This window comes from Helicobacter rappini, from assembly GCF_900198625.1.
Classification (GTDB): domain Bacteria; phylum Campylobacterota; class Campylobacteria; order Campylobacterales; family Helicobacteraceae; genus Helicobacter_A; species Helicobacter_A rappini.
In genome coordinates, this window is record NZ_FZPK01000010.1 from 1 (window position 1) to 57,671 (window position 57,671).

Sequence of the window (57,671 nt, forward strand, 5' to 3'; positions counted from 1 at the left end):
CACCCGCCCATTTGGATAAAAATCTAGATTCTGTAAATTACGCCCTAAACCCCGTAGCCCACCCAAATTTGGTGGAGAATATAGAATCTAATCATTATGAGCGAAATGCGGAGTTTATCACTCAAAATAGAAAGAATTTAGAATCTAATATTTGTCATGTTGAGCGAAGCGAAACATCTAAAACTTTAGTTGATAAAAATAATAATCCAGCCTTAAACATTCAAAACAAAACGACTAAAGATTCCAGCAATAGCACTCAATTAACGCTCCACACTTACAACGATAGCAAGCAAGATTCTACACCACACCAAAACAAGCACTGCATAGAATCTTTTAATATAGGATTTAATATCTACACTGCCCTTATACTTTTTATATATGGTGCTATCTTATATGGTGGCTCTCTTGGCATGATAGATTTTTACTTGCAAGAATTGGCTATTCAATCATCTCATTTGCAAGACTTTGACACACACGCATTTAATCCACTTAATACAAACATACTCAGCACACAAGCATTTGACATATATCACGCAACACTGCTTAATCAAGCCCTAATTAGCTTTGTGTTGCTTGTGCTACTTTACATAAGCAATAAAGAGATTGGAATCTTAGCCCTTTTTTCATTCATCTTATTTTACATATTTAGCGGCGAAAATACTAGTCTGTTAGAATGCTTCATCTGCCCTTATTTATGGCTATATTCTATTTTTTATATTGTTTATAGAATCTTGCTTAGATTCTATAGGTTTGTATCCTAGAGTCTTATATGAGTTCAAATTAATGCAGATTTTAGCTTTCTATAATTTTGCAAGCCCAGTGTGTAATGGAGGGTGCCAATTAAACTTGAGAAAAATTTTGCAATTCGTATGGGCTTCGGTCGCAAGCTGACATCTAATATTTGCTTGTTCTAGCTTTTATGTAAAATAAAGACAATATTAGAATTCTGTAAGTTTTTAATCAGAAAAATACATATTATGGTGCTACTATAAGCCATGCGAAATACGCAAAATTAGCGATAATTGCCCTGTTCGCTTACAAGAATAATCTTTGTTTGGGTATCACCGAAAGCCTCCACTGCTATGTTATTAACCCAATTTTTGTCGCTCCCGCCTACATTCCAAGTGAGTAGAGGCATATCTACCCCCCCCCCCCGTTAATATCATATTTTAAATTGAGTGATTTTATAAAGTCATAGTATTCATAGGCAAAACTCACCGCATTAATATTGTTTGTTGCAATAATTTCTTTTAATTCATTATGTAGTTTTTCTCTATCTTTCTCTAATTTTTTCATATCATAATATGGAAAATAATAACTTGTGAAAAATCCCTCATCTTTAAAAACCTTCAAGGCTTCATAATTAGGGCTTTCAATCACTAAATTTTCCTTTGGAATCTTATATGTTTCACATAGTCTCTCTAGTTCTCTTAAAGATAATAATTTATTAGAATCATCTAGATTCTTAAAATCAATCCAAAACTTTGTCGTAAAAACTTGGTCGGTATCATTGGGGTTTTTAAGACTATCTATCCATAATGTCTTTGTAGCCGAAAACATCTCTGCTAAATCAAGCCCTATGCTATGTGCTAGTCCATCGTGTCCTACATCAAAATATGGTGTTGGTTTTTTGGGATTGTTTGTTAAAAAATGCACATCGATTTCATAGCCAGCATATTTTCCCCAGAAATCTTTTAGTTTTACTATCTCATCAACTCTATGTAGCCATAGCTTTTCTGGCACCTTAGCACTAAGTTTTTGTGTTTTTAGCTCTCTGTCATAATCTTTGCCAGAAAACATTCTTTGTCTTTTAGCATTATAGTCTTTATGAAAAATGCTTCTTTGTGTTATGCTATCTTTGGTTTCAATATCTAAGAGATCAAGAAAGGCATGGATAAAATCATCAGTCATAAAGGGCAGATTCTGTGCGTTTTGTATCTTTTGTGCTATATCTTTATGCTTTTGTTTAAAAGTATCACTCATATAAATCATAAAAGGGACTTCTATCATAAAACGAGAACCTATGGTCTCTGCATGTCCAGCAAGATCCCTAAAGTCATACATCTCATCACCATGATCGCTTAGATAGATTACAATACAATCTTCATGGCTAAATCTTTGCATAATATTGCTTACCACATAATCGTTGTAATAAATAGCATTAATGTATGCGATCTTTGTATTCATCTGCCCTGAATTTAAAGGTATAGCTGAATCTGCAAATGAAAAAGTATTAAGATTCTTATCAATCAAATCTTTTTCACTAAATTTAGCAAAGTTTTTAGGGAATCTTTGGGCATATCCACCATGTGTCCCCATAAGATGCAAGATATAAAAGCTTTTATCAGCATTATTATACTCACTTAAGGCTTTATCAAGCATAGGTAGCAATACGCTATCATAATCTGCTCCAGAATCAAAGCTTTCTACAATACGCGAGAATCTTGTAATGTCGGCATGTCTAGATATTGCTTCCGGCGCATTGCCCCACACAGAAAATGCCTCTTGATTACTTAGCCAAATGCTTTTATATCCAGCAAATCGCATAATATTGATGAGATTTTGCTGCTTAAACCATGGGGTTTGCCCATTTTCATAATTACTGAAAGTGAGAACTTTTTGTAAAGATTCATTTGTGTGTGCGTGTGGGGCTATCACATCGCTAAATACCACGAGATTTCCGCTTTTTTGTAACTCTTGTAAAAGCGGTGTAGTTTGCAGGGGATAACCATAGATTCCCATATAGTTTCTCTGTGTAGATTCACCAATAATTAAAACCACTTTTGGCACACTGCTTTCATTTCTTATCATATAGCCCGGCTTTTCTGTTTTAAACTCATTTAACTCATGACTTAACTCTTTATATTGTTTTAAAAATGCATTTTGCTCTTTTATGCCATAGTAGAACACTTGCTCGAATCTAAAAAGTGAATTCCTATCAGTAAAAAACTGCTTTTGTGGATATTTCTCACCATACCAATATCTACCATACAAAAATGCAAATAGAGTGAGAGAAATAATAAATAAGTAGCAAGATATTTTTTCTACCCTATCGTCTTTGATAGATTCTGTGTCGTTATGGGATTGTGCGGATTTAAAACCAAGTTTAATGAGAAAACTTTTTGGAATCTTAACTATAAATAGCATACTCCATAGAGTAAAAATCACAAGGGATATAATGATATTTTTACTCAAATATGATTGTAAAAACTCACTTGCTTCATTTGGATTTGTGCTTAAAAATACTTGAAACATAATCTTATTTAGCGGAGTTTGAAAATTCCCTAAAAGAAATACATCAACAATGCCTATAATGAAAGTAAGCACAAAAAAGATTATAGAAATGCCTGCTAGGCATTTCTTATGTATAAGGCTACAAATATAAAAAGGAATGTAGAAAATGCTAAAGTTAATAACAAGACACTGAAGAGTTAGAAGAATGAGTTTTTTAAAATTGGGTTCTATACCCCCCCCCCCCCCATAGTTATAGTGTTGGCTATCATAAATATAGCTGTGTTGGTTAGCACAAGATACAAAAAGATTCTGTTAAAGAATATGCGACTAAGTGATGTCGAATTAAACATAAATAAACTCCAAAGAATAAAATAAGAGTGAGATTATAGCATAAAATATTGACTTCATTTTTTAAGCACTGACAGCTTCTCTCATGGAGTAATCAAGGCTAGGTATCAAGCTGTTTAGCAAACACAATAAATCCTTATCACTCCCACCACATTTGGTTATCATAAGTCGTGCCAATAGGATAGAGTTCCCCTATCTTTGGTGCAACACAAGGGATATTTAGTTTATGTAGATTCTCATAAAGAAATCTTATTACTTCATTCCATTCGTGACTACCAGCGACAAATCTAGCCCAATGTATCGGCAAAACCATGCTTGTTTGCAAGTCCTTTGCCTCTTGCAGAATCTCAAATGGAAAAGAGTGTGAATATCGCCACGCATGATTAAACTGCCCACTCTCCAAACATGCCAAATCAAAGCCTTGAAACATATCTCCAATGCGTTTAAAATGTGTGTAGTAGCCACCATCGCCACTTAAAAACACCTTTTTATACTGCGGCGTGTTTGGTGAAAACTCTAATACAAAACTAGCCCATAAGGTTTTGTTGAAATCACCAAGTCGTGCTGAATTATGCTGTGCGGGTGTGGCAGTGATTTTTAAAATTTCACTCTTTTTCTGTGTAGGGGCATGTTTATTTTTAGAATCCTTGCTGCTAGATTCTGCAGCTATTGTATCATTTTTCACATTTTTAAAATTTTTAGATTCTGAAATCCATAAATTGCACACCCCTACGCCCTGCACCCACCCATTAGGACTAGAATCTAAAACATTCTCAAAACTTACTCCCTGCCACCAATCAAGCTCAATGATTTTACTCCCTTTAATGCCCCATTTACGCAAATATATGCCAACTTCTAGGGGACAAATAAAATACATTGTTTGTGTGTCAAGCGAGAGAATACTTGATTTATCCAAATGATCAAAATGTGAATGCGTGATGATGACAAGCAGTGCATGTGGAAAGTCATCGTTTTTGTAGCATTTAGTCTGTGAAAATGCACGATTGATACATGCAAATGGTGAGGCATACATGCTAAAGAGCGGATCGACTAAAATCGCTATATCATTATGTGTAAAAAATAGAGAAGAGTGTCCAAGCCATGCGATATGTGGCGTGTCTTTTCTTATCTTGAAATTAGAATCTATGAAGGGAATCTTATGCTTTGGTTTTGCATTTTTTGGATAGCGATAATAGTATTTTATAACCTCTTTTAATGGAATCTTTGGTGGGATTTTTGCTTCTTTATTCTCATTGCAAAAGATTGTTTTACCTTTATATTGCATGAGTCCTGCTCCACTATGTTCTTTACTTTGTAGTGAAAAAATGTGAAACTTTAGTGGCATATATCCCCTTATTTTGCATTCAATCTTACAAAGCACACTATATTTGCAAGATTTATAAATTATGATTTGAATTATATATGCAATACTATGAATGGAATGCATTGATTTTGCATTCTTCTCTGGTTTAATATCAAATATTAGCTTGTAAATCTTTTTTAGATTCTATTTTGCTAGGCATGTTTCTAAATCTTATATGTGTAATGGATACTACTTTCTAGCAGCAATTCGAACGAGTGTGAGATAAGCGAAAGGCTAAATACTAAACTCTGCAATATCTAAGAATTTAGAATCTTCTGTATATCTTCTTTTGTGATTTTTTCGTGTTCTATGAGTGTAGTGGCAATGCGTTCGATATAATGTTTATTTGCAATGATAAATTCTTTATGTTCTTGCTTTGTAGATTCTAGAATCTCTAAAATATCTTCATAGTCAGTAAGCAACCTTTCACCCATGCCATAATCTTCACACATTTTTTTTGCAATGAGTTTTGCCCTCTCAATATCATGTTGTGCGATTGTGGCAATGCCTATATTATGGACTTCAAGGGCTAGATTACCACTCAAAGCGATTTTAATTTCTGCGATGAGATTATCCCTTGTACAGTAGTCGTAGTTATTGTTTTGCGGTTGAGATTCTATCGCGGTGTCAATTAGCATGATTTTTTGAAAATCTGGTAAAAGCCAATATTGTGATAAGCCTTTTGCAGCATTATAGATAGCAAGCATTTGCTTTTCTTGTTTGCTTAGGGCATTTTGCCGCCTTTTCCCAAATAGGACTTTATGACTTGTGTCTGTTATGTCTTGCATGGTGATTGCATTGCGATTATGACGCAGGGCATTAATAGCAGCTTCATTTACAAGTGATGCAATATTTGCCCCGCTAAAGCCCACACAAAGTTTTGCTACTTCATGTAAATCAAGCGTATAAGCACGATTGCGTAAATGCACCTTTAGAATCTCTGTGCGTTCATCTAAATCTGGCAAATCAACATAAATGCGTCTATCAAATCGCCCACTACGCAAAAGTGCGTGATCCATAACATCAACTTGATTAGTCGCACCGATGACAATAACGCCGCTTTGATCGCTAAAGCCATCAAGCTCAGTCAATAGCTCATTTAGAGTGCTTTCCCATTCTTGATGATTATCCGCACCCCTTGCTTTACCGATAGCATCTATCTCATCAATAAAAATTATGGCAGGCGCACAAGCCCTAGCCCTAGCAAATAGATCTCTTACTCTCTGTGCGCCAACTCCTACATACACTTGCACAAAAGATGAGCCGCTATGATAGAAAAAAGGCACACCACTCTCCCCTGCAATAGCCTTTGCGATCATAGTTTTACCCACACCGGGCGGTCCTACAAGTAATACCCCTTTTGGCAAATATATCCCTAAATCTTGATATTTTTTTGGATTCTTTAAATAATCAATGATTTCTAATAAATCATCTTTTGCTTCTTTAATCCCGGCGACATCGCGGAATCTTACCGAACTTTTCATGGGCTCTAGTGTTAGCGACATTTCAGTTGTATCATCATCACTATATGAGTTTGTATCTGTATTTGTAGAATCTTTATGCCATATTTTTGGCTCAATCTCTTCATAAAGTATGTAGAGTATAGCCCAGCCTATTAAAAATACAACTATTGCATAACATATCTTCATTATAAGCGAAGTTTTGGGGGCAATCACAGGTAGTCCATTATCGATAAAAGAGAGATAAAGACCGCAAGTTTTTTTAATATTTGTCATCTTGTCTTTATCTGTTTTAGAAACAATTCTTGCATTTAAGCAACCATATAGCTTTGTTGTTAGAATCTTATAAATCTTTTCATCTGCCATATAGAAATATGTGTGTTTATCACTGACTAGTATTTGCTCGACTTCTTCTTGTTGTAATGTCTTAACTAGTGTGTTAAAATCAATTGAAGTTGTATTCTCTTTTATAAGAATATAGCTAGTGATACTAACGCATAACGCCCAGATACACAAAATAATTGTAAAAAGCCATTCTTTTAACCACGCCATTTTATCCCCATGATATAGTGTGTCGTATAAATTGTATTTTTCCTTACGAATCTAGATTCTTGTCATATTTGCAAGTGTAGGCAAGAGTTTCGCTCGTGCGAACATTACGAAAAAGGCGAAATATCTTTGCTTGAATCTTCTTTACATTTTCCATACTAGATGTTTCGCTCCGCACAACATGACAATATAAGAATCTAAAAAGAATCTAGCCTTCATTCACCTACACCCTAAACCCTGCACCACCTATAAAAGTATAGATTCTAAAATTGCACCTTAAAAAACCAAGTAGCTAAATCTAAAGCATTAAAGATTCTAAATTATAGAATCTAGCTACTCTTTAGCTTCAGAATCTATACTTTGTTCTATTTGCTGTGGTTCTGGCACAGGTTCGGCTGATTTTGGATTCAGTAAATGATAAATATTATAAATAAAAATAGCACTTACCATGAGTGGGGCTAAGATTCTAATCGCAAAAAGCCAAAAGTAAAACATAGAAGGTGTAAAGTAATGGCTAGTCCATTCTCTTAAATGCTCTGTTTTAATCGCATAGCCCACAAAGATTGTTGCCAAAAGTCCGCCAAGCGTCATGATAATATTAGCACTAAGCCAATCCATCCAGTCAAATAAGCTTTTTCCAGCAATAGTCAATTCCTTATGCCCTTCATTAAGCGAGAGAATAAGCACAGAGCCGATTAAAAACACTACAAGGCTAACAACCCACGATAGCATAACTCTATTTTTCCCCGTTTTATCTTCTAGCCATTTTACTGCTGGTTCAAGCAATGAAATCGTGCTTGAAAGCCCTGCAAAGCCTAATCCAATCATAAATAACACACAAATCACGCTACCTACTGATCCCATCTTTCCAAATAAAACAGGCAGTGTGATAAACACGAGTCCAGCCCCCGCACCAACATCATCTTTGGTCCCATACTCAAACACAAAAGTAAATATCATAAGCCCTGCAACAATAGAGATAATAATCCCGGGGATAAGCACCCACATAGCCGCACTGAAAAGATTCTGCTTTTTCTCTGTGAAAGCCGCGTAAGTAACGATGATACCAATACCTAGAGAGAGTGAGAAAAAGACTTGCCCCATAGCTTCTATTAATACTTTTGGTGTGATTTTGCTAAAATCTGGGGCAAACATAAAAGCTACACTCTTACCAAATGAATCTAGTGTCATAGCATAGATAAGCAATCCAAAGAAAATCACAAATAATAAAGGCATAAGCGTGAAATTCAGCTTTTCAATCCCGCTTTTTACACCCTTTGCGACAAAATATGCGGTAAGAATCATAACGTTTGCAAAACTCATAATTTGTGCTTCAAAGTTTTGAGTGAGATCCCCAAATAATGTTTTAGAATCATCTATATTTGTAGGCAAATGAAAGCTTACCACACCAAAATAATACACCACCCAGCCAAGCACAATACAATAAAAGGTAAGAATAACAGGACCGCCAATAATAGTAAATCCAACCCAATGCCACTTTTTATGATCGCTTTCATCAAGTTCATAAAAGGCATCTTGTGCGTTTTTCTGCGTGCGATTCCCAACAAGCATTTCAGCAATCAGCATAGACACACCAACCGCCACAGAAATAATGAGAAATAAGAGGATAAAAGCAGCACCGCCATTTTGCCCAGCCATAGTAGGAAAACGCCAAATATGCCCCAAGCCTATGGAGCTTCCAAGTGTTGCCATGATAAAGCCAATTTTAGAAAAGTTTGTCATCTTGAACCTTTATAGAATCTTACAAGTCTAGTGTCTTTGTGTTTTTAACAAATCATAGATTATAGCAAAGTTATGGCAATATGCGATAATGCGATGCAAAAATAATGTTTTTGTGAGAATAATGTTATAAAATCAGTAGAAAATCTTTAGAATCTTTGTTTAGAAAATGTTGTAGTTTGTCGATAGTTTGCTATAATTACCGCTATTTTCTATAGAAATAGAGGTAAGTATTTTGTTTCAAGGAGGCTATGATGGAGACACAAGGAAGTTCATTATCATCATTGCAACACCAAATTATGGCTTTTATAAGCAGTGGAGGATTTGAGCAAGGAAGATCAAATACCCCAGCAAAAGCGTATGAAGAAAAGCAGGCGGCTAACACTTATGATGATTCCCAATTGCGAGAGCAAATGACGGAGTTATCGCGTAAATTGCAAGAAGAAATGCGTAAAGCAAATACAAATATTGACTTTTCTTACAACGATGAGATTAAAGCACTTGTAGTAACCGTGCGTGAAGCGACAGGACGGAGAGTTATACGAGAGATTCCATCGCCAGAAGCTATTGAGCTTATGATGAAAATGCGTGATATGGTCGGCAATATCTTTGATGAAAGGGTTTAGATTCTTTAACAAAAAGGCGATATCATGCAGGATTCACTCCATACATTTATGGAAAGCGATGCCTATATGCAGGGGATATTCTTACACGAGATTTTTGCGTGTTTGTTTTTTATCCCTTATTTGTGGTATCTCTTCATTTTATATCGAGCAAAGACATTTTTAGAGATGAATAGAAAGATTTATTTTGTCATGCCTATTACGATTTTTCTGCTTGGCGTAGGCATTATCACAGGCGGCTTTCTACTTGCTATGCGGGGCTTTATCCTTGATATACGCATTATCGTAATGATTTTTGCCCTACTTCTTTTTCTCATCGGTGAAATCTATCGTATGAAAACCTTGAAAAAAGCAAGGACAAGCAAAGAAGGTATGCAAAGATACAGGCAAACATGTAAGATAATGTATCTTATCTTTGTTGTTGTTTTTGTGTGTGTTGTAGGTTTTATTAAAGCATATAAGGGGTAGTATGCAATTTTTTTATCATAAAGATTCTGGATTGGAATCTATTACTCTAGATTCTAAAGACGCACATTATCTATTTCATGTCCGCCGCTTTAAGCAAGGCGAGACCCTACTTACCACAAATCTTAATGATATGCAGCTTTATAGCTATCAGCATGAAAAGAAAAATACATTTAAACTCATAGGTTTGCACACTCAGGTAACTCAACCAAAAGCCTACGCACATATCATACTTGCAATGATTGACTTAAAGGATATTTATGATATATTACCTATTTTAAATGCGTTAAATGTCGCTTCTCTTCAACTTTTTTACGCAGACTTTTCACAGAAAAATCGCAAGATTGATATGCAAAAGGCACAAAGGATGCTGCAATACTCATGTATGCAATGCGGACGCATGAAACCACTAGAGGTTGCCATACATAAGGACTTAGAATCTGTTTGCAAAGCTTTTCCAAATGCTATTGCGATTGACTTTTTAGAATCTGTAGAAACTTTTGAGAATCTCACGCAACAAGAGCGACAAAATATCGCTAAAAATGGCGTTATTATCGGTTGTGAAGGCGGCTTTAGTCATAATGAACGCAACTTCTTACATACAACACAAAGAGTATATGCTCTGCAAACCCCATTCATTCTTACCGCCCATCTAGTCAGCACTTATATTGCAAGTCTTTGTGTGTGATTAAGTTTTTTATATTTTATAAAAAATGCTTGTTTATATGAATTAAATTTATCTTTCATTACATTATCTATAAACGCAACAAAGATTTGCTAAAATTTCGTTTTTTAATACCTAAAGGAAATAAAATGAGTTATAAAAATCGTATAGAATCTATTGTAAAAGAGTTAAATCAAGGTGTGTATGAAAAAGACCAAGCCATAAAGCTTGTATTGCTTTCATTTTTGAGTGGTAAATCAGCCTTTTTATACGGACCTCCGGGCACTGCAAAAGCCTTATTGCAAGGCGAGTAGCATTAGCCTTTAACATAAAAGGTTCTAACACTTTCTTTGCTTGCCTAATGAATCGCTTCAGCACCCCAGAAGAAATCTTTGGTCCAATAGACATAGCAGAGTTAAAGAAAAATCGCCTTACACGAAGCACACAAGGCTATCTACCCACAGCACATTTTGCGTTTTTAGATGAGATATGGAAAAGCTCTCCAGCAATACTAAACACGCTTTTAACCATTATCAATGAAAAGATTTATCGCGATGGAAATATGGATATAAAAGTCCCATTAAAAGGGCTAGTATGTGCGAGTAATGAATTCCCCACGCCAAATCAAGGGCTAGAAGCCTTATATGATAGGCTTGTTATCCGCTTGAGTGTGCTGCCCGTGGAGCAAAGAAGCAGCTTTGAAGCCTTGCTAGATGAAGACATTGTAGAAATAGAAGTTACAAACCCTATCACACTAGATGAGCTGCAAGACATCACGCAAAAAGCAAAAAAGATAAAATTCTCACAAGAAGCAAAAGAAGCCATGCACTTCCTTAAAGCAAGTATAGAATCTTATAATAAATCATTGCAGTTAAGAAATCTAGCACAAGACAATACAGAATCTAGCCAAACAGAATCTCGACAGGATACTAAAAACCAAAGTATAGAATCCACGCAAGAGCCAATCTCACATAATGGCATTTATGTATCCGATAGGCGGTGGAGAGCTATGGCAGAGTTACTAAAGACAGCAGTGGTTTTAAGCGATAGAGATGAGGTTCAGCCTATTGATATTATGCTTTTAGCGCATTGCTTATGGAGTGATGAAGCACAAAAAGAAGTGGTGAATAAGATTATTGCTAAAGCATTGCAAAGCAGTATGCAAAATGCTAAATTTGATATATCAAGCTTAAAAGAAGAGTATAGGAAGCATTATGATGCAACGATTGCGGAATGCTATGAGAAAAGAAAACCAAAACATGTCAACCAAACAACAAAAAATTTATATATGCAAGCATGTGATGGCATTATAAAAAATATCAATGATTATCAAACTAAACTACAAGAAATTTTTCTATCTGCACAAAATAAAATGGCAAATCCATTTTTAAGCACTAGTGATTATCGCAATGCCTTGCGAGGTATTACGCAAACACAAACAGAGTTAAAACAGCTAAGTCTAGCAGTAGATCAATTAAGATATATTATACAAAATCAGCCCACGCCTATACCGCTAAAGTATGACGAGACAAAGAAAAAGCGATCTTACAAATATGAACCACAAACAAAAGAAGAATTGGAAGAACTTGTGAAAGATGAAAGTATCTATTTAGGCGATATTGATACAAGTGAGATTACAGATATGAGCAAGTTATTTCAAGACTCAAGTCGCACAGACTTTAGCGGTATAGAATCTTGGGATGTAAGCAATGTGGAAAATATGAGCCAAATGTTTTACAATGCAAAATCCTTTAATCAACCATTAAATAGTTGGGATGTCGGCAATGTAGTTAATATGGAAAATATGTTTAGCAATGCAACTTCTTTCAATCAGCCGCTCAATTCTTGGAATGTGGGTAAGGTAGCCAATATGAAACGCATGTTTTATAACGCAAGAAAGTTTAATCAAAGTTTAAATTCATGGAATCTTGTAACAAATAGCAACCATCCTTTTAATGCTCACTATTCCAATAGCATGTTTTATCAAATGTTTGACAATACTTCTATGAGATCATACCCGCAATGGTATAGATAATTATTATATTCTTAAGGTGAAATAAAAGGCACACTATGCAGCACATACCACAAGATATACAGAATAATTTACGCTATGAAGAGTTATTGCAAGATAAAGAAGTGCAAGAACATTTAGCAAAAGCCCATGAAGAGTATCAAGCCCAACAAGATTCCCTGCAAGATTCCCATCCTTTTAAAAAAGAAGAGGTAGCACACCATAGGCGAAAGCTCACACCCACGCAAGATATTAAAACACTAAAAGATGATATAAAAGAGTTTGACACTTACAATAAAAAGCATAAAGGCACACTAGATTCACTACTCAATAAACAAGAACAAAATGATATAACCCTTACTGATAAAAGACAATACACCCTTAATGCTTGGGAGCAAATGCTAAAATCTAAGAAAAACGAGTATATAGAGCAAGAGAAGCTAAAACAAACGAGAGACTATAAACAAAGGCTAACAGACTATTTAGAATCTTTACTTGAAACAAAAGAGTTTTTAAGCAATTTGGGTGGTGCTGGAGAGCTATTTAGTGGAGTATTAGATGAGATGAAGCAAGGCTTAGATGTAAGTAATCTAGGCGATGAAGCTTATCAAAATAAGCTAAAAGGACAAAGGATAGAAATGCCCGGAGGCAAAGGCACTGACAATGGTGCTGGTATAAGAAATCGCATAGATATAAATACAATCAAGCAATATTTTAACACCATACAAAATAGCAAAGCCTTAAAAGAAATAGCCGAGCTTTTAGGCAGACTAGAAAAAGAAGAGGAAGAAAGTGAGATACAAAAAATAAAAGAGCTAAAAAGCTATTCCTATACGCAAGTAATCCCCACAAAACGATATAAAGAAGAGATATGCGGGGTAACTTTAGGCAGAGATTTAGAAAATCTCTTGCCCCAAGAGTTAGCAATGCTAGAAGATGAAACCCTAGAGTTATTATTTGATTTAAAATACATTCAAAACCGCCTTTTTTGCTTTGAAAAGCAAGGCTATCACTCTATCACACAAGAAGCACAAGAAGAGATAGAAAAAGAAATAGAGACAAAAAAGCAAAAGAAAAGAGAAAAAAATGAAGGTGCAATAATAATCTGTGTAGATACAAGTGGCAGTATGTATGGTAATCCAGAATATATCGCAAAAGCCTTGACACTCTTTCTAGCAACAAAAGCAAATACACAAAAAAGGGCTTGCTATCTTATCAACTTTTCTATAGGTATAGAGACTATGGAGCTAAGTGGCAAGGGTGGCATGGCAAAGCTTATGCAGTTTTTAGAGATGAGTTTTGGTGGTGGCACTGATGTAGCCCCAGCCTTAAAAGCAGGGCTTAAAACAATGCAGCAAGATGACTTTAAAAAATCTGATTTAATCGTTATTTCTGATGGTGGATTTGGATATATCCCAAATGATTTAGAAAAACAAATGCAAAATCAAAGACAAAAAGACAATAAATTCTATTTATTAGATATAAATGGCAATTCAGGTAAAAAAACATTTTTTGATAAACATTGGATATATAACGCACAAACACAAAATATAAATACTTTATATGAAAATCTCGCAACTATGTATAGTTAGTGATAAATTAATAACTCTAGATTCTAAACCTATCATTTTTAGCGTAAGCAAGTCGAATAAAAGCACCATTTATTCTTGCCGCCCATCTTGTTAGCATTTATATTGCAAGTCTTTGTGTATGAAATATAACAAAATGTCAAGTTTTTGTTAAAAATATATTGCATATCTTGCTTTTTTATAGACTTTTATGCTGGAAAACATTATAATACGAATTTATTTTAGCTTGTTGTTGTATTAGATTGTATAGCGTATGGTTTGTATTTGTTACAATGTGGGATAAGCAAAATACACATTTTATCAAGCTATATTCTATAAGGAACAGAAATGCCAAAAGTCCTTATTATAGATAATGATATAGATCTCCAAAAGTCCTTGCATAGCAGTCTCTGCCAAGCTGGTTTTGAGACATTATGCTTGAGTGATGTTTCTATGATTCTAGAAAAAATCGCACAAGATGATATTGATGCGGTGATTTTAGAGCTTTTAGACCACGAGATTGATGGCTTTGAGTTATGCGGAAAGATTAGAAGCCATACGCAAATACCCATTATCATTTCATCAAAACTTACACATATAAGCGATAAAATCCGTGCGTTTGAGCTTGGCATAGATGACTACATGACAAAGCCTTATGAAGCAGTCGAGTTAATCGCAAGGATAAAGGCTTTATTGCGAAGGATTGAGCCACGAAAAAGGGTTTTTGGTGCGTTAAATATTGATGCAAAAAGACGCACAATAAAGCTTTATAATGAAGATATTGAGCTTACAAATACAGAGTTTGATATTTTACTTTTTTTGGTGGATAATCGCTTACAACCTGTAAGCAGAGAGAGAATAGCGCACACTATTAATGCGATCCATGATGACACGGGATTACGCAGCATTGATACGCATATTAGGAACTTACGCAATAAGCTTGGCGATTCTGCTAAAGAGCCAAAATTCATTCAATCCGTATGGGGCATAGGCTATAAATTCTGTCTTTAGATTCTAAAATGTAGTCATTATGGAGCAAGTTATGGCAAAAAATAAAGCAGTATTTTTTGATAGAGATGGTGTGATTAATGTGGATTTATCCTATGTGTATAAAAAGGAAGATTTTAGATTCTATGATGATTTCTTTCCTTGTGTTACACATTTTAAAAAGCAAGGGTATAAGCTCGTTGTGGTTACAAATCAATCAGGGATTGAAAAGGGTTACTACACGATCAAGGACTTTTTATCATTAAGCTCTTATATGCAAGATTACATGCAAGAGCGACTAGGCTTTCGCTTTGATAGAATCTATTTTTGTCCGCTATTACATGATACGATAAGGCGAAAACCAGCAAGTGGCATGATTATACAAGCCATGAATGATTTAGATTTAGACCTTAGTAAATCTTGTCTTGTTGGTGATAGATTAACTGATATTATGGCAGCTAAAAATGCAGGTATAACAAAGCGATATTTGCTATGTAGAGATAAAAAGCATGCAAGATCAATGGAATTAGATGAAAGCGAATATACATTGATACGCACACTAAATGAGTTTCTCCTAGTCAATTAGCATATTTAATTATATATACCCACAAGCTATAAATAAAGTTGTCAAAAGCATGAGTGAAAATCTCGTGTATTTCAGTAAAGAATGCAAGTAGCCAAGCAATAAATACGCAAGGAATCGTGTTATAAAAGCATATTTGATGGGAAAATCCACTAAAAACACCAAAGAGCCAACGCAGAATCTAGAACATAAAATTGTCAAGCGAAGCCTTATTTCGCAATCCAAGTGGGATATTCAGCTTCTTCTCTATATGGCTTAGAATCTCTGCAACCTTAATACAAAAGATACCTTAAAGATTCTAAACTTACTTTACATAAGTTACTTCAATGCCTGTGTGATATAGGCAAGCTCTTGTGCGATATGTGTGAGTTCTGTTTGTTTTGTCTGCATAGCATCTCGCATTTCTTGTGTGTAGTTTTGCTTTCTTTTTTCTAATGTGTCTTGCAATATAGAATCTTTTTCTGTGATTTGTGTTTTTATAATCTCTTCTTGGGCTTGCAGTATCTGTGAAAAATATTCTAAAAATTTTGTTTCTACTTCTTTATTTTTTTCCATAAGGATTTGTGTGAAGTGGCTAAAAGATTCATTAAAGATTTCCTGTAGTTTGATCGAGAGTTCATTCTCCCTTCCCTTACCACAGCTATTAATAGCCTTAGGGATAGAATCTTTTAGCGTTGCAACACTTTTTGCGATTTGCTCCTTTGGTGCGTGAAAGCTAACTTTTGGCTGCTTTATATCGCTATTTTCATCAAGTAATATTTGAGTGATTTTTTTAGCAAGTTTATATTTAAAATCCCTGCTTACATCGCTAAAACAATCGCTAAGTCCAGATTCTAGAATCTCTTCTATCCGTTTAGAATCTATTTGAGTGCCATGAGTGTAGCTATATGTCGCTTCATCAAAGATTCTAGTTTGTAGTCTTTCTTGTTCTCTTTTTAAGCTTTTTTGCATACTATTTTGCAATACGCTTAGAAACTCTTGCATTTCATCTTGTTTTGCATTCAATTCTTGCTTTTTAGAATCTAGCTGTAAAGATAGCTTGTTTTGCTCTTTCTTTAGATTTGCTATCATCTCTTCTAGCTCATTTTCAGAGGCATTTAAAAGGCTAGATTCTATACGCATTTCTTCCCTGCATTGCTCTATTGTCTTTAAAAAGCCACGATAAGCAAGGTATAAAATATCTTTTTGCTTCATACTATTTTCACCAAGTAGCATTTTGTCTAAATACTCTTCAACCGCTAAAATCCCCGTTTTTTCTAGTGAAAAGCCTTGTTTCAAGGCTTCATCTTCTCTATTTGTCTTATGCAAAAGGGCTAAGAAACTTGCAACAGGGATAAAGTCAATTCGCTCAATTATAGAATCTATATCGCCGCTATATTCCGCTTTTTTGAGTTGAGCAGCTAGACTTGTCTTTGTGTATTCAAGCGATTGGGCTAACTCTTTTTCACCGATTAGATCAATCCTTGTTAGCACGATAAGCAGCCTTGAGATATTTTGCCCTAAAAGAGATTCTAAGATGAAATCAATGTCAATTTGAGTTGCTACACAACTTGCATTCATCACATGGATAAGCAAATCACATTGTGTAATATAGTCTTTTGTAATCTCTTCTCGTTTTGTGATGGGGTCATCAAGCCCGGGTGTATCCACGATTTCAACGCCATTTTGCAAGAATTTTAGCGGGGTAAAAAGGGCTACTTCTTTTACAAGATTGCATAGTTTGCTTTCATGATTTGCGGAAGTGTAAGTGCTTAGTTTATCAAGTGTTATGCTTTCACTCTTTGTAGTATCTGCTATGTAGCTTTTCAATCTATCGCCAAAGATTCTCTCACTCTCTACTACAAAGCTTTGCAAACTCTTATCATACTGCCCTGCTTTTTTAAGCTCTTCCCATTCGTTTGTATTCCAGAAAAACACTTCTGCAGATTCTGTATCTCTGTATTTTAGAATCGTTAGATTTGCTGTCTCTGGGATTGTCGAGCTACCTAGTATTTCTTTGCCTAGCAAGGCGTTTAGAAATGTGCTTTTACCAGCACTTAATACGCCTGTGATTCCTATTGAGAATTTATGATTTTGTGCGTTTGTATAGATTGTATTTAGAGTATTGTAGTATTTATCATGGAGTTTTAACTCATGCAGTCGTTTTAGAATCTGTGAAAGTTCAGTAGAGAGTGTTTTGAGGTTTAGAATCTTGTGTTCTTCTTTTACCTGCTGTGCTTGGAATGCACTTTGCGTGCAAAAGTTTGCAAGGCTTCTTGCGTGTTGATTTGTGATTAATTCTGCTGCATTTAGTCGCAGGATATGTGCTTTTAAATGCTTTAACTCCGCTGCATTTACAACGCTTAAAAGTGCGTATTGTAGTAACTTTATAGATTCTATATTGAGTTTATATTGTGGCATACATTGTGTGTAAATGGATCGGAAAGTCTCGCTTTTTTCATAGAGATTGATATTTGTGCTATGTGTTGATAGGATTAGGGCTTGAAGTTTTGGTGGTAGAGAGAGTAGGGTATCTTTTTGTGTATCTATTAGATTTTTTAGTGTATCTGCTAGATTGTTTGGAATCTTTTCTTGATAGATGAGTTGAGAAAAATGCGATACAATCTCCATATTTATCCTTTAATATTCTATGAGTTGCCAATTAGATAGAATCTAAAAGTTAGCATTATATCAAAACTTAATGATTTAACACTAGATTCCATAACTTTATAAAGCATAACGCACGGCTATAAAACAAAATTCACATAATGTATAAAATCGTAACAAAATATCAGCATATTTTTAATTTTTCAATACTATCATTTTATTTTAAGCTACAATATAAGACAAAACTATTCTTCACAATGATATGCGGAGGTTAATGCAATACCTATGAAAAAAAACATTATAGTAAATACGGGATCACAAAAATATCCGGTTACAATAGGCAAAATATCATCATTAAAATTTGAAGATAAAAATATACTTCTTATCACTTCAAAAAATTTAGAGCATCTGTATTTAGAATATGTGTTATCCATCATAAAAGCTAAAAGTGTGAGCGTTTGTATTATTGATGATGGTGAGGCACATAAGAATATGCAAACAATAGATAAGATTCTAGAATCTGCTTTTTCGCATAAACTGCATAGAAATGCTTTAATGATGGCACTTGGTGGCGGTGTGATTACAGATATGGTGGGCTTTGCTAGTGGGATATTTCAAAGAGGGATTGATTTTATTAGCATTCCTACTACTTTGCTTGCTATGGTTGATGCAAGTGTGGGTGGTAAATGTGGGGTAAATAATAAATATGGTAAAAACTTAATCGGCTTATTTCATCAGCCAAAACAAGTATTTGTTGATACTATATTCTTACGCACACTGCCAGAGAGAGAGTTTTTAGCGGGTGTAGCAGAGATTATAAAGATTTTTGCGTGTTTTGAGTATGCTTTATTGCAAGATTTTAATATGCGTGATATTGAGTTTTATATCCAAAGAAGCATAGAGTTAAAAGCGAGTGTTGTAACACAAGATGAAAAAGAGAAGCATGGATTAAGGGCGTTGCTAAATTATGGGCACACTTTTGGTCATGCCATAGAATTAGAGAGTGAATATAGTGAGTTTTTGCATGGCGAGGCAGTTAGCATGGGGATTGTCATGGCAAATAGGCTTTCAGTTAAGCTTGGTATATTATCAAGTGAGATTAGCGATTTTATCCATGATTTACTTAAAAGAGTGGGACTACCCACGCAGTATAAAATAAAAGATATAGATACTTTTTATAATGCGTTTTTCTATGATAAAAAAAGTCTTGATTCTAAACTTCATTTTGTTTTACTTGAATCAAAAGAGATTATCAAAGCAGATATTCATAATGATATAGACAAACAGATTCTCTATGAGGTATTGCATGAGTTTGCATAGCGTAAAGATTGTGTATTTTATATTTTTTATCTTGTGTGGTCTAAACGCTTTTGCGACGCAGGCAGATTCCATACCAACACAAGATTCTATTGAATCTAAAAATTTTGTAGCGACAAAAAATACCACATTGCAATCTTATATAGAGCAGTTAAAACAGCTTGATATGGCATTGCATAAAACAGAGAGTATATGGCTGAAAAGATATGAAAATTTTAAAAGCTATCACGACATTTCAAATGAAATAACAGATCTTGAGAAAGAAGCCCTATTAGCCCCACTTGAAGCACAAAAGACACATAGACTAGTTACACTAAAAAAGCAGCAAAATCTCTTAGAGCAATATCGCACAAAGCCCTTTGGAGAATTGCTTGATAAACCCACGCTTGAAGCCGCACCAACACTTACAAATCCATTTGAAATCTTTAGTGCATTCTCCTACATTAAACACATATCAAGCATAAAGGCAAATATGCAACACAATCAGCAAGATTTAGATAAACTACTCACTATAATAGACAAAAAAAGCACAATCCTAAATGAAATCACACAAAACACAAAAATAAGCAATACAGAAAAAAAGCCCTATAAAGACGCATTAGCAATCACACAAGAGCAGAATCTCGAGTTGCAGAGTGCAAGAAATATCCTTGAAACAACAATAGATGTATTCAACAAAGACGCCGATGAGATCGAAGCAAACCTAGAATATCAAATCAAAAATCAGATTCTAAAACTCATCTACATTGGCATTGGAATCTTACTTAGTATAGTCATCGCTTTTTTTCTAAAACTCATCGCAAAACGCTATATAGAACATCACGAAAGGGCATATACTACAAGCAAGGTTATCAATGTCTTTAACATTACGATTATTTTTCTTATTTTATTATTTGCATATATCGATAATGCGACCTATGCGGTGGCAATGGTAGGTTTTGCTTCTGCTGGTGTGGCTATCGCTATGAAAGACATGTTTATGAGCACACTTGGCTGGCTTGTGATTGTGGTTGGTGGCAGCATACATGTTGGCGATAGAATCAGAGTAAAGAAAGAAAATGAGGTATTCATCGGCGATGTATTGGATATATCCATGCTACGCATTACAATCTATGATGATATTACGCAGACTTCATATAGGGAAAATCATCGTGCAGGACGACTTATCTTTATCCCAAACAACTACATTTTTACAAACCTAATCTCAAATTACACTTATGGGGATTTGAAAAATATATGGGATAGTGTGTCTGTGTGTATCACTTTTGATTCTAATATCACAAAGGCAAAAAAAATAGCCCTTGAAGTCGCAAGCACACATGCAAAGCTTTATACAGAACAAACAAGAAGTCAAATGCAAAGAATGCGAGATAGATTCGCCCTAGCTCACTCTGCCCTAAATGTCGATCCACGCGTATTTAACTTTGTCAAAGAAAATGGCATGGATATTTCTGTATGGTTTCAAAACTATGCTTATGGCACACTGAAACTAAAAAGTGTAATAGCCCAAGAAATAGTAGAAAAATTTTTAAATGAAGATGATATTCATATCGCCTATCCTATTACACGCATTGTGTATGAGAAGGCAAATGGCTTGGGAGAAGCACAGGATACTTTGCCTAGGTTTAACTTGAGCTAAAAAATGTTTTGAGTTGAATTTAGCCTAAAGCAGATTCTAAATAGATTTATAAATATAACCTTGTTTCGCAGATTTCTAACCTACGCAATCGCATTCTTATGTAAGTCTAGTAAAAAGTCAATGTTTAGACTGACATAATATCTTCTGCCTTCTTGAATGACACTATACATGTTAAAAAGTAGGGTAACCCCTTTTTTGTCGAAGCGTTTGGATGAAAATCAGCATGTCTAAAATCTATAAAATTTATATCAAAAAGATTATAGATAGCAAAGCCAACTTTTAGATTCTTATTGAATCTATAAAGTCCTCCCAAGTGCATGAGAAAAAAAGGGTTTATAGTGGTTGCCCAATATGGAATAACGCACAGGGTTTTTGCTAGGATCTAACCCGCGAAATCTCCCTGCTTGTGCCTCTGTTCTCATATATACATGCAGGTTTTTATAATCCCAACTTAGTTTTGAATGAAAAAGATGTGCTAGCATGTTTTCCAAAGGATATCCTTGCATACTACCACTTAATTGATTGCTATGAGTAAAGGTATAGTTCATGTCAAAAGCAATGTTGTAAATAGGCTTCATACTTAAAAATAACTCTAAACCCTGAATACTACTTTTATCAACATTTTCTCGTCTAGCACATGCATTACTATACGCATGAGTGCATATCTGGCTATCTTTTGTATAGCTTACATTTGTAATCTTATCCCAAAAGAATGTGTAAAAATATGTGGCTACCATTTCCACATAATCATTGTCGCTCAATAGAGTTAGCTCTTGACTAAGGCTTGTTTCTGGTTTTAGGTTTGGATTGCCAATTGTTACCCTGCTGCCTTGATTGCCAAGCCTTATTGCTCCATCTACTAGTTCATTAAGATAGGGTGCTTTATAGCCTGATGCTATCCCCCATTTTATCGTAAGCCAATCTTGCAGTGGCTCATATACTATATAGGCTTTTGGCGTAGTATGAAAGGAAAAGCGAGAGTTGTAGTCTTCACGCAAGGCGAAAGTAAGCTTTAGATTATCCCTTGCCTCCCATTCATTTTCGGCAAACAAAGATATGGTATGTTGTGAAAATGTGCTAGGATTGCCGATTAAATCCTGCATATATGCATACCAACACTCAATGTGTTGTTAAATGCTAAATCCATAAATGCCCTAGATTCTAATATCACATCTCTACCCTGAATATCCCTTGATGGTGTTGTGAGTGAATTCAGTTTGCTAAAATTATATATGTTTGCATTGTATGCTTAATTGAGATGTATGGAGTTTTGCATACTCCAATTATGGTATTTTCCCTCATGTGCTAATATTGAATTATTACGCATGATGATATAATTGCTTGCTACACTTGTATGTGGTCCCCACTGCTCTTTGCTGTTATCATATAATTGTTTTGCGAATTGTGTATCAAAGTAAATGTGATTTTGTGAATCTAGATTGCATAAAATCCGTCCACCAATATCAAAGATTAACCCCTCTGTTGTGTTTCCTATCCCGCCATCTGGTGTGCTTGTAACAATTTGTCCTAATGTGTAATTATTAAGATTGTTGCTATTGTCGCCTGTTGTTGTTTGTATTGGACCTGATAACATTATGCTTGATGGACTATGATAATAAAAGCGACTACGCAATTGTATCCCCAATACATCTTTAATAATGGGAATGACACCAAACATATTGGCAACATAATGCCCTCCAAAATACCTATGCTCATTTTGTATTGTCTCAATATTTAAATTCAGTCCATATTTGTTGATATGCCTTTTTGTGATAATATTTATAACTCCACCCATTGCATCACTGCCATACAAGGTGCTTAATGGTCCCCTTATAATCTCGATTCTTTCAATCGCATTTAATGGCGGCAAAAAACCATTATTGAAAGTGTTTATTGCTCCGCTTACATTTTGCCTTTTGCCATCTATAAGCACTAATGTATAATCGCTAGGCATACCTCGCACAGATATTTCTGCATTACCACTTCTACCCATACCCCCTCCAATATCAATACCGGGTATGCCTGATAACACTTCTGCCAAATCTTTGTGCGGTTTAGATTCTATCTCTTCTTGTGTGATTATGGTAATTGAAGCTGGTGCATCTTTTTGTAAATGCTCTTTGCCTGTGGCAGTTGTAACGACAGATTGCAGTGTATGTGTTTTTATATCGCCTTTGATTTCTTCTTTAGTCGTATTGCTATCCATTAATGGATAAGCTAGAGCATAACTCAAATGCAATGCAAGACAAAACTATAACAAATCTTTGCATATAAACAAGCTTGGGACAATGCTTGAAAATTTTAATTATTCTGCAAATCTCGCATTTCCCCCTTGACAGACACCAAGTGTCAGGTTTTATACTTTTGTTTTATAATCTAATATTTGCTTAAAAACTTAGATTCTATCAAATACTCAAAGGAGACAAATATGCAAGTAAATAGGTTTATCTTATCAGGTATATTAGCAAGTATAGTATCAATATGTTTCGCACAAGGAGAAAAATCTATGCAAGAGATTACAAAAGATGCAGCAGAGATGAAAGGAGATTCTAGAATCTTTAGCGGTGAAGTTGGAGTTACAATGCTTTTTGAGAAAAATGCGTGGCGAGATTTTAGCGGTGCAAAGGTGCATTTTAGCCCAAAGGCTAGGAGTGCTTGGCATACTCACCCTGCTGGACAGACACTTATCGTAACGCAAGGTGTGATTTACACAGGCACAAAAGATGGCATTATCCACAAAGCAGAAGTAGGGGAGAGCATTTCTTGTCCGCCAAATGTAGCGCATTGGCACTGAGCTGGGCTAGAATCTAGCGGCACACATATCGCCCTAACGCAATATGATAAGGATTCTAATGTGATATGGGGCGATAAGCTAAGCGATACAGAGTATTTACAAGCGATTAAACAAGCAGAGAAAAGGAAGTGATATGCGGGATAAAAGATAGATTCTAAAGATAGGGAAAAATAAACACGCTTTAGATTCTATATGCAGAATCTAAAAACACTACGCAGGCAATGCTTACGCAAATATTGTATAATTTTGCTTTGATAATCTTTGCTGAGAATCTTTTAAATTGAAAGGCTACAATGTTTTCTCTCTCATCTCGCCGCTATACAGGAGCTAAAACAAAGCTTTTAGATTCTATTGATACAAGCATTTTAAAAAGCTTTGATTATAGAGATAAGAAAAATCTTAGCTTTTTTGATGTGTTTAGTGGCACAGGGGTTGTGAGTGAGTATTTTGCTAAAAAGAAAGAGTTTAATAGTATTATCATCAATGATTTTTTACACTCAAATTTCATCATTTATCAAGGCTTTTTTACACAAGATTTGTTTGATTTAGAAAAGCTAGAATCTTTTAAAAAAGAATTTGCAAAGCTAAAGCCTAAAGATATAAAAGAAAATTATTATTCAAAGCATTTTGGCGATAAGTTTTTCAGTAAAAATGATAGCAAAATAATAGGCTATGTGCGTGATAGGCTAGATTATCTTTTAGACCAAAAAGCTATCAGTAAAAAAGAGTTTTTTATCCTTTTAAGCTCTTTGCTTTATAGTGTGGATAGGGTGGCAAACACGGTGGGGCATTATGATGCTTACCGCAAAAATGTTATCTTACAAGATAGATTTAGTTATGAGCTAATAAGCCCTTTAAAGCTTGAAAAAAGCATTGAGATTTATAAGGAAGATTCTAATGTTTTAGCACAAAATCTAGCAAAGCAGAAAAGGCAAATTGACATAGCCTTTATAGACCCACCTTATAATTCTAGGCAATATAGCAGATTCTATCATTTGCTTGAAAATCTAGCATTAAACAAAAAGCCAGAGTTATATGGCGTAGCCCTAAAACCAAAGCCTACCAATCTAAGCAAATATTGCAAGGTGGAGGCTAGAGAGGCTTTTAAAGACTTGATAGAATCTTTAGCAAAGATATGCAAAGTTTTGGTGGTTACTTATAATAATACTTATGGTGCAAATGCTAGAAGTAACGCAAGGCTAAGTGATAGGGAGATTATGGATATTTTAGAATCTAGAGGCAAAACGCAGATATTTGAATATGACTTTAAGCCTTTCACTAGTGGAAAAGGCAAGTTGTCAAATCACAAAGAGAGAATTTTTATATGTCTTGCGCAAAGCTAAAAGGGCAGTTTATCGCTAGTCCGCTTAACTATGTCGGCGGTAAATATAGGCTTTTGACACAACTATTCCCGCTTTTTCCTAAAGATATAAACATTGCTTTAGATTTATTTTGCGGTGGGGCAAATGTGGGCATAAATATGAGTGCTAGAGAAATTATCCTTAATGATTCTTTGAGTGAATTAACAAAACTTTATCAAAATTTACAGCAAAAAAATCCGCAAATAATTTTTAATACAATTTACAATATTATTGATGAATTTAAACTCTCAAATACTGCAAAATATGGCTATGGATTCTATCAATGCAATAGTGCTAAAGGTTTATCAAGCTATAATAAAGAGCATTTTTTAGCCCTAAGAAACCGCTATAACAAAACAAAAAATCCTTTTTATTTATTTGTCTTAATCATTTTTGCCTTTAATAATCAAATTAGATTTAATGCTAAGAGAGAATTTAATCTACCTTGTGGAAAAAGGGATTTTAATCAAAATATGCAAGAAAAGCTAAGGCGTTTTATCGCTAAGTTACAAGATGAAAATATTAAAATTTTTAATAAAGATTTGTAAGTCTGGCAATGAAATTTTAAGCTATTCTTAAGTTTTCAATAAAGCTTTATTTAAGCTAGATTTTAAAGACTGCTGATACACTATAATCATAAGCAACACAACACACAAGTGGAATTTTTGCCCTTATAAAAACTCATGCTTACCCACTTATGCTAACTCATCATTATATAAGCTACAATATTGCACACAAGCATATAATTTTTAAAAATTTTTTCTAGCTAACTCTTATAAATTTACGAAACTAGAGAAAATATCGGTTTTTTGAGAATTTGGAGGCAAATAAATTACAATTAAAATGAGCGGACATTTTGCCAAGCCCACCTTTTTTATTTCAACTTAGAGTAAATAAAGTGACTTGACAATGAAAAAATGTCGGTTAGAATTTTGGGGTGGGATTTAGAAACTAAAACGACTTGACAACAACAAGATATACAATAATCACCATAAACAAAGTTGGAATCTCATTAAAAATACGGAAAAATCTACCGCTTTTACAACAAGAAACTAAAAGCTTCTTACGATAGAATCCACATAGAAAATGATATACTAAAAGCAATAAAACAAGTGTGAACTTCGCATGTATCCAGCCACCACTCTGCATAATGCCGGGCAGGGCTAGTGTAATCAAAGAGCCACTCACTAAAACAGCGATCATAGCTGGATAACCGATAGCATAATACAGCCTTTTCTCTTGCAGCTCGACTACACTTCTAAACCCAGCATTCTCATACTGCTCCGCATGATACACAAACAAACGCGGCAGATAAAACAGCATAGCCATCCATGTAATAATAGAAACTATGTGAAACACTTTAATATATAAATAATACTCAGCCAGCGTGTATCTAAAAGATTCTAGTAGCATAACATTCCTTTATAAAACTTAGATTGCAAGATAAATATGTAAAATCTATGTGTGTTAAAATCTTTCTCTAAGTTTCTAAACTTAGATTCTAGTGATTTAAAAATCTAGTTATCCCAAGATTCTGTATTATTTAAAATTCCATTCCACATAACCATAGATTTTTACATGTTATTACAAAGCAAAGTGAAGCTTTTATCGTATAAAGGCAAATATATAATAAATTACACAGCCAAACACTTAGAATCTTTAATGGCATATAAACAAGATTTTATGCAACTTAGGGCATACTACAAAGCTAATCAAGCATGATGATTTCTATCTTATTATTCATTGTATTCAAAGATTCTTTAATCTCATTATTATACGCACCAGCATTTAAGATTACAAGAGCATTGTCTGTATTTGCTAGAATCTGCGGGGAATATACACGAAGTTTTGTGCCATAGAGTCGTTTGTTTTGCTTGTTTGGATTATTATCTAAAATTGCTTCTATTTTAAGTGAATGTAATCCATGATAAAGAAGATATTGCGAGAAAAGATGTGCCCCAAAGAGATACACTTTCTTATTGGTTGATTCTAATCTTGCATTAAGCTTTGCAATCTGTGCGTGATAAAAATCATACATATTTAGAAATAGAGATTTGTTTTGCTGATACTCATTTGGCAATATGGGTTTATCTGTCAGTGTTTTGTCATATTGTGTCCAGTAAAAAATGCTATGGTCGCCAAAATAATGTTTTTTGTGAATCTTAAATTTATGTGTTGTAAGTAGAAAGTCAATCACTGCTTCAGTGAGTAAAATCGTATGTTCAAAGTTTAGGGTATTTGTCCATTTATTTTCTAGCCATTTTTGCATGTTTGGGACAGAGAAGAGCATCTTGCCCCCCCCCCCCCCATAGTAGTGTCAATGCAAGTGGCATCAATGCTAGTAGCAGCAATGTCTGCTAGAAAACTATGTGGGTCATACATATGCTCAAAAGTGTGTGAATGAATGATTGTATCATAATCGCCTTGTTCTAGAATCTCTTTTGTGAAAAAAGATTCTATATACACAATGCGATTATCTTTGGTTGTCGGGTTTGGCTCTATGATACTCCATTCTAGCTTTTCTTCATATTGCAAACAATGCAGGGCTAGTTTAGAATGCCCACCGCCTATTTCTAAGACTTTTTTGGGTTGTGCCTGCATGATGAATTCGGCGAATTCTTTATGATGAGAATCCCAAAGACCCCCAACAGACCCAGCGTCATGTCCGTATTGATAGAGCATATCAAGCGGGATTAACCTTTTTAGCTGAATGACACCAGATTTTGATATTGCAAAAGTTTGTGTAGCAATAATATCAGATTCCAAATCATCATGCGGTAAGCAACCACAAAATATAGGATAAGATTCACTATTTAGAATCTCCAAATCACAATCTTTTGTTATCACGCATTCTTCTCTGTCTATGTAAGGTATTGTATCCATAATATCTCCTATGATAAAATTAAAATGTGTTATTATATCAAAATACAACAAGTAGATTCTTTAGCATTAGAAAACACGCTCAAAGCTTACAAAAACTAAAAACTTTTGATAAAATTGCATTGAACTTTAGCACAGACACAAGGCATGGTTATGAATGAAGCACAACAAAATCAAAACAATATAACCCTTAATGATTCCTTATTTGAGACTTTTATACAAGAATGCTTACAAGCAAAAATGCAAGATTCACAAAGTAGTAATCCACTCTATCCTTTAATCATACAAACGCGATATGCACTCACGCAAAGCACTCCCCTGTATTCGCAAAATAAAGCTATTATAAATCGCCTTTTACAAGACATTGATAAGCCTATGAAAGTAGCAATTATCGGGCAGTTTAGTAGCGGAAAAAGCACTTTTTTAAACGCACTTTTAGGTAAAGAGATACTGCCTAGCGGCATTACGCCCGTTACGGCAAAAGTGTGTGAGATTACTTATGGTGATGAGGTGGGGCTTGAGATTCACTACAAAAACAATGCGGTTGTAAGTAAGCCTATTAGCTATCTAGGTGAGGTCGATGAGATAGAGAATCTAAAGATTTCATATTATAAATTATTCGTGCCACTTGAGCTTTTAAAAGTGGTTAGCTTCCTTGATACGCCCGGCTTTAACTCACAGAATGAAAGCGACACAGAAACGACAAATACGATTCTAGAATCTGTTGATGGTATCATCTGGCTTACACTCATTGATAATGTCGGCAAAAATAGTGAAAAAGAGATTCTGCAAACCCATGTCAAACGATACGCACACAAAAGCCTTTGTGTGTTAAATCAAAAAGATAGATTAAAAAGTGAAGAAGAGATTAATACAAGCATAGAGTATGCAAAAAGGGCGTTTGAGGGCTTTTTTGAAGAAGTGATTGCCATATCGGCAAAACAAGCCCTAGATTCTATAAACTTAGCACAAAAGGATAGTGAGACTTTCTTTAACGCAGGTGTTTTGTCAAGCTATAATACAGAATCTAATGGTGAAAATGCGACACATAATCTACACTCTAACAATAAAGAAGCACAAGAGCTTTTTAAAGATTCTAATATCGGTGCGGTGCTAGACTTTATCTACAATGCTATCCGTCCAAAAGCTATTCAAGCAAAAGATTATAGAATCTTGCGGGATTTACGCACACTTATTGTGAAAGAAAAATGGAAATTGCATAAAATCAATCTAGCATATAAAGAGCTTTACTCACTACTTAATGTATTCACGCAAAAGCTACATTTTAATGCCTTGCAAAGCGATTTAGAAAAAAGCTTTCAAAAACTTTTTGGGAATCTTGAGATACAATTTGATTCCATAGCACAAAAAATCTTTAATAGCTTTGAGCTAAAGCCCTTTGAAATCATGCGTGAGACAAAAAACTTTATCGGTATGAAATCTCAAATCACACAAACAAAAGAAGTCAATGTCCTGCCAAAAGAAAGGCTTATGAGTGAGCTATGCAATAATGACAATATGTATGCTAGAGAGATGAGAAAGCTAGGCTTTATGTTAAGTGAATTTGGGAGTGAGTTTAGCGCCTTTATTGATACACAAAAGATGGGGCTTTGTGATAGTTTGGAGCTATGGCGAGAGAGTGCCTTGCAGTCTTTAAGCCTTGCTTATTCTAGTGATATGGCGGTGAGTGATGGGATAATTGAGCGACATTTTAGAATCGAAGTGCTAGATAGTGAGATAACAAATGATTATAAAGCTACACTTTCACAATGTGTGCAAAACTTACAAAATGAGTTAGCAAATCTAGCACAATTCTTAAATCTAAACTTTCAAAATACAATTATGCTATGCTTGCAAAAGCTTCATTTTGAGGTAGAAAACGCACTCACAAAACATAAAACAAACCCCGATACCCTGCCACTTTATAACCCAACGCTAGAGAATGTGCGAGATTTGATTAATCTAGGCTTACACTATCCAATCTATCAAGAAAAGTTAAGTCTAAACTTCCCTTTATATAAAAAGACACTTTGGCAAATCCAACAGAACCTAACAAAAGTCTATGAAGAAAAATACAAAGTCATACAATCATGGATAGACACAAATAAGCAAAAATACGCAATACTAGAAAAATGCGAACAAGATATAAAAAACTACAATAAAAATTCATAATAAAACTAACTGAAAATTTTAAAAAATGTATAAGATGGTATAACCCACCTTATTCTTTAAAGGAAGATAATGTGAAAGAATGTTCTTAACTTAACCCAAAACTATCAAAGGAGAACCTTTTTTTGTAAGAACACATAATCATGTAATATGATTACGCTTGAAAGTATAACAAAAGAAAACTTAAAAAGAAATTAAAATAAGAATTATTACTATTTTTTATTGAAATTAATATTTGATATTAAATATATGCAATTCTTAATTGTTCTGCATATTACAAAGAGTTTGTATTGATAGATAGCTGTTTTGAATATTGTAAATGTTGCATGGATATAAAACATTGAATGCAAGATTCATGAAATCTTAAACAACAAATCACTTACGCGCAAGAAAAAGTGTGAAATTCACCCACTTAAATAGAATCTCAACATGTTTAAATCCACAAGACTTAAGCATAGTGCAATTTTCACTCACGCTATAAGGCACAAGCACATTTTCTAGGGCTTCACGCTTTTTATAGATTTCTTTATGTGTGTAGCCTTGCTTTGCCTTATAGTTATAATAACACTCAATCATTTGACCCTCTAGTCTAGAATCATCGCTAATCACCTTTTCAGCAAACAAAAAGATTCCATTTTCATTCAAACAATTATAAATCTTTTGTATCATGTCTTTTCGCTGCAAAGGACGCACAAACTGCATAGTATAAAACGCCAAAAAAACATGTGTGGGCTTGAAATCAAATGTAAGAAAATCTGCTTGAAAAAAGTCAATGTTAAAGCCCATCGCTGCATTCTTTAGCTGTGCCCTTTCAATCATAGCTAGGGCATTATCTATACCATACAAGTGTGCTTTCATCTTGCATTCTTCTAGGCTTGCTGCAAGTCTTAATAATAGATTACCTGTTGAGCTGCCAAGATCATAAATCACTGGGATTTCACTTGATTTTTGCATAGTTTGCAAATGTTCTCTTATAAAAAAAATGGCAAGATTCATCACCTCATCATAAAAGGGGATCGATCTCTCTAGCATATCATCAAACACACTTGCTACCATTTCGTTAAATTCAAACTTTGGCATGGGTTGCGTGGAATCTTGCAAAAAGATTCTATCTTTTTGTGCTATGTTTTCTATGGAATCTAAACCCTTGTGGGTTGTGTGAGATATTTCGCTACGCTCAATATGACAAGTGCTTGTTTTAGAATCTAGATCCCATGTCCTTTGAGTCTTAGTAGAGATTTCACTATATTTTTTAGAATCTTTTTCGTTCATTGCTTGAGATTTGGTGTTTTTAGATTCCATATTTACCTTTTATTTTTTAATAATATGCCTATTGAAACATAAAAAAGAGCAACCTACATTCAATAGCACATGCAATTCTTAGCTTTTATACAAAAATGCAATAAAGATTAGCTAAACTTGATACATTTTAAGAAATGACAAGCACATAAGCATAGCAATACTGCCAAATAAAATCGCATCCATTCTATCAAGGATACCACCATGTCCGGGCAGGATAGAACCAGAATCTTTTAAATCCACCTTTCTTTTTAACGCACTCTCAAAAAGATCGCCAATGATAGAGATAACAACGACAATAGCACTTGCAAGTAAAGACAGATAAAAGCCGCCAAAGATTCCAATACCTGCCACAGAGCCAATCATAATGCTACCTACAAGTCCGCATAAAGCCCCCTCAATAGTCTTTTTTGGAGAAGCCGCACAAAGCTTTGTTTTGCCAAACTGCCTGCCACCATAATAGGCAAAAATATCAGCCAAAGCCACAACCGCAATAAGCCATATAAGATAGCCCACACCATAGGCAGCATACAGCACAAAAAGGGCTACAAAAGGCAGCGTAGGATAGATAAAAGGCAAGGCATACTTTGGATTACTCTCACTTGCAACAATGCTTAATGAAGCAAGACAAAGTCCAAAAAGTGCTACAATGAGTGCCTCATGGCTATAATAGATCCCAATCCAAATTAAGATAGCAAGCAATAAACCTAATACATGAAAGCTAATTTGATACAGCCTTGTGCTTTCAAAAAATGCGATAAGATATAGCACACCCAAAAGCCCCCATGTAAGCGTTATATCATTGATAAAAAACACAATGGCAAGACAGATAATCATCGCAACACCACTCCAAAAACGCTTGGAATCCTGCATAATAACAGCCTTAAACTTCTTAACCATAACGACACTCCATATTGATAACTTGGTGTTATAATTCTACTAGAAAAAACATATATTAGGACAAAAAAATGAGAAATAATTACGACATAATTGTAGTTGGCGGCGGACATGCTGGTGTAGAGGCTAGTCATATTTGTGCGAAAATGGGCTTACAAACTCTACTCATTACTCATTTAATCGATAATATCGCCCTTGCAAGTTGCAATCCAGCAGTAGGCGGCTTAGGCAAAGGACATCTCACAAAAGAGGTAGATAGCCTTGGGGGGCTTATGGGGGCAATCACTGATATTAGCGGACTTCAATACAGAATCTTAAATGCCTCAAAAGGTCCAGCAGTGCGTGGCACAAGAGCGCAAATTGATATGGATTTATATCGCAAACATGCAAGAGATATTTTGCTGAATACAAAAAATTTACATGTGATACAAGGCAATGTCATAGAGATTCTATCTCAAACGAAAGAAGAGAAGACAGAAGCCATAGGTGTGAAACTTAGCATACAAAAAGAGTTTTTTGCTAAAAAAATAATCATTACAGCAGGCACTTTTCTTAAAGGCTTAATCCATATCGGTGAAAATAAAAGTGAAAATGGTCGTGCTGGTGAGATAAGTAGCAATGAATTAAGCGAGAGTTTAAAACAGCTAGGTATTCCACTCTCGAGGTTAAAAACAGGGACTTGCCCCCGCATACTTGGGTCTAGTATCAATCATACAACACTTGAAAAACATTATGGAGACGCACATTATGATGAGTTGCATAATCTTAGCGATTTACACACAGCAAGTCTTTTAACCGATGAGTATCAAAACACAAATAAACATATAGAATCTAATCAAAAAATAGCACAAGATAGCACACAAACAAAACAAGATTCACTTTTTAGAAACGCATTAGAGCATACAAGCTTACAAGAATGGAGTAAGTTTCAACATTTCGTGCAGAAAAATCTTAGCTTTCAGGCAAATGAAGATTCTAATGCAATATTACAACAAGAATTTACACAAGATTCACAAAATAGCAATAAGACAGATAGCTTTGAGTTTAAACAGCTTTTTATCACAAGCCATACTGAAGCACCATATTTTAGCCTTTTAACACATGATTATTTGCTTTATAATCGTGAGAATATCATCTCAAAATATCTTAAAAGGCGTATGAAACATGGCTATTTCCGCCCAAAAGAGCTGCCCTGCTTTGTTACATATACAAATGAGAAAACACATAAGATTATAGAAGAGAATTTCTATCGCGCCCCACTTTTTACAGGGCAGATACAAGGCGTTGGACCGCGTTATTGCCCTAGCATTGAAGATAAGATTAATCGCTTTAGAGATAAGTTGCGTCATCAGCTTTTCTTAGAGCCACAGACTTATAGTGCTGGGGAATACTATGTAAATGGACTTTCAACGAGTTTGCCCTATGAAGTGCAAGAGCAGGTTATCCACTCTATTGAAGGCTTAGAAAATGCCATTATTACTCGTTATGGCTATGCTATTGAGTATGATTATAGTCAGCCTACAAACCTTTTTCACACTTTAGAATCTAGGATTGTAAAAAGCCTATATCTAGCAGGACAGATTAATGGCACAACAGGCTATGAAGAAGCCGCAGCACAAGGGATTCTAGCAGGGATCAATGCGGCATTAAGCATTCTTTATACACAAGGAAAAAGCAAGAGAGCATCTTTAGTGCTTTCAAGGGAAGAAAGCTATATTGGCGTTATGATTGATGATTTAGTTACAAAAGGGACAAATGAGCCTTACCGAGTTTTTACAAGCAGGGCAGAGTATAGATTACTCTTGCGTGAAGATAATGCGTGTTTTCGTATGCTGCCTTATTCGCGTGAGCTAGGCTTGCTTGATGAAGAGATATTAAATCAGCTTGAAGTCGATTTAGAAAATATAGAAAAGCATTTACCAATACTTAGTGAATCTTATACGCCAAATAAGCAGAATCTTGAGCGATTAACCCGCATAGGTGAAGAAGGATTCCAAAATAAATGCCACTTTGGTTTAATACTCGGTAGAGACAGCATGAAACCTACAAAAATGCGTAAGCTAGACCCGCGATTTAGTGGCTTATCCGCTAGGGCGTTAAAGCAACTGCAAATCCATGCGAAATATCAAAACTATATTGAAAAGCAAAGCGAGCAAATAAAGCGAAGTGAAAAGAATCTTCATATAGAGATTCCGCTAGATTTTAGCTTTGAGGGGATTTCAGGCTTAAGCCTTGAAGTGATAGAGAAACTAACTCTAGCAAAGCCAAAGACACTCAAAGAAGCAAAGCTAATCAGCGGTATCACACCCGCAAGCCTTGAAGTGCTAGAACTCCATATTGCTTTGTATCATAAAAAGCAAAGAGAAAGGCAATAGAGAAGTTTTTAGTGTCTATTGTTTAAGATTCTATTAAATACTCAGTCATAGAATCATATCCTTTTGCAAAAATATCAATGAATTCGATTTTATGTTTAATCTTTATTTACTTCACTATAAAATACGCTTGACTTGTTTTTTTTTTTTGTAAAATGCGTTCCGCAAGATTTATGTATAGAATCTTGAATTTTTATATTACAAGGATAGAGCATGATAACATGTAATAAAGTGATAAAAATCGGTATGCAGGTAGCATGTAGCGTAGGCATTTGTGTGAGTTTAACGGGCTGTTTTGGTAGCAAACCAGAACCGGCATTACCAGACTTTAAGCCGAAAGCTCTTGATGATAAAGCAAGGGGCATTACAATCGCTTCAAGCAAACCATATAACTGCAAGGTTGTCGGTGAAACAGAAGGGCATGATGAGGTTGAAGGAAAGGTTGCAAATGTTACTAAAGCAAAGATAAGACTAGGTGCTATTAATGACTTAAAAAATGAATCTGTGCATGCAATTAAAGAAGGACAAAAAGTGATGATTGCAATCGCAAAAGAAGAAATGATGTGTAAGCAGTATCCAGTGGATAAAAAAGGGCGAGTTCAATGGAATGTGGCAGCAAAAGAAGTAGAATGCACAAATGTAGATCCAATACCACAAAATATGAAAATTGTTTCATTTAAAGTATATGGCGATCTTTATGATTGTGGTGCAAAATAAGCATTCATGCAAAACATTTAGTGTAGCCATCTTGTGCTAGAATCTCAACTTAACAAAATTTAGTGCAAACATAGCAGTAAATAATCTCCATATGTAGTTTATACACTAAGCTACATATCAACTATATGCAATCCCATAAATGCAACAATCACACATTAGTTTTACCCTATGTTTTCTATGAATCTTTTATAGCATGTTTATATAAAGCTGTTGCATAGAATCAAACATAAAACCAAACCTTAAAACCTATATCCCCCTTGTATATAAAATTGTCGTCCTACTTCATAAACAGGCACGGCGGTAGTCCCAGCGGTAGCGGAGAAACTAGCACTTGCGATAGCAATATTTTTAGAATCTAGCACATTTAAAATATCGAGATTCACATAGGCTATATTGCCTTTTCCCATGTTAAATTCCACACCTAAACGCATATCCCAAGTAAATGCTCCCGGTATCATAAAGGCTTTAAAGGTATCTACTTTTGTTAAAACCCCATCGATTACAAAGCTATCTTTATTCTCTTCTTTAGTAACACTTGCCATTGTATTATATCCCGCACGATAGCGGAAGAAATTGTTCCATAAAAATTTATAGCGTGAGAAAGCATAAGTATGTGTAAGATTCAGTCGCAAAGTATAAGGACGCACAAAGTTTTCTGCAGGTCTATCAGCATAACGCATAAGCACTCCATCATAGCTTATCCATTGATTTGCTAATTCCCCATTGGTTAAAATGTCTGTATAATCAGCATAATTACGATAGACTCCAGTCCAGTCAAACGCAAATAGATAATAATGCTTGATACCAAATGTATCAATCGCTTTATTATTTTGCAAACTAATGCTTACAACATCAGTATCACTTTTTCCATCATTTGTATAGACATAACGCAAATCTTTATTGACATTACTACTACAATTGCGTGTGCTTATATTTCCACTTGAATCTTTACAAGCCCTTCTTATCTCATCTCGTCCAAATCTATGGATATATTTCGCACTCAAATTAAACATATAGATTTGCTGTGAGATTCCAGCCATAATCTCATCAGCATAAGGGACTTTTATCTGTGAAAAGTTTGTATCATTTTTATTTTGTGTTGCGCTTGCATTTTCCCATGATTGCAAGTGGTCTTTACGCTCAAGGGTATATTCTAAGCTTGATCGTCCATCCATTAGGACATAGGTAAAAAGATTTCTGCCATAATAGCGATTTGCTCCAAAGTTAATCGTTGTTGCAAAATCTTTCAGTTCGTGATTCCATGGGGCGATATAAGCTACACTAAGCCGTGGGGCTATCGGGGCTTTATTCATATAGGTATCATAATCAAGCCTTATACCAAAACGCACAAGCAAATCACCATAAGATTTAAAATCAAACTTCATAGAATCTTCCACAAACATTGCCGTATTGACATTGGATAGATTAATATTTCCAGCTTTATAGAGTGTAGCCTTATACATGTATTGTCCGTTATTGTCATTCCATGTTGGTCGTTGATTTGTTGGAATCTTACTTGTATCTACAATGCCATTAGAACACCAAAAAGTTTCATTACATATTTCATTTGGTTTTAGAGGTCTTGTAAAAGCAGAACCGCTAAATAGCGTATCTTCTGCTCTCTCATACAATGCATAAGTATAGCCTAAATCCATACCGACATTAAAGACATTCTCCCAAAAGCTTAGACTAAGCGGCTCAAACTGCTGTGTAACCCTTAAGTCAAGCTTTGTCTGCGAAGTCTCGACATTACCATAACTGCCCTCTGACTGATTGCCATTTGGATTCCAATTTTTATCACTGCTATATCTCCAGCCTCTCATGTGCTGCTCACTGCCACTGCGAGAGTTTTCCATATAGTTAAAGCTACTTTGTGCGTTTAATATGCCTAATTCATTTTGATAAGTTGTCTTTACTCCTAGCTGATGTCCGCCACTTTGCAAGTAAAAATCAGAATCTCTCGTATTCACAATAAAATATTCATTATATTGTGGTGCATATGCATAGCTACTCTCTATTTGTATATTTTCTCCAATGTCATAATAGCCTTTTATAAAAAAGTTATAACTTTGTCGCTTTTGCGTTTTCATCGCGCTATCTGTGGTCGTGCCATTTTGACTTGATGTATAAGCATTCAATGGGATAAAACTTTGCATAGTGGTAAAACTTGCAATCACTCCAGCATTATCGTTAAACTTAGATTCTATACTTGAGCGGATTGCATGTTTTATGAAATTAGGCTGCGCGCTTGCTGAAGTTGAGTTAAGAAAATTTTCATAACTTTGTGAGTTACTCTCATAGATATGATAATTTGTCAGTGAAAATTTATCATTAGCGGCATTTCCCTGTGAGATTTGATAGCTAATATTTGCGCCAAATTTCTTTATAGGTCTTTTTGTATTTGCCTCCACAACACCGCCCGTGAAGCCACCATAAGCAGCCGAGATATTAGAATCTTGCACTTGAATAGATTCTAAAAGGCTTGTATCAATGTTTAATCCTTGACTTCTACCCGGAAGAGCATTGGCTGCGACTGGATTGCTACCTTGTGAGCCTGCAGGATCTAAGTCGTTATTCATATTAAAGCCATCTAGCTGAAAGTTATTTTGATAGAAAAGCCCACCGCTAATGCTGATATTTGCCGGGTCAATCTCACCGGGTGTGGTAGATTTTAGCTGTGCGTTATCAAATTGCACATTAGGCAGTATCTTTAATATCGAGGTTATATCACCATTGCCACTAGGATTAGAATCCAGAACACTTTTATTAAGCCTTGATCCACTCTGATAGGTTTTTAACTTAGTATTCGTTGTAACAACGGCATTGAGCCTATGTGTAACTTCTTTTGTGCCTTGTGAAGTTTGATCTTGTGAAAGTGTATTTTTACTCTCTTCTGCGTGTGTGAGATACACCATAGCTAAAACTATTATATAACACTTATTTATAGAATCTTTCATAACAATCCCTTTATTTTTAATTCAAAAAAGGAATTATTCCTATTATTATATTAATATATACTTAAAATTATACAAATTGTTATTATTTTAAGTATTATAAGACAACTGCAAATGATTTAAACTTCCCTATAATATAACCACAGAATCTCTAAACTTTTTGCTATAATGAAAGTAATTCATTTTGAAAGAAAATCATGCGGAATATGCCTTTATTGCTTTTGTGTTTTTATTATCTTAGCACTTATCTTTTTGCCAATAATATTTCAACACAAGATTCTAAAATAGCACAAAAACAAGCCTTGTTGCAAGAAATAAACACGCTTGCAAGTATGCAAATCACACCTAAAAATATCAAAAAAGGCATGCTAAAATGTGCTTTAACACAAAAAGAAAAAGATTCCATAAAGCTAAACTATCCAAAAACATTTTATGAATATTACAATGCTTTGCTTGAGATAAATCGCACGGATATGGATATATCAAAACTCACACAAGACTTGCTTATAGAATCTGTGAGATATAAGAATACACCATCGCTACTACTTGCTATGCAGCTGTATTTTAGTAAGCAGTGCGATAGGTGTGAGAGAGTGCGGGATTTTAGCGGATTTGATTATTATCGTGATAAAAAAGCCCCTATGCAAAGGCTACTTATGATTGAAGGTGGGGCGCTTGAATCTTCTTATGCTTTGCTTGGCGAGGCGTTTTTATGTCAAGCCTTAATAACGAAGAATGAAAATGATTTTTTAATGGCGTATAGCAATTTGATGATGGCAGGACTTCATACAAGGGCAATTAATGTTTTATTGCAAGGGCTAGAAAGCACAAGGGGCGACATGCTGTATTCAACCTTGCAGTTTTTAGTCTCATTTGATAGTGCGATACGAAAGCATGAGATAACCGCCCATTTTCTTAGAATCTTGCGTGTAAAAGGGGAGAATGGTTTTTTAAACTTCATATCTCTACCCTATTTTAAAGATTTACAAGTGCTTGAATATGGCATTGAAAGTAATGCAATTTTACAAGCCTTGCTTATGAGAGATATGGAAATGGGCAGGATTCTATCTGTATTTGATATGTTTGCCACAGAAGAAACAAAAAAAGAGTTTTGGGATAAGAAAAATCATTATTCCACCCTCATACATGCAGGAAATATGCGGATTTTAGAGAATGCCACAATAAAAGAGCTAGAAATATACTTAAAGATTCTAAGGCTTAAAAAGCGTATAAAAGAAGTAAATAGCTATCCTTTTGCAACGACTTATCGTTAAATAATAAAATCTTATTCCTGCTGCTTTAAATGATCTTTTATTGTTATTGAAAAATCAGCCGCATTAATGATTTTGTATTCCTTGCAGCCAAGCTCCATGCCCAAATCACATGCTTTTTTAAAAAACTTTTTTGCCTTTAGTCTATCAGCCTTTAGTCCTATGCCTTCTTTATATGAAATTGCAAGGTTATAGCAAGACTGCTCTTCATTATTAGCACACGCTTCAAAAAAGATTCTATTCGCCTTTTTTATATCCGCTTTCACACCTAAGCCATTCACATAAAGCATAGCAAGATTATAGCAACTTGGCATAAAGCCTTTATCACAACTTTGTTTATATGTATTATATGCTTGTGTGTAGTTTTCTAATATCTCATAGTTCAATGCACTCTCAAAGCACGCTTCAATCACATTAGCATAGCAAGACTTTTTTAGATAAGGGATTGCGTATTCATGCAGGCTAGCATTCATATAAATATGTGCGATTAAAATACAACTTCTCTCTTCATTACATTCATCTATGCTTGGCAGCTCTTCATCAATAAGCCTTAAACAAGCCTCTTTATCACTATCTAGGCACGCATATATAAGCTCTTTTTCATTGAGATTTGTTTGTGTTGCATTTAAGAGATTGCAGAATACAAAAATGAATGATATGAAAAGGTTACGCAAAATAACACCTATAAAGTGAGTTTATAAAGTGCTATTATATAACGAATTCTAGAATCTAAGCATGCAATCTGTCCCTAATTATGCTTAATAACAAGATAATGCTAAAGTTAATAAAAAATAGTCGATATACTCGTCAGTGTTTTTGTTGCATAACTATGCGGATAAGCACAAATTGTTAATAAAGGATAAAAGATGACAAAAAAAATAATGGGTTCGGTTGTTTTAGCAGGACTTTTGGTAAGTGCAGCTCAAGCAGTTGAGGTAACACCTTTTGGTAAAGTGGGCGTTATGGGTAACTTTGGCTTTGGTGATGCAAATACATTAGCTGGTCAAAGCCTTACAGGATATGTTGGCGTTGTAGGACAGGTGGGCGTAGATTTTAACTTTAGCGGATTTAAGCTTGGTCTTGGTGCTATGGCAGGTTATGCACCACTTACAATTGGTGCTGGTGGTGATTTTACAAATAACGCATTTGTTGGTCATGGCGGTAAGCTTTTTGCAAGTCCTTATGTGGATCTCTCTGATCTTTATGTGGGCTATCAAGGCTCTGGGCTAGATTTTGCACTCGGTCGATATAATGCAAGTAAGATTCTAGCGACAGCAGAGTGGATTGGCGGACATAATCAAGGTTTTGCCCTTGCGTATCAATCTCAATATTTTGGAATCTGGGGAACATGGGTTAATGACTGGTTACGCGATGGATACAATGCAAGCGCTAGTCTAAAATCTGGTGCTGATGGACGCTATGGTATGGATATTTCTGGTTTTGGTAAATATCCATCAAGCTGGAATAACTTTGGATTCAACAATGAGTTATTCGCACTCGGTTTGGATTTCAAATTTGGTGAGCATGTAAGCCTTAGCCCTTACGCACAATACTGGTCAAAAGTAGGCAATCACGATGTATTGCAGGCTGGAGCGCGTGCTATCTTTGATTTTGATTTGGGTGCGGTAAAATCTACTACGACACTTCGTGGTTTATGGTCGCATTTCTTTGCTAGTGGTGCAAATGGCTTCATGTGGCAAGTTGATGAAGAGTTGCTTTTTGTTGATATGATTAAGCTTGGTGGTGGTTATTTAAGCATTGGTAATCTTAGCTTGAATGGCACAACGCTTGTTGATAGGACAAGATTCTATGGACAATATCTCTATCCTATGAATGGATATAATGGCACTGGACTTGCAAATCGTGGCTATTTAAATGCTGGTGTAGATACATGGTATGTATTTACAGGATTAAAACTTGGTGAAACACTTGATTTTGATGTGCTTTATGCTGGTGGCGATTACAAAGAATTCTCTGCTATCATCAACTACAACATTTTAAGCAGTGGCAACCTTGTATGGTCTGTTGGCGGTGGTTTTGTAAGCAATGGCTTTGGTAATGCAAACTCTGGTTTAGCTTTCACAAAGCTTAAATTCTAAAAACATAAATATTCAAAAAATCCAAGCTTTATTCCTTGCTTAAATGCAAGGTTTGGGGTAATATCAAGTTAGACTATTCAGTAAACCTGAAATTTTGTGAGTAATGCCTTGAAGCATATATCACAAAACACAATTAAACTCCCTTTATCAATACATTTTTCACTTTTAAATCACTTTGTATGCCATAATGATAAATTAGTATAATAAGATTCTCTATTAAAATAAAACATTATTCAAAAAGGAAAAAGGGTTGAATTTCTATCATAATTACATAAAAAAATACATGCAAATATATGATCCCGGCTATCTTAGCTTTATGTATGCCCTAAAAGCTATGGTAGCTATTAGTATCAGTGCTTTTACACATTATATGCTTTTTGGACAGCAGGTCTTAATCTGGGCTACTATGACACCTATCCAAGTATTTTTGCTCAATGCAACACTTAGTCAGCAAGCTGATAGAAAGACACATTTACTAGGCTTTGCAGTGTGTTCTACTATTGCTGTTGGCTTTTTTACCATACTTGCAGAAAAGGCATTAAATGGGGAGCATAGCTTGCAAGATATTTTATGGCTTGCCCTGCCTGTGCTGCTTTTAAGCTTTGGTGTCGGCATGTCTAGGGCGCATTCTATTGATTTGTATCGTATGTTTATCCCTGTTGTGGTTAATTCTTTAGTGGCAGCGGTATATGTGGATTCCCATGTGATTTTGCCTATTTATCAAAGCATGTTTGTTGTGTTTAGTGGGGCTATGATTGGCATTGTTATAGGCTTTTTGCTTTTAAATAATCCGGGAAATTATGGTAAATATACGCAAGTGTATTATCCTGCTGTGCTTAATCATTTGCAAAATATGGTGAAAAATCTCAATTCACAGAGTGAATTTAACCGCTATAAAGACTTAACTTTTTCGCTCATTCACAATATTAAGCAAACCTTGCATACAAAATCAAGTCTTTATAATGATAACTACATGATTAAAAACATTAAAAGAGCGATATTTTATATTTATAGAATCGAAGATATTTATCTTATAATAAATCTTTTGCCAAACTATAAAATCGCAAAAAAATATCCATTGCTGATACATGAAATCATTGAAAATCTTAATAGTCTAAGTAAAATTTTTAGCGGTAAAGTCCCAAATATAGAAAGACAACAAGTAGATAAAGTCCTTAGTATAGAAAATGCAAATGAGGTTGAGAAAGCACTGCAAAATATCTTAAGGATTCTCTACTATAAAATGGAATCTTTTTGTCGTGTGGGGAAGAATCCAGACCCAGCCTTTAATCCACCTGCAAAAAAGAGCTTCAAAAATATCCCTAAAGCCTTTGATTATAATAATATTACTTTTAGATTCAGTGTGAAATACTCTATTGCTATTGGTATGTCGCTTATCTTTGCTACGCTTTTGCATATTAATCGTGGGATTTGGATTAGCATGGGGGTTGTAAGTGTGGTGCGTCCTTCAATTGGCGGTATGCAAAAGGTGAGTTTTGAGTATTTTTTTAGTGCTGTTGTTGGCATTGGGGTTGGGGTAGCAATCTCTGTGTTTTCAAATGCGTATGTGTTTTATTTGCTTTTTGGTTTGCTTGTATTTTTAGTGGTGTATTTACGCGTATTTCCATTTTGGCTATGGTCTGGTTTTATGATGTGCCTTTTTGTTATGATGTATTCTATTATGTATGAAGACTTTTTGTTATATGTGCTTGATAGATTGGTTGATATTGGCATTGGGGTTGTGTTTGCTGTGATTGTGTTTCGCGTGGTATTTCCGCGTTTTGCACATAATCTTTTAAAGCCCCTGCTTATAAAGCAAGTGGAATTACTCAAAGATATATGCACACTTGTAATGGAATCTAATAAAGATATAAAGCCACTTGATAGCAATATGATACAAACAAAATATGCAGAGTTTTTGCATAATGTCGAGGAGCTAAAAAATCATTTAAGAGATTCTAAGAGTGAAAGGGCAGAGGCTAGTAATCAAATCGTTGTGTATGGCTTTGATTTAATCAATGTTTTAGAATCTTTAATCATTAAGGTAAATGAAATCGCACAGATTTATTCAACAAGTGATTATGATAAGGATATGAAAGAGATTTATGCAAATGATATTCGTGTATTGCAGGAGAGATTCTTAATGATTGAGAATCTTTTAGCAAATAAAGAGACAGATTTTAGCTTTGATGAAAACAATGTCTTTTTAGGTAAGCAACACACGCATTTTGCTTGGACTACACACGAAATATTTCAAAGTCAAAATAAGCTTTTTAATCTTTTAAACGAAAAACATATCAGTGCGCCGGAGTAGATTGTTAGGGAATTGCTAGACATTTAATTGTAAGCAAGGAATTCTAAGTCGGTTTGATAATATTCTCAACTCGCATACCATGAATGATATTAACATGCAAATTTATAGTTAATTTGCTTTAATTATAGCTACTCGTTTTAACATAAAAATACTACTGATTTTAAATATCTATGATTGTTGTGTATTGACAAATTACATAAAAAACCTTGACAAATTGTTTTTTTTTTTTTGTATTATTCAACAAATCGTTTATAAAGGATTGCAAATGCAGCAAAAGAAAATTGTTATTAAGCTAAAGATGACTAAAACAAGAAATGATATTAGTGTTATTAGACAGAGAAGCCAATGTAGAACTACTCATAAGCGACAGGATTGTTAGCGTGTTCTGCTGAATTTTAGGATAATTAATATGAGAGCAATTGATGCAGAAACTATTGAACTTGTGGAGACAGAAAGAATTAATTTTCCTAATTTTATACATAAGAAGGTTTTAAATAAAAATCTACTGATTGCCCCAGAGTATCCCACTTGGATAGTTTTAGATGATGATGAATACGACATGTTTCGTATCTTGTGTGAACATACAATAGAAGAATCTCTTGCTATTTACAGAAAAAATATACACGCACAAGATCCTTATTCTATAAGAATGAGTGTGCTTGAGAAAATTTTTAATAACAATTTTTATAGGGAAGGATTTGCACGAACTCAAAATGAAGAGATAATGGATAATATACAAAAATCCATACATATTAATGTGATAAATGATTGCAATATGCGTTGTAAGCATTGTTTTATAAATGCGGGAAGAGTGGAAAAGCAACAGATAGATATCGAAAATATCTTAGCAAAAGTGAGAGACATTACAATAATAAATGGCTATACATCAGTAACAATATCTGGTGGCGAGCCATTACTGCATAAAAATATTTTTTCACTTCTTGAGGGATTGCGTGGTCATAAGGTGTCATTATTTACTAATGGGATTTTAATTAATGAATCCATTATCGATAAACTTCAACCTTTGGTTTCAAATATACAAATTAGCATGGAAGGCATATCGGCGGAAAAATATGAGCAAAATAGAGGATATGGCAATTACAAAAAAGTCTTACAGGCAATTAATCTTATTAAAGCTAAAAATATACCTCTTTATTTAGCAGTTACCATTCTCCCAGACACATTGTTGGATATTGAAGAAAATCTTGTTGATTTTGTAAAAATGCTTGATTATAAGAATATGCAGATAAGACTGAATAATGAAATAGAAATGTCTGGTGCTGCACTTCATGAGCTTGACTTAAGAAATTACGATATGCAACATTCCAATATTGTTGTCTTTAATTTGATGAAAAAACTAGGGAAGCTAGGTTTTGCAGTAGAATCTTCAAAAGTTAAAAACATACGATTTAAAAATTGCGGGATAGGAACGAGTATTGTAATAGATTCTGATGGCAAGATATATCCTTGTAGTTATTTCTCTTCTTATCATATCCCATATACTGCAAGTGCCAAACACATTATTAAGGAATTTAATACAATCAACAACAACACTTCGATAGAACATATAGAAAAATGCAAAGATTGCGAACTAAAATATATATGCTCAGGCGGATGCAAAATAAACAATTTAGTGAAAAATAAAAACATGATTTTTACTTCTTGCAATGATGATTTTAAACAAAAACAGCTAGAAAAACTTGTGAATAGTGAGTTGTTATAATATATTCACAATGTTTGCAAGTCGATATGCTGCTAGAGTCTCATGTTATACAAGTTATTTTTTAATCTTTTGAATACATGAGACAAACCTTCACAATAAAATAAATCATAATCTGTAAAAAAAATACTTTAAAGTTTTAAAAATCTGTCGATATGAGAGTAACAAGCAAGGATGCTTGGGATATTTTTACAATATTAATCACAAGGAGTGAAAAATGGCTTTTCAAGTCAATACTAATATTAATGCGTTGAATGCGCATGTGCAGAATGTTGTTACCCAAAGAGGTTTGAAAGATTCTTTGGAAAAGTTAAGTTCAGGTTTGAGAATCAACAAGGCAGCAGATGATGCGTCTGGTATGATCATTGCAGATAGCTTGAGAGGTCAAGCGAGTGCATTAGGTCAGGCTATTGCAAACACAAATGATGCTATGGGGATTATCCAAATTGCTGATAAAGCGATGGACGAGCAGCTTAAAATTCTTGACACTGTGAAAGTGAAAGCTACACAAGCAGCACAAGATGGACAAACTACTGAATCAAGAAGAGCTATTCAGTCAGATATCGTGCGCCTTATCCAAGGTCTTGATATGATTGGAAATACTACTTCTTTCAATGGTCAGAAGTTGCTATCTGGTTCTTTCACAAATAAGGAATTCCAAGTTGGTGCCTATTCAAATGAATCTATTAAAGCTTCAATTGGTGCAACAACAAGTGATAAAATCGGGCAAGTAAGGATTATGACAGGTGGGCTAATTACAGCGTCTGGCACTGTTAGCACAGTTTTCAAAAATGTTGATGGTGTGAATGATGTGAAGTTGCAGTCTGTTAAAATCTCTACAAGCGTTGGCACAGGTATTGGTGTGTTAGCTGAAGTTATCAATAAAAGTTCAGATAAAACAGGCATCCGTGCGGTAGCAAATGTTATCTCAACTTCTGATGAAGCGGTAAAATCAGGGACAATGTCAAATGTTATTATTAATGGCATTACGCTTGGTGATATCAATGACATTAAAGCTGGTGACTCTGATGGTCGTTTGGTGCAAGCATTCAATGCTTCTACAAACCAAACAGGCGTTGAGGCTTTTACTGATGAAAGAGGTCGTTTAACATTGCGAAGTGTTGATGGTCGTGGTATCAAACTTTCTATTGGTAAAAACGAAAAAGGTCAAAATGGTAAAGTGCCAGAAGTAGCGGTAAAATCTATGAATGGTGGTCAAAAGCTTGAAGGTAAAGGTTCTGAAAACTATGGACGATTATCTCTTAGCAGACTAGATTCTAGAGATATTATCGTAATGTCTGGGACTGATGCTAAAAACACTTACAAGGCTTTAGGTTTTGACAACAAAGATGTTGCTAAAACTGTTGTGAATTTGCGTGATACTATGGGTGCATTTAACAAAGATGTTAAAAGTGCTGCTGGTGCGAATTTCAATAAAGTTGTTGCAAGTGGTGGTGCAGAGCTTGGTGCTGGTGTTACTACTTTGCGTGGTGCGATGGTTGTTATGGATATTGCTGAATCTGCGACTAAGATTCTAGATAGAATCCGTGCGGATTTAGGTTCTGTTCAAGGGCAAATGATTTCAACTGTGAATAACATTTCTGTAACACAAGTAAATGTTAAAGCAGCTGAAAGCAATATTAGAGAAGTGGATTTCGCTCAAGAGTCTGCAAACTTTAATAAACTTAATATCCTAGCACAATCTGGTAGCTATGCGATGAGTCAAGCAAACGCTGTGCAACAAAACATTTTAAGACTTTTAAGCTAGTCTTACACTTGTTTGTCTGCTCATAGCAAGCAGTAATTCCAAGTTTTACGCCTCCTTGCTCTCCCCTTATCTTAATGGATTTGGGGGTGGCTTGGTAACTTTCTTTATTTAATAGAATCTACTTTTTATTACTTCATTATTTTCATTCAAGTTTTTTTTATATTTACAGGCAAAGGCATATATTTTTAGTATTACAAATAAAGGGCTTATATACATACTAAGCTAAATCAATCTTTTTAGATTCTATGCTAGATTTTTCGCTACGCTCAAAATGACAACCCAATGGTTTGGAATCTAGATTCTAATCCAAATGGGTGGGTGCAGGGTGTAAGAGTGCAAACTTTATAGAAACTAGATTCTAATCCTTGTCATGTTGAGGCGTGTGCTGAAACATCTAATATGGAATCATTAAAAGATATTTCGCCTTTTCGTAATGCTCAACATGACAAGAAACTAGAATCTAGTAAAGATTTAAAGTTATTTGGATTAATGGCAAGATGATAAAAAAAGGGGAGTTATAAATCTTAATACACATGCTTTAGGCTTAGGTTGAAGTATGCGTATTTGTGAAGATTTGTATTAGAATTTTTAAAGTGAAAAACAATCAAGCCTTATTGGGATTTAAGCCAATTATAAAAATCTTCAAAGTCATCAAATAAAAGCTTTACTTTATTGCTTTCAGTATTTGGGCGTTTTTTATCATCAAACTTTCTTTTTAGCTCCCCAATCTCTTTAAACTCATCGGTTTGTGAGAGTGCCTCTGCTTCTTCTTCGGTTATATTTAGTCGTTTTGAAACGATTTGCTTTCCACGCTCAAAGTGTGTATCACTTACGATTTTAACATATTGCTTAATCAATTCTTGTGTATCCATGGTTTTGCTCCTTAGTTTAGTTTTACTTCAAGCTTTTTGAGTGTTTTTGCATCCACTTTTTCCTTGCACTTTTTTCTGCCGCTTTTAAACATTTTTTTATCACATCGTTCATACTCCTTAATGTGGTTTTCAAATATGGGTGCAATATCCTTATTTGCATCATTTATGAAAGTTTGCAACTTGGCTTCATCTTTATACCAAGGGTTTTTAATGGTGCTTTCATAATCTGTATAAGGATATTTTTTCTCCATTGTAGCCCATTCTTTCATCAAAATTGTATCAACAACACGCTCAATCTCGATGCCATAAAGAGAGCGATAACGCCAATTTTCTTCAAATACTCTTTCTTGTCTATATGATACTTCCTTATCAAGTGTTTCTTTTAAGGCACACCATGCTAATTGTTTATATAGTGGTGTATTTTCTATTTCAGCTTTTGTGGTATAAGAGTTGCCATCATAGTCATAATATTTTTTATCTAAAAGTTCTGCGTATTCTCCACCTGACATACATTTATCAAATTTGTCATCATCTGTAAATGCTTGGTCTTTAAATACAAATGCTTTTAATGCTTCTATTCTAGCAAGTTCATCTGCCTTCTGTGCTTCTATTCTAGCAAACTCATCATTCACACATTGCACTAGTTTTTTGTATAGTGGTTCTTCGCTTATCTTGTAGTCATTGTCTTCATAATATTTTTTATCTAAAAGTTCTGCATATTCTCCACCCAATAAAGTCGCTTCATTTTTTGCTCCATCATCACTTAGACTCATACATTTATTAAAATAATGAGATAGTTTCTCTTTGTCTTCGTTATATGCGATGTCTCCACTTTTAAATATAAACTCTCTTAACAACTCAATCTTTTCAAGCTTATCTGCTTCTTGTTGTTTCTTTACTGCCTCTTCGTATTCTTTAGCACTTAAATAGACTTTTTTATCTTTTAGTAGCTCTTCTAGCGTTTTAAGATTTGTTTCCATAGATTCATAGAGAAATGAAAAATGACTTATCTCTTTATTATAAAAATATAAAAAATTACCAACGCTAGGCACTGCAGGAAGACCAAAATCATTATCAAGATACTTACCGCTTACCAGCCAGATATAGAATAATCCTTTAGTGATTCTATCCATTCCGGGTTTATTATAGTCTTTAATCACGCCTAGTTTAGCATATCTATTAAACTTTTCCCATAGTGTATCTGCTAATTGATAAAGCTCTTTGTTGTATGTATCATCTTCATCTGTTTTCATTCCCTCTAGTTTCCATCTCTCTAGTTCCCATTTGACTATATCTCTATTTATCTCTAGCTCTAAAGTAGCAAGAGATTTGATACATTTCTGCTCAGTGGGAGTATAGTCTTGCTTATAAGCAGTGTAATCTTCATATGCAGTGTATGACATCCCTAAGATATCTTTCTTTCTTACTTCTTTTGTTCTTTTTTCTGTGATAAAAGTCCCGCAGACTTGTTTTACGCGTTTTTCTAATTCTTCGTATCCAAGCCAAAAATTAGGGTTATCATAAAAAATAACCTGAGAATAATGTCTATAATCTATTTCTCCCCAGCCACCATTTGAGTCACCTCCCTTTAATCCACTTTCATATAAAAGTGGGGTCAACGCCACTTTAAATAAAAGCTTAGAAGTCTCACTCTTTAACCCAAATTCTTGTATTTCTAAAGCCATTTTAGAATCAAAATTTTTCTCAATAAATGCTGCCTTATTCTTAAAATACTCACTATCAGCCTCATCACCATAAACCACACATACACATAGCCATAATGTCAATATAAACTTTTTCATACTTTTCTCATCTCTTTTATATCTGTCAAACTCAATGCTTAAAATTTACTATATTTGCTATTTAGCCTTATTATAAGCTTTGCTTTATAGAATCTACTTGCCTTGCATTCTTTATCATAATGCTAATAGGCACAAGAAAACGCTAATGAAGTGTATTCCCCCACTCTCTTATACATATCTTTGAAAACCCTGCAAAAGAGCTTTCAAAGATATGGTAGAAGAATCAAATTCTCCTGCATTTTCCACATAAACGCACCACTTTCACACTCGCTAGGAAGCTCTTAAAGTAGATTAAGAATTAGCCGTAGCCACAGCCATAAGCTCAAGTGATTCTATATGCTTATTATTTGAGTTAATCCCCATAGGCACAATAAACCAATCAATAACATACCAAATCCCAAGCCCACCAAGCGTAAAAAGCTTAAGCAAACCTAGTCCTATCTCGCCTTTGTAGAATCTATCTATACCCCAAAATCCAAGAAAGAAACTTAAGAAAAACCCAAGTAAAGGCGATTTCTTTTTCCCTGCTTTTTGGACAATCGCATTTGCTGCGATACCTTTTGTATCTGCCATAACAACTCCTTGTAAAATATTCTGCAATCAATGCAGAATGAAACCCTACAAAAAAAAAACAAATAGTAAATAAATAGAAAACATACAGAAATATTTTTTAAATTATAAATCTTTATACATATTTTGCTTTACATAAGGTTTTATGCGTTCTAGTAGTTTTTGTATTTATTTTGGATTCTATAAAAGATATTTCATGCTTACGCACTCGCACGAGCAAAGCTCTTGCCCACACTTGCAAATATGATACAACCTTAGATTCCAAACCATTGGGTTGTCATTTTGAGCGTAGCGAAACATCTAGCATAGAATCAAAATATTGCTATATTGCACCCTAAACCCTGCACCCACCCAAAGGCTTGGAATCTAAAAATGATATTTCACCTTTTCGTAATGCTCAATATAACAATAAACAAAACTTATATTCCATACATTACAGAATCTAAAAGTCCATAAATCCATTAAATCCAAGATTCCATAAATAAAACAAACTATTTTTAGGATTATTGGCTTTTTAGACATTTTGTTTTGTTTGGAGACTTAATGCAATATGAAGCTAGAATCTACGCACTACACTCCAAAACCCTGTGTCATCAACTTAGATGGTATGCAAAATCCAAGTTTCCAAACATTATTAAGCCTTAGATATGTTTAAGAAATGAGTAGAGAATCTCACAACAAACGAGATTCCATAACAAAAGAGAAATTATTGCGGGAGTTTGAGTGTGTTTTGCACGCCATTATCTGGCGATAAAGGTGTATAGTCATCAACCCCAATGGTTACTCCTGTGGACATATTTTTAAACAAAGTGTGGCCCGGCTTTCTTTCATAGTAAATCATTTCACCTGATTGTTGGAATCTTTGCACCGAAACTCCATTGGGACCTACTTGCTTCCCTTTGCCGCCAAATATATCTCGTCCAAATAGAATGTCTTCAAATAAATCACCATAGCTCACTTTCCCAAAAAACTTCTTAGAGATAGGCCATTTATAGCTGCATTCTGTAAGCACACACATTCTCCCTGCTTTAATGCGGATACTGCCAATAGTCTGTGCGTATTTAAAAAGCTCTAACTTCACAAGTCCGCTTTTATAGGTATTAAGCCTCCCATAGTCATAAAACTTGAAAGGTGCGGTATTAATGTAAAGCAGCTTTACATTGCTTGTGATAAGGTTTTGTGGCTCTTGCTCTTGCGGTGTAAATACATTTTCAGCTTGTGCGTTTGCACTGCCACCATTCATCATAGGGTCATAAATGCCATCTGGATTCTTTGGATTAGTAAGCTCTTTGTCGCTTTTCCACGAACACGCCGCTATAAAAAATCCCAAAATACATACACTAAAACCCTTAGCGATATAGGCAAAACCGCTTTGCAATTTACACATTCTAAACCTTTTTATTTTTTGCATTCTGTAATATTAGCACATTCTATGTGAAAATTAACCATTATTCAAAACACGATGCCAGATTCTACCATCAAGTTTTACTTCCATATTTACTTGACACAAGCCATCTTTATATGCTGTTTCTGTGATTTCTGCATTTTTAATTAAAGCTTGCACTCTGCCTTTGATAGTTGAGTTTTGTGCGATTGCATCACGGATTGTATCGTTTGCGTTGATTCTGATACCATACATTTTTTCACCGATTTGCCTATACGCATCTACGATTGCTGCACGCTTTGCTAATGCTAGGGCTTGTGCTGGAGATACCGTAGATTCTGGAGCTACACCCATACCAACCGCTTGAATCTCAATAATATTATTTGGTGTTAGTAATGGAGAGTTTTGAATCCCAACAGATATATCACTATCGCTTGCCCCTTTTCTCATATCACTAAAGTTATTTGCATTTGATCTATCAAAGCCTTGCTCATAACCACCACTACCACTTCTTGTATTGCGTGAATAATCACCTCTATCATAGCGAGGTGCTGGATTATAATCATATTGTGATGGTGGGACTGCTGGTCCTGCTTGCATTGGATATGCGGTTTGCACTGATGGAGCTGCTACTGGTGGTGTTGTAGGCTGTGCTACAATGCCGCTATTGCCAACAGGGGCTGAAGCCATAAGGCTAGGATTAGCATTATAACCCACAGGTGGGTAAGTAGGCACAGATAAAGGTGCTAAAGCTGGACCTGCTGCAGGTGGAACTAAAGCTGCATTATCTACACTTGAACCGCTATCTACACAACCAGTTAAAAGAGCTACAGAAATAACTGAAGCCGCCAAAATTGTCTTTTTCATATAATGTCCTTATTAAAAGAGTATTTGTGCAAACCTTGCACTTGACATGTATGAAGCAAAAGGTGTGCCAAAATAAAATTTTCTATAAAAGTATAAAAAATATTTTGGATTTTTTGTATAAGATGCGCATTTTAGGGTGTGTTGTATGTGTTATAATGTGAATTAGATTCTATTAGCATTTAATGTAGAGACAAGCTCTATCATCATTTCTTCTTGCATGTTACTTGTGAGAGAGATTCTAAGTCGTGCTGTGTTTGGTGGGACACTTGGGGTTTTAATCGCTGGGGCAAAAAAGCCTTTATGACTAAGTTTATCGGCAAGTAAAAGGGCATTTTCATTTGTATGGGCTATGAGTGATAGTATCTGTGCTTCACCCATTAATCTTATATTATATTTCGCACACTCTTTGCGTAATAGCTCACTTAGATTTAATAGATGTTTTCTTCTATTTTGCATGGATTTAAGCTTTTGAAATACAAAAAGATTCCATGCTACATTTATAGGTGCGATGGCAGTTGAGTAGATAAAGCCCCTTGCTTTATTAATAAAAAAGTCTTTGAGATGAGTTGAGCAAATCATACACGCCCCAAAAGACCCAATCGCCTTACCAAAAGTATAGACTAAAAAATCAATAGAATTTTCATAGCCTAGACTAGCTAAACCCAGTCCATTTTCACCAAATACCCCAACGCTATGGGCTTCATCAAGATATAGCATAACATTACTATATTGCTGTTTAAACGCACAGAGAGAATCTAGCTGTGCTAAGTCGCCATCCATGCTAAAAAGCCCCTCACTCACAATAATAATGCTTTCATATTGATTATGTGTCTTTTCTAAAATACTTGCAAGAGATTGCATATCATTATGAGTGTATCGCATAAAGCGTTTTCCACCAAGCCTTAAGCCATCGATAATGCTTGCATGCACGAATTTATCCACGACAAACAATACATTACTAAACTCGCTTAGGGCTTGCATACAGGATATATTAAGATGATAGCCGCTATTAAAGAGTAGGCAAGATTTATTGCTAAATTGTGCGGCGATATAGTCTTCTAACTGCGTAAAGATTCTATAATTTCCACTTAGACTACGCGATGAAGTGCCACCTAAAAGTAAGCTTTCTTTATCTATTGTATCAAAAAACTCTTCTCTTAACTCCCTATCAGTGGCAATACCTAAATAATCATTGCTAGAGAGATTTAGCAATCTTTTATTATCTTTTATGATATATATGCCATCGTGCTGTATATCTTGCAGTGTGCGTAGATTGTTATCATCTTTTAGGGCTTGTAGTATTTTTGTAGCCTGCATTCTTTTCCTTTTTATTGGCATTGCAAAAAATGCGATTTTTAGTTACTATTTTACTATAAAGAGATGATTTTATATAAAGGTATTTCATGCAAAATGATAATTTAGCCATGCTTGATTTAGCACATATTTGGCATCCATGCACGCAGATGAAAGACCATGAGAAATTACCCATTATCCCTATAAAAAGGGCAAAGGGAATCTATCTGTATGACTTTAATGATAAAAGCTATATTGATTGTGTGAGTAGCTGGTGGGTGAATCTCTTTGGACATTGTAATGACTATATTAATGCAGCGATAAAAGAGCAGCTTGATAATTTAGAGCATGTAATTCTAGCTGGATTTAGCCACGAGCCTATTATCAATCTATCTAAGCGGCTTTGTGATATGTTACCACAACCACTTAATAAATGCTTTTATGCGGATAATGGATCATCTGCTATTGAAGTAGCATTGAAGATGAGTTTTCATTATTTTCGTAATCTTAATATTAATCGCAATCTTTTTCTCTCACTCACAAACTCATATCATGGCGAGACAATAGGGACATTAAGCGTTGGTGATGTAGCTTTGTATAAAGAGACTTATGCCCCGCTTTTATTAGAATCTTTACGCACAGAAGTCCCAGAAACGCAATTTGGCGATTACTCTCATGCACTAGAATCGCTAGAAAAGATTCTAAAAGAGTATGGCGATAGAATCTGTGCGTTTATCTTAGAGCCTTTAATCCAGTGTGCAGGTAATATGCACATGTATAATAAAGACTATATTAAAGATTCGATAGCTTTATGCAGGAAGTATGGAATCCAAATCATTTTTGATGAAATAGCCGTTGGCTTTGGTCGCACAGGAAGCATGTTTGCACTAGAGCAATGCGATGTTGTGCCAGATTATCTATGCTTATCAAAGGGTATTAGTGGTGGATATATGCCACTTTCAGTTGTGATTACTTCAGATTCTATATATGATGTTTTTTATGCGCCATATAGCACATATAAGGCGTTTTTACACTCACATAGCTATACAGGTAACACACTTGCATGTGCGGCGGCAAATGCGGTGCTTGATATCTTTCAGCAGGAAAATATCATTGAGAAAAATAAGCAATTAAGTCTATTTATGAAAAAGGAATTTGAGATTCTAAAAGATTCTTCTAAAGTAGTCAATATGCGAATATGCGGTATGGTTATAGCCTTTGATGTTATTACAGATAAAGAGCGACCAAATATATTGATCTTTGAAGAGGGCTTAAAAAGGGGCTTACTACTTCGCCCACTTGGGAATACAATCTACTTTATGCCCCCTTATGTTATCACGCAAGATTCTATAAGCTATGTTGTGAAATGCTTGAGAGAGATTGTTGAGCTGTTGTAAAGGCTTAGAACCCCTTAATTGATGGCAGTAATCTTTGAGGTGATTTGTGATTCTTAGAATCTTTTAGTGTTGTAGTCAATGTTTTGCAACAAGTTTTATATGTTTTATAAAAATATGAAAGGTATTTTGTGCGTAGATTAAAAACTATAAGTATTGCTTCTCTGCTAACCTTATTTGCTTACTTGCTTTTTGATGGATTAAATCCACCGCAAACATTCCGCGAGACTAAAGAGATATTGACAAAGATATGGGAATCTAAAGGTTTTACAACCGAGTTTTATTGCAAAGCACCCTTTCAAATCACAGACAATGGTATAAGGCTAATAGAATCTCCACACTACACCCCCAGAAAGCCACTCACAAAGAAAAAGGCAATTAATGAACGCACACAAAATATTGAGTTTGAGCATATCATGCCAGCCCATAATTTTGGACATCATCTCCCATGTTGGCAAAAAGGCGGCAGAAAAGCATGCAGGGATGATAAAACCTTTAATCTCATGGAAGCAGACCCAAGAAACCTTGTCCCAGCAATCGGCGAAATAAATGCAGACAGAAGCAACTTTAGATATGCAGAAGCCCCACGATATATAGTCTATAATCAATATGGAAATTGCAAGGTTTATACTGACTTTAAAGCAAAGAGATTCTATCCTGCAAACTATTCTAAAGGGCTTATCGCCCGCACATATCTTTACATGAGTGAAACTTATAATATCCGCTTAAGCGATCAAGAGAGAAAACTCATGGAAGCATGGGATAAAATGTATCCAAAAGATGAGTATGAAAAAGCAAGGGATAGTGCCATCGCTCAAATACCTTTATGGAAAATGTTTTATAAAGCACAGAGTCTAATCACAAGAATCTAAAATCTGTTTAGATTCTATAAATTTTCGTGTTATGAAACTTCTTTGTGCTGCCTAGCATTATAGTTTAAGTTGCATATAATTCTATCGCTTAAGATTTGAAAGCCTCTAAGCTCAAAGTCAAACTAGAAACTAAAAATTAGGCAAACATATTTCATGTAAAAATCTGAAGAAAGCAGCTGAAGTTTCACTTGTCTCCAGAGTCGATATTTCTTCATCTGTTAGTGTTTTGCTATTATGACACTTTCCGCTTAATATTATGCATTTTACAATAACTCTTTTAGATTAAAGCCATAAAGATTCTAAGATTAGAATCTAGCAAGTGTTAAGACTTTAAAATCATAAATTATTTAGAATCGCTTTTAAGGCATATTTCTTTTAAATAGATAATTGCTCTTTCGATGAAGCCGTCTCTACGCATCTCTTTTAATTCTTTGTCTGTTAAGACTTTGTTATTAAAGCATTTACCGCTTATGAACTTATGATTCTCTGCTTTAATTAAGGCTAATAGCTTTTTATCTTCTGTGTAGAGTTTCATGTCCCCATTTACGCCATTGTTGTTAAATGGTATTTCTACCTTTAGATTCCCATTTTCATAATACTCTTTTACTATACCTTCTCTTTTGCCATTTTTATATGGTTCTTCTGATTCTAGATTCCCATTCCTATAATACCACTTTGTCATACCTTCTCTTTTGCCATTTTTATATGGTATTTCTTCCCAAAGTTTCCCATTGGAATGATAATCTCTCTTTACACAACCGCTTATTTTATCCGCTTCGGTTTTACACTCTTTTAGTGTATCTGCATATAAAGTAGAAAGTGAGAGAAAAGCTATAAACGCATTTTTTAGTAACATAACTGCCCC

45 protein-coding genes and 4 pseudogenes are annotated in these 57,671 nt (G+C 34.7%); 26 read left to right on the plus strand and 23 right to left on the minus strand.

The window, feature by feature from the left end; genetic code table 11:
* Nucleotides 1-761: pseudogene (locus tag C6H17_RS02625) on the plus strand (hypothetical protein); the annotation flags it as partial.
* 251 nt (nucleotides 762-1,012) lie between these two features.
* On the opposite strand, the gene C6H17_RS13235 reads toward C6H17_RS02625, so the two are convergent.
* The 6 genes from C6H17_RS13235 to C6H17_RS02645 all read right to left on the minus strand — a co-directional run bounded on the left by C6H17_RS13235 (nucleotide 1,013) and on the right by C6H17_RS02645 (nucleotide 8,697).
* Nucleotides 1,013-1,138: a hypothetical protein gene (locus C6H17_RS13235; RefSeq protein WP_267892784.1), complete on the minus strand. Its 126-nt coding sequence runs from the start codon at nucleotides 1,136-1,138 to the stop codon at nucleotides 1,013-1,015.
* 2 nt (nucleotides 1,139-1,140) lie between these two features.
* Nucleotides 1,141-3,327 carry a phosphoethanolamine transferase gene (locus C6H17_RS02630; protein ID WP_233714082.1) on the minus strand — a complete coding sequence of 729 codons (2,187 nt, stop codon included), beginning with the start codon at nucleotides 3,325-3,327 and terminating at the stop codon, nucleotides 1,141-1,143.
* Between the two features lie 134 nt (nucleotides 3,328-3,461).
* The gene (locus C6H17_RS13240; RefSeq protein ID WP_267892785.1) at nucleotides 3,462-3,584 is read right to left on the minus strand and encodes a hypothetical protein; all 123 of its coding nucleotides are present in this window, start codon (nucleotides 3,582-3,584) and stop codon (nucleotides 3,462-3,464) included.
* 137 nt (nucleotides 3,585-3,721) lie between these two features.
* The gene (locus tag C6H17_RS02635) at nucleotides 3,722-4,927 is read right to left on the minus strand and encodes an MBL fold metallo-hydrolase (protein WP_005217358.1); all 1,206 of its coding nucleotides are present in this window, start codon (nucleotides 4,925-4,927) and stop codon (nucleotides 3,722-3,724) included.
* A 275-nt stretch (nucleotides 4,928-5,202) separates the two neighbouring features.
* Nucleotides 5,203-6,957, minus strand: coding sequence for an AAA family ATPase (locus C6H17_RS02640; RefSeq protein WP_005217356.1), 1,755 nt, complete (start codon nucleotides 6,955-6,957; stop codon nucleotides 5,203-5,205).
* A gap of 330 nt (nucleotides 6,958-7,287) precedes the next feature.
* A complete protein-coding gene (locus tag C6H17_RS02645; RefSeq protein WP_005217354.1) occupies nucleotides 7,288-8,697 on the minus strand; it encodes a sodium-dependent transporter in 1,410 nt (469 codons plus the stop codon).
* Between the two features lie 296 nt (nucleotides 8,698-8,993).
* Here C6H17_RS02645 and C6H17_RS02650 point away from each other — a divergent pair, with 296 nt between their 5' ends.
* The 8 genes and pseudogenes from C6H17_RS02650 to C6H17_RS02685 all read left to right on the plus strand — a co-directional run bounded on the left by C6H17_RS02650 (nucleotide 8,994) and on the right by C6H17_RS02685 (nucleotide 15,598).
* Entirely contained in the window at nucleotides 8,994-9,320 is a 327-nt protein-coding gene (locus C6H17_RS02650) for a flagellar protein FlaG (RefSeq protein ID WP_396279273.1), read from the plus strand.
* Between the two features lie 24 nt (nucleotides 9,321-9,344).
* Entirely contained in the window at nucleotides 9,345-9,785 is a 441-nt protein-coding gene (locus C6H17_RS02655) for a hypothetical protein (RefSeq protein WP_005217351.1), read from the plus strand.
* Nucleotide 9,786: 1 nt separating this feature from the next.
* Entirely contained in the window at nucleotides 9,787-10,470 is a 684-nt protein-coding gene (locus tag C6H17_RS02660; protein ID WP_005217349.1) for an RsmE family RNA methyltransferase, read from the plus strand.
* Between the two features lie 125 nt (nucleotides 10,471-10,595).
* Nucleotides 10,596-11,524, plus strand: a pseudogene (locus C6H17_RS12755) (AAA family ATPase); the annotation flags it as partial.
* A 210-nt stretch (nucleotides 11,525-11,734) separates the two neighbouring features.
* Nucleotides 11,735-12,481 (plus strand): BspA family leucine-rich repeat surface protein, encoded by a 747-nt coding sequence (locus C6H17_RS13510; RefSeq protein ID WP_418904706.1) that lies wholly within the window; start codon nucleotides 11,735-11,737, stop codon nucleotides 12,479-12,481.
* A 35-nt stretch (nucleotides 12,482-12,516) separates the two neighbouring features.
* The gene (locus C6H17_RS12765; RefSeq protein WP_020995379.1) at nucleotides 12,517-14,049 is read left to right on the plus strand and encodes a VWA domain-containing protein; all 1,533 of its coding nucleotides are present in this window, start codon (nucleotides 12,517-12,519) and stop codon (nucleotides 14,047-14,049) included.
* A gap of 324 nt (nucleotides 14,050-14,373) precedes the next feature.
* Nucleotides 14,374-15,036 carry a response regulator transcription factor gene (locus C6H17_RS02680; RefSeq protein ID WP_005217340.1) on the plus strand — a complete coding sequence of 221 codons (663 nt, stop codon included), beginning with the start codon at nucleotides 14,374-14,376 and terminating at the stop codon, nucleotides 15,034-15,036.
* Between the two features lie 31 nt (nucleotides 15,037-15,067).
* Nucleotides 15,068-15,598 (plus strand): D-glycero-alpha-D-manno-heptose-1,7-bisphosphate 7-phosphatase, encoded by a 531-nt coding sequence (locus tag C6H17_RS02685; RefSeq protein WP_005217338.1) that lies wholly within the window; start codon nucleotides 15,068-15,070, stop codon nucleotides 15,596-15,598.
* 315 nt (nucleotides 15,599-15,913) lie between these two features.
* Here the strand turns inward: C6H17_RS02685 and C6H17_RS02690 are convergent, their stop codons facing one another.
* On the minus strand, nucleotides 15,914-18,205 hold the full coding sequence (locus C6H17_RS02690) for a dynamin family protein (RefSeq protein ID WP_005217337.1): 2,292 nt from the start codon (nucleotides 18,203-18,205) through the stop codon (nucleotides 15,914-15,916).
* A gap of 261 nt (nucleotides 18,206-18,466) precedes the next feature.
* Here C6H17_RS02690 and aroB point away from each other — a divergent pair, with 261 nt between their 5' ends.
* Nucleotides 18,467-19,501 carry a 3-dehydroquinate synthase gene (aroB, locus tag C6H17_RS02695; protein ID WP_005217335.1) on the plus strand — a complete coding sequence of 345 codons (1,035 nt, stop codon included), beginning with the start codon at nucleotides 18,467-18,469 and terminating at the stop codon, nucleotides 19,499-19,501.
* Nucleotides 19,488-21,137: a mechanosensitive ion channel domain-containing protein gene (locus C6H17_RS02700; RefSeq protein ID WP_005217334.1), complete on the plus strand. Its 1,650-nt coding sequence runs from the start codon at nucleotides 19,488-19,490 to the stop codon at nucleotides 21,135-21,137. The genes aroB and C6H17_RS02700 overlap by 14 nt, the downstream gene beginning before the upstream one ends.
* Nucleotides 21,138-21,433: 296 nt before the next feature.
* Here the strand turns inward: C6H17_RS02700 and C6H17_RS02705 are convergent, their stop codons facing one another.
* Together C6H17_RS02705 and C6H17_RS02710 are read right to left on the minus strand one after the other, a co-directional pair.
* The gene (locus C6H17_RS02705) at nucleotides 21,434-22,240 is read right to left on the minus strand and encodes a TonB-dependent receptor domain-containing protein (RefSeq protein ID WP_040462580.1); all 807 of its coding nucleotides are present in this window, start codon (nucleotides 22,238-22,240) and stop codon (nucleotides 21,434-21,436) included.
* A 146-nt stretch (nucleotides 22,241-22,386) separates the two neighbouring features.
* Entirely contained in the window at nucleotides 22,387-23,370 is a 984-nt protein-coding gene (locus C6H17_RS02710; RefSeq protein WP_148374281.1) for a TonB-dependent receptor plug domain-containing protein, read from the minus strand.
* 195 nt (nucleotides 23,371-23,565) lie between these two features.
* Between C6H17_RS02710 and C6H17_RS02715 the strand changes: the two genes are divergently transcribed.
* The 3 genes from C6H17_RS02715 (at nucleotide 23,566) to C6H17_RS02725 (ending at nucleotide 25,840) form a co-directional block, all read left to right on the plus strand.
* The gene (locus C6H17_RS02715; protein ID WP_005217332.1) at nucleotides 23,566-23,931 is read left to right on the plus strand and encodes a cupin domain-containing protein; all 366 of its coding nucleotides are present in this window, start codon (nucleotides 23,566-23,568) and stop codon (nucleotides 23,929-23,931) included.
* A gap of 293 nt (nucleotides 23,932-24,224) precedes the next feature.
* Nucleotides 24,225-25,274, plus strand: coding sequence for a DNA adenine methylase (locus C6H17_RS02720; RefSeq protein WP_005217330.1), 1,050 nt, complete (start codon nucleotides 24,225-24,227; stop codon nucleotides 25,272-25,274).
* Complete coding sequence (locus C6H17_RS02725; protein WP_005217328.1) at nucleotides 25,256-25,840, plus strand: DNA adenine methylase; 585 nt, start codon at nucleotides 25,256-25,258, stop codon at nucleotides 25,838-25,840. The genes C6H17_RS02720 and C6H17_RS02725 overlap by 19 nt, the downstream gene beginning before the upstream one ends.
* A gap of 403 nt (nucleotides 25,841-26,243) precedes the next feature.
* Here C6H17_RS02725 and hemJ read toward each other — a convergent pair whose 3' ends face one another.
* The 3 genes from hemJ to C6H17_RS12775 all read right to left on the minus strand — a co-directional run bounded on the left by hemJ (nucleotide 26,244) and on the right by C6H17_RS12775 (nucleotide 28,175).
* On the minus strand, nucleotides 26,244-26,705 hold the full coding sequence (gene hemJ / locus C6H17_RS02730; RefSeq protein WP_004085929.1) for a protoporphyrinogen oxidase HemJ: 462 nt from the start codon (nucleotides 26,703-26,705) through the stop codon (nucleotides 26,244-26,246).
* Between the two features lie 295 nt (nucleotides 26,706-27,000).
* The gene (locus tag C6H17_RS12770; RefSeq protein WP_223808304.1) at nucleotides 27,001-27,582 is read right to left on the minus strand and encodes a hypothetical protein; all 582 of its coding nucleotides are present in this window, start codon (nucleotides 27,580-27,582) and stop codon (nucleotides 27,001-27,003) included.
* Complete coding sequence (locus C6H17_RS12775) at nucleotides 27,546-28,175, minus strand: class I SAM-dependent methyltransferase (protein ID WP_005217325.1); 630 nt, start codon at nucleotides 28,173-28,175, stop codon at nucleotides 27,546-27,548. The genes C6H17_RS12770 and C6H17_RS12775 overlap by 37 nt, the downstream gene beginning before the upstream one ends.
* 150 nt (nucleotides 28,176-28,325) lie before the next feature.
* Between C6H17_RS12775 and C6H17_RS02740 the strand changes: the two genes are divergently transcribed.
* Nucleotides 28,326-30,344: a dynamin family protein gene (locus C6H17_RS02740; protein ID WP_005217323.1), complete on the plus strand. Its 2,019-nt coding sequence runs from the start codon at nucleotides 28,326-28,328 to the stop codon at nucleotides 30,342-30,344.
* A gap of 372 nt (nucleotides 30,345-30,716) precedes the next feature.
* Here C6H17_RS02740 and cmoA read toward each other — a convergent pair whose 3' ends face one another.
* A complete protein-coding gene (gene cmoA, locus C6H17_RS02745) occupies nucleotides 30,717-31,643 on the minus strand; it encodes a carboxy-S-adenosyl-L-methionine synthase CmoA (RefSeq protein ID WP_020995378.1) in 927 nt (308 codons plus the stop codon).
* 111 nt (nucleotides 31,644-31,754) lie between these two features.
* Nucleotides 31,755-32,540 carry a phosphatidate cytidylyltransferase gene (locus C6H17_RS02750; RefSeq protein ID WP_005217321.1) on the minus strand — a complete coding sequence of 262 codons (786 nt, stop codon included), beginning with the start codon at nucleotides 32,538-32,540 and terminating at the stop codon, nucleotides 31,755-31,757.
* Nucleotides 32,541-32,608: 68 nt separating this feature from the next.
* Here C6H17_RS02750 and C6H17_RS13380 point away from each other — a divergent pair.
* The 3 genes and pseudogenes from C6H17_RS13380 to C6H17_RS02760 form a co-directional block, all read left to right on the plus strand.
* Nucleotides 32,609-33,325: pseudogene (locus C6H17_RS13380) on the plus strand (FAD-dependent oxidoreductase); the annotation flags it as partial.
* Between the two features lie 384 nt (nucleotides 33,326-33,709).
* Nucleotides 33,710-34,912, plus strand: a pseudogene (locus C6H17_RS13385) (FAD-dependent oxidoreductase); the annotation flags it as partial.
* Between the two features lie 210 nt (nucleotides 34,913-35,122).
* Nucleotides 35,123-35,626, plus strand: coding sequence for a hypothetical protein (locus C6H17_RS02760; protein WP_005217317.1), 504 nt, complete (start codon nucleotides 35,123-35,125; stop codon nucleotides 35,624-35,626).
* 239 nt (nucleotides 35,627-35,865) lie between these two features.
* Here the strand turns inward: C6H17_RS02760 and C6H17_RS02765 are convergent, their stop codons facing one another.
* Nucleotides 35,866-38,583 (minus strand): TonB-dependent receptor plug domain-containing protein, encoded by a 2,718-nt coding sequence (locus C6H17_RS02765; RefSeq protein WP_005217315.1) that lies wholly within the window; start codon nucleotides 38,581-38,583, stop codon nucleotides 35,866-35,868.
* A 194-nt stretch (nucleotides 38,584-38,777) separates the two neighbouring features.
* On the opposite strand from C6H17_RS02765, the gene C6H17_RS02770 reads away from it, so the two are divergent.
* Entirely contained in the window at nucleotides 38,778-39,854 is a 1,077-nt protein-coding gene (locus C6H17_RS02770) for a hypothetical protein (protein ID WP_223808303.1), read from the plus strand.
* 11 nt (nucleotides 39,855-39,865) lie between these two features.
* On the opposite strand, the gene C6H17_RS02775 is transcribed toward C6H17_RS02770, so the two are convergent.
* Entirely contained in the window at nucleotides 39,866-40,525 is a 660-nt protein-coding gene (locus C6H17_RS02775; RefSeq protein WP_005217308.1) for a tetratricopeptide repeat protein, read from the minus strand.
* A 192-nt stretch (nucleotides 40,526-40,717) separates the two neighbouring features.
* On the opposite strand from C6H17_RS02775, the gene C6H17_RS02780 reads away from it, so the two are divergent.
* The 4 genes from C6H17_RS02780 to C6H17_RS02795 all read left to right on the plus strand — a co-directional run bounded on the left by C6H17_RS02780 (nucleotide 40,718) and on the right by C6H17_RS02795 (nucleotide 47,752).
* Complete coding sequence (locus tag C6H17_RS02780; protein WP_005217306.1) at nucleotides 40,718-41,950, plus strand: hypothetical protein; 1,233 nt, start codon at nucleotides 40,718-40,720, stop codon at nucleotides 41,948-41,950.
* 283 nt (nucleotides 41,951-42,233) lie between these two features.
* A complete protein-coding gene (locus C6H17_RS02785; protein WP_223808302.1) occupies nucleotides 42,234-44,264 on the plus strand; it encodes an FUSC family protein in 2,031 nt (676 codons plus the stop codon).
* Between the two features lie 409 nt (nucleotides 44,265-44,673).
* Nucleotides 44,674-45,987 (plus strand): radical SAM/SPASM domain-containing protein, encoded by a 1,314-nt coding sequence (locus tag C6H17_RS02790; RefSeq protein ID WP_005217301.1) that lies wholly within the window; start codon nucleotides 44,674-44,676, stop codon nucleotides 45,985-45,987.
* 214 nt (nucleotides 45,988-46,201) lie between these two features.
* A complete protein-coding gene (locus C6H17_RS02795) occupies nucleotides 46,202-47,752 on the plus strand; it encodes a flagellin A (protein ID WP_005217299.1) in 1,551 nt (516 codons plus the stop codon).
* A gap of 611 nt (nucleotides 47,753-48,363) precedes the next feature.
* On the opposite strand, the gene C6H17_RS02805 is transcribed toward C6H17_RS02795, so the two are convergent.
* The 3 genes from C6H17_RS02805 to C6H17_RS02815 form a co-directional block, all read right to left on the minus strand.
* The gene (locus tag C6H17_RS02805; RefSeq protein ID WP_005217297.1) at nucleotides 48,364-48,624 is read right to left on the minus strand and encodes a hypothetical protein; all 261 of its coding nucleotides are present in this window, start codon (nucleotides 48,622-48,624) and stop codon (nucleotides 48,364-48,366) included.
* An 11-nt stretch (nucleotides 48,625-48,635) separates the two neighbouring features.
* Nucleotides 48,636-50,426, minus strand: coding sequence for a hypothetical protein (locus tag C6H17_RS02810; protein ID WP_005217295.1), 1,791 nt, complete (start codon nucleotides 50,424-50,426; stop codon nucleotides 48,636-48,638).
* A 291-nt stretch (nucleotides 50,427-50,717) separates the two neighbouring features.
* Nucleotides 50,718-50,999, minus strand: a complete 282-nt coding sequence (locus tag C6H17_RS02815; RefSeq protein WP_020995377.1) for a TM2 domain-containing protein — start codon at nucleotides 50,997-50,999, stop codon at nucleotides 50,718-50,720.
* 170 nt (nucleotides 51,000-51,169) lie between these two features.
* On the opposite strand from C6H17_RS02815, the gene C6H17_RS12090 reads away from it, so the two are divergent.
* Nucleotides 51,170-51,334, plus strand: a complete 165-nt coding sequence (locus C6H17_RS12090; RefSeq protein ID WP_155243494.1) for a hypothetical protein — start codon at nucleotides 51,170-51,172, stop codon at nucleotides 51,332-51,334.
* 368 nt (nucleotides 51,335-51,702) lie between these two features.
* On the opposite strand, the gene C6H17_RS02820 is transcribed toward C6H17_RS12090, so the two are convergent.
* The 3 genes from C6H17_RS02820 to C6H17_RS02830 all read right to left on the minus strand — a co-directional run bounded on the left by C6H17_RS02820 (nucleotide 51,703) and on the right by C6H17_RS02830 (nucleotide 54,564).
* Nucleotides 51,703-52,383 carry a hypothetical protein gene (locus C6H17_RS02820; protein WP_005217292.1) on the minus strand — a complete coding sequence of 227 codons (681 nt, stop codon included), beginning with the start codon at nucleotides 52,381-52,383 and terminating at the stop codon, nucleotides 51,703-51,705.
* Nucleotides 52,384-52,437: 54 nt separating this feature from the next.
* Nucleotides 52,438-53,247: an LPP20 family lipoprotein gene (locus tag C6H17_RS12780; RefSeq protein WP_004085965.1), complete on the minus strand. Its 810-nt coding sequence runs from the start codon at nucleotides 53,245-53,247 to the stop codon at nucleotides 52,438-52,440.
* A gap of 162 nt (nucleotides 53,248-53,409) precedes the next feature.
* Entirely contained in the window at nucleotides 53,410-54,564 is a 1,155-nt protein-coding gene (locus C6H17_RS02830) for an aminotransferase class I/II-fold pyridoxal phosphate-dependent enzyme (protein ID WP_005217284.1), read from the minus strand.
* Between the two features lie 86 nt (nucleotides 54,565-54,650).
* On the opposite strand from C6H17_RS02830, the gene C6H17_RS02835 reads away from it, so the two are divergent.
* Both C6H17_RS02835 and C6H17_RS02840 read left to right on the plus strand, forming a co-directional pair.
* Nucleotides 54,651-55,937: an adenosylmethionine--8-amino-7-oxononanoate transaminase gene (locus C6H17_RS02835; RefSeq protein WP_005217282.1), complete on the plus strand. Its 1,287-nt coding sequence runs from the start codon at nucleotides 54,651-54,653 to the stop codon at nucleotides 55,935-55,937.
* Between the two features lie 182 nt (nucleotides 55,938-56,119).
* The gene (locus C6H17_RS02840; RefSeq protein ID WP_005217280.1) at nucleotides 56,120-56,806 is read left to right on the plus strand and encodes an endonuclease; all 687 of its coding nucleotides are present in this window, start codon (nucleotides 56,120-56,122) and stop codon (nucleotides 56,804-56,806) included.
* A gap of 343 nt (nucleotides 56,807-57,149) precedes the next feature.
* Here C6H17_RS02840 and C6H17_RS02845 read toward each other — a convergent pair whose 3' ends face one another.
* A complete protein-coding gene (locus tag C6H17_RS02845; protein ID WP_005217278.1) occupies nucleotides 57,150-57,662 on the minus strand; it encodes a toxin-antitoxin system YwqK family antitoxin in 513 nt (170 codons plus the stop codon).
* Between the last annotated feature and the right edge of the window lie 9 nt (nucleotides 57,663-57,671).

Excerpts from the sequence above, each read along its gene's own strand:
- C6H17_RS02715 (WP_005217332.1), top strand. The coding sequence starts at position 23,566 with ATGCAAGTAAATAGGTTTATCTTATCAGGTATATTAGCAAGTATAGTA.
- C6H17_RS02765 (WP_005217315.1), bottom strand. The coding sequence starts at position 38,583 with ATGAAAGATTCTATAAATAAGTGTTATATAATAGTTTTAGCTATGGTG.
- C6H17_RS02640 (WP_005217356.1), bottom strand. The coding sequence starts at position 6,957 with ATGGCGTGGTTAAAAGAATGGCTTTTTACAATTATTTTGTGTATCTGG.
- C6H17_RS02780 (WP_005217306.1), top strand. The coding sequence starts at position 40,718 with ATGACAAAAAAAATAATGGGTTCGGTTGTTTTAGCAGGACTTTTGGTA.
- C6H17_RS12765 (WP_020995379.1), top strand. The coding sequence starts at position 12,517 with ATGCAGCACATACCACAAGATATACAGAATAATTTACGCTATGAAGAG.
- C6H17_RS12775 (WP_005217325.1), bottom strand. The coding sequence starts at position 28,175 with ATGGATACAATACCTTACATAGACAGAGAAGAATGCGTGATAACAAAA.
- C6H17_RS02725 (WP_005217328.1), top strand. The coding sequence starts at position 25,256 with ATGTCTTGCGCAAAGCTAAAAGGGCAGTTTATCGCTAGTCCGCTTAAC.
- C6H17_RS12780 (WP_004085965.1), bottom strand. The coding sequence starts at position 53,247 with ATGAAAAAGACAATTTTGGCGGCTTCAGTTATTTCTGTAGCTCTTTTA.
- C6H17_RS02760 (WP_005217317.1), top strand. The coding sequence starts at position 35,123 with ATGATAACATGTAATAAAGTGATAAAAATCGGTATGCAGGTAGCATGT.
- C6H17_RS02690 (WP_005217337.1), bottom strand. The coding sequence starts at position 18,205 with ATGGAGATTGTATCGCATTTTTCTCAACTCATCTATCAAGAAAAGATT.
- C6H17_RS02795 (WP_005217299.1), top strand. The coding sequence starts at position 46,202 with ATGGCTTTTCAAGTCAATACTAATATTAATGCGTTGAATGCGCATGTG.
- C6H17_RS02660 (WP_005217349.1), top strand. The coding sequence starts at position 9,787 with ATGCAATTTTTTTATCATAAAGATTCTGGATTGGAATCTATTACTCTA.
- C6H17_RS02750 (WP_005217321.1), bottom strand. The coding sequence starts at position 32,540 with ATGGTTAAGAAGTTTAAGGCTGTTATTATGCAGGATTCCAAGCGTTTT.
- C6H17_RS02770 (WP_223808303.1), top strand. The coding sequence starts at position 38,778 with ATGCGGAATATGCCTTTATTGCTTTTGTGTTTTTATTATCTTAGCACT.
- C6H17_RS02805 (WP_005217297.1), bottom strand. The coding sequence starts at position 48,624 with ATGGATACACAAGAATTGATTAAGCAATATGTTAAAATCGTAAGTGAT.
- C6H17_RS02835 (WP_005217282.1), top strand. The coding sequence starts at position 54,651 with ATGCAAAATGATAATTTAGCCATGCTTGATTTAGCACATATTTGGCAT.
- hemJ (WP_004085929.1), bottom strand. The coding sequence starts at position 26,705 with ATGCTACTAGAATCTTTTAGATACACGCTGGCTGAGTATTATTTATAT.
- C6H17_RS02705 (WP_040462580.1), bottom strand. The coding sequence starts at position 22,240 with ATGCAGGATTTAATCGGCAATCCTAGCACATTTTCACAACATACCATA.
- C6H17_RS02785 (WP_223808302.1), top strand. The coding sequence starts at position 42,234 with ATGCAAATATATGATCCCGGCTATCTTAGCTTTATGTATGCCCTAAAA.
- C6H17_RS13510 (WP_418904706.1), top strand. The coding sequence starts at position 11,735 with ATGCAAGCATGTGATGGCATTATAAAAAATATCAATGATTATCAAACT.
- C6H17_RS02845 (WP_005217278.1), bottom strand. The coding sequence starts at position 57,662 with ATGTTACTAAAAAATGCGTTTATAGCTTTTCTCTCACTTTCTACTTTA.
- C6H17_RS02790 (WP_005217301.1), top strand. The coding sequence starts at position 44,674 with ATGAGAGCAATTGATGCAGAAACTATTGAACTTGTGGAGACAGAAAGA.
- C6H17_RS02680 (WP_005217340.1), top strand. The coding sequence starts at position 14,374 with ATGCCAAAAGTCCTTATTATAGATAATGATATAGATCTCCAAAAGTCC.
- C6H17_RS02740 (WP_005217323.1), top strand. The coding sequence starts at position 28,326 with ATGAATGAAGCACAACAAAATCAAAACAATATAACCCTTAATGATTCC.
- cmoA (WP_020995378.1), bottom strand. The coding sequence starts at position 31,643 with ATGGAATCTAAAAACACCAAATCTCAAGCAATGAACGAAAAAGATTCT.
- C6H17_RS02815 (WP_020995377.1), bottom strand. The coding sequence starts at position 50,999 with ATGGCAGATACAAAAGGTATCGCAGCAAATGCGATTGTCCAAAAAGCA.
- C6H17_RS02700 (WP_005217334.1), top strand. The coding sequence starts at position 19,488 with ATGAGTTTGCATAGCGTAAAGATTGTGTATTTTATATTTTTTATCTTG.
- C6H17_RS13235 (WP_267892784.1), bottom strand. The coding sequence starts at position 1,138 with ATGCCTCTACTCACTTGGAATGTAGGCGGGAGCGACAAAAATTGGGTT.
- C6H17_RS02810 (WP_005217295.1), bottom strand. The coding sequence starts at position 50,426 with ATGAAAAAGTTTATATTGACATTATGGCTATGTGTATGTGTGGTTTAT.
- C6H17_RS02830 (WP_005217284.1), bottom strand. The coding sequence starts at position 54,564 with ATGCAGGCTACAAAAATACTACAAGCCCTAAAAGATGATAACAATCTA.
- C6H17_RS02820 (WP_005217292.1), bottom strand. The coding sequence starts at position 52,383 with ATGTGTAAATTGCAAAGCGGTTTTGCCTATATCGCTAAGGGTTTTAGT.
- C6H17_RS13240 (WP_267892785.1), bottom strand. The coding sequence starts at position 3,584 with ATGTTTAATTCGACATCACTTAGTCGCATATTCTTTAACAGAATCTTT.
- C6H17_RS02645 (WP_005217354.1), bottom strand. The coding sequence starts at position 8,697 with ATGACAAACTTTTCTAAAATTGGCTTTATCATGGCAACACTTGGAAGC.
- C6H17_RS02720 (WP_005217330.1), top strand. The coding sequence starts at position 24,225 with ATGTTTTCTCTCTCATCTCGCCGCTATACAGGAGCTAAAACAAAGCTT.
- C6H17_RS02635 (WP_005217358.1), bottom strand. The coding sequence starts at position 4,927 with ATGCCACTAAAGTTTCACATTTTTTCACTACAAAGTAAAGAACATAGT.
- C6H17_RS02685 (WP_005217338.1), top strand. The coding sequence starts at position 15,068 with ATGGCAAAAAATAAAGCAGTATTTTTTGATAGAGATGGTGTGATTAAT.
- C6H17_RS12770 (WP_223808304.1), bottom strand. The coding sequence starts at position 27,582 with ATGCTCTTCTCTGTCCCAAACATGCAAAAATGGCTAGAAAATAAATGG.
- C6H17_RS02655 (WP_005217351.1), top strand. The coding sequence starts at position 9,345 with ATGCAGGATTCACTCCATACATTTATGGAAAGCGATGCCTATATGCAG.
- aroB (WP_005217335.1), top strand. The coding sequence starts at position 18,467 with ATGAAAAAAAACATTATAGTAAATACGGGATCACAAAAATATCCGGTT.
- C6H17_RS02650 (WP_396279273.1), top strand. The coding sequence starts at position 8,994 with ATGGCTTTTATAAGCAGTGGAGGATTTGAGCAAGGAAGATCAAATACC.